Annotated in this window: 58 protein-coding genes and 1 pseudogene (1 of these 59 only partly in view); 39 read left to right on the top strand and 20 right to left on the bottom strand. The window is 32.6% G+C overall.

Annotated elements, in window-relative coordinates:
• The first annotated feature begins 8 nt into the window (after positions 1-8).
• The 8 genes from AAFP94_RS08760 (at position 9) to AAFP94_RS08725 (ending at position 7,304) form a co-directional block, all read left to right on the top strand.
• A complete protein-coding gene (locus AAFP94_RS08760) occupies positions 9-437 on the top strand; it encodes a DUF1761 domain-containing protein (RefSeq protein ID WP_316662210.1) in 429 nt (142 codons plus the stop codon).
• A gap of 56 nt (positions 438-493) precedes the next feature.
• A complete protein-coding gene (locus AAFP94_RS08755; RefSeq protein WP_316662209.1) occupies positions 494-670 on the top strand; it encodes a hypothetical protein in 177 nt (58 codons plus the stop codon).
• 3 nt (positions 671-673) lie between these two features.
• Positions 674-1,138, top strand: a complete 465-nt coding sequence (locus AAFP94_RS08750; protein WP_316662388.1) for a class I SAM-dependent methyltransferase — start codon at positions 674-676, stop codon at positions 1,136-1,138.
• Between the two features lie 27 nt (positions 1,139-1,165).
• Entirely contained in the window at positions 1,166-1,852 is a 687-nt protein-coding gene (locus AAFP94_RS08745) for a DUF4386 family protein (protein WP_316662208.1), read from the top strand.
• 73 nt (positions 1,853-1,925) lie between these two features.
• Positions 1,926-2,978 (top strand): Gfo/Idh/MocA family protein, encoded by a 1,053-nt coding sequence (locus tag AAFP94_RS08740; RefSeq protein ID WP_316662206.1) that lies wholly within the window; start codon positions 1,926-1,928, stop codon positions 2,976-2,978.
• Between the two features lie 125 nt (positions 2,979-3,103).
• Positions 3,104-4,864 (top strand): serine hydrolase, encoded by a 1,761-nt coding sequence (locus AAFP94_RS08735; protein WP_316662205.1) that lies wholly within the window; start codon positions 3,104-3,106, stop codon positions 4,862-4,864.
• A 155-nt stretch (positions 4,865-5,019) separates the two neighbouring features.
• Complete coding sequence (locus AAFP94_RS08730; protein ID WP_316662204.1) at positions 5,020-6,084, top strand: DUF6090 family protein; 1,065 nt, start codon at positions 5,020-5,022, stop codon at positions 6,082-6,084.
• Positions 6,085-6,161: 77 nt separating this feature from the next.
• A complete protein-coding gene (locus tag AAFP94_RS08725; RefSeq protein WP_316662203.1) occupies positions 6,162-7,304 on the top strand; it encodes a serine hydrolase domain-containing protein in 1,143 nt (380 codons plus the stop codon).
• A gap of 55 nt (positions 7,305-7,359) precedes the next feature.
• Here AAFP94_RS08725 and AAFP94_RS08720 read toward each other — a convergent pair whose 3' ends face one another.
• Positions 7,360-7,935: a GNAT family N-acetyltransferase gene (locus AAFP94_RS08720; protein ID WP_316662201.1), complete on the bottom strand. Its 576-nt coding sequence runs from the start codon at positions 7,933-7,935 to the stop codon at positions 7,360-7,362.
• Positions 7,932-8,570, bottom strand: coding sequence for an alpha/beta hydrolase (locus AAFP94_RS08715; protein WP_316662199.1), 639 nt, complete (start codon positions 8,568-8,570; stop codon positions 7,932-7,934). The genes AAFP94_RS08720 and AAFP94_RS08715 overlap by 4 nt, the downstream gene beginning before the upstream one ends.
• Positions 8,571-8,612: 42 nt before the next feature.
• On the opposite strand from AAFP94_RS08715, the gene AAFP94_RS08710 reads away from it, so the two are divergent.
• The 10 genes from AAFP94_RS08710 to AAFP94_RS08665 all read left to right on the top strand — a co-directional run bounded on the left by AAFP94_RS08710 (position 8,613) and on the right by AAFP94_RS08665 (position 17,038).
• On the top strand, positions 8,613-9,038 hold the full coding sequence (locus tag AAFP94_RS08710) for a PaaI family thioesterase (RefSeq protein WP_316662197.1): 426 nt from the start codon (positions 8,613-8,615) through the stop codon (positions 9,036-9,038).
• Entirely contained in the window at positions 9,038-10,156 is a 1,119-nt protein-coding gene (locus AAFP94_RS08705; RefSeq protein WP_316662196.1) for a chorismate-binding protein, read from the top strand. The genes AAFP94_RS08710 and AAFP94_RS08705 overlap by 1 nt, the downstream gene beginning before the upstream one ends.
• A gap of 51 nt (positions 10,157-10,207) precedes the next feature.
• Positions 10,208-11,968 carry a 2-succinyl-5-enolpyruvyl-6-hydroxy-3-cyclohexene-1-carboxylic-acid synthase gene (gene menD, locus AAFP94_RS08700; protein WP_316662195.1) on the top strand — a complete coding sequence of 587 codons (1,761 nt, stop codon included), beginning with the start codon at positions 10,208-10,210 and terminating at the stop codon, positions 11,966-11,968.
• A gap of 79 nt (positions 11,969-12,047) precedes the next feature.
• On the top strand, positions 12,048-12,386 hold the full coding sequence (locus AAFP94_RS08695) for a DUF2853 family protein (protein WP_316662194.1): 339 nt from the start codon (positions 12,048-12,050) through the stop codon (positions 12,384-12,386).
• 87 nt (positions 12,387-12,473) lie between these two features.
• The gene (locus tag AAFP94_RS08690) at positions 12,474-13,304 is read left to right on the top strand and encodes a CvfB family protein (protein ID WP_316662193.1); all 831 of its coding nucleotides are present in this window, start codon (positions 12,474-12,476) and stop codon (positions 13,302-13,304) included.
• Positions 13,305-13,378: 74 nt separating this feature from the next.
• On the top strand, positions 13,379-14,218 hold the full coding sequence (locus AAFP94_RS08685) for a 1,4-dihydroxy-2-naphthoyl-CoA synthase (RefSeq protein WP_316662191.1): 840 nt from the start codon (positions 13,379-13,381) through the stop codon (positions 14,216-14,218).
• Between the two features lie 12 nt (positions 14,219-14,230).
• Complete coding sequence (locus tag AAFP94_RS08680) at positions 14,231-15,133, top strand: 1,4-dihydroxy-2-naphthoate polyprenyltransferase (protein ID WP_316662189.1); 903 nt, start codon at positions 14,231-14,233, stop codon at positions 15,131-15,133.
• 56 nt (positions 15,134-15,189) lie between these two features.
• The gene (locus tag AAFP94_RS08675) at positions 15,190-15,867 is read left to right on the top strand and encodes a metal-dependent hydrolase (protein ID WP_316662187.1); all 678 of its coding nucleotides are present in this window, start codon (positions 15,190-15,192) and stop codon (positions 15,865-15,867) included.
• Between the two features lie 23 nt (positions 15,868-15,890).
• On the top strand, positions 15,891-16,391 hold the full coding sequence (locus AAFP94_RS08670; RefSeq protein WP_316662185.1) for an ester cyclase: 501 nt from the start codon (positions 15,891-15,893) through the stop codon (positions 16,389-16,391).
• A 365-nt stretch (positions 16,392-16,756) separates the two neighbouring features.
• Positions 16,757-17,038 carry a sll1863 family stress response protein gene (locus AAFP94_RS08665; RefSeq protein ID WP_316662183.1) on the top strand — a complete coding sequence of 94 codons (282 nt, stop codon included), beginning with the start codon at positions 16,757-16,759 and terminating at the stop codon, positions 17,036-17,038.
• A gap of 75 nt (positions 17,039-17,113) precedes the next feature.
• On the opposite strand, the gene AAFP94_RS08660 is transcribed toward AAFP94_RS08665, so the two are convergent.
• A complete protein-coding gene (locus AAFP94_RS08660) occupies positions 17,114-18,019 on the bottom strand; it encodes a sterol desaturase family protein (protein ID WP_316662182.1) in 906 nt (301 codons plus the stop codon).
• Positions 18,020-18,113: 94 nt separating this feature from the next.
• Here AAFP94_RS08660 and AAFP94_RS08655 point away from each other — a divergent pair, with 94 nt between their 5' ends.
• From AAFP94_RS08655 to AAFP94_RS08645, 3 genes are read left to right on the top strand one after another with little or no spacing between them, the layout of a single operon-like run.
• On the top strand, positions 18,114-18,815 hold the full coding sequence (locus AAFP94_RS08655; protein ID WP_316662181.1) for a DUF2490 domain-containing protein: 702 nt from the start codon (positions 18,114-18,116) through the stop codon (positions 18,813-18,815).
• Positions 18,816-18,837: 22 nt separating this feature from the next.
• The gene (locus AAFP94_RS08650; protein ID WP_316662179.1) at positions 18,838-19,872 is read left to right on the top strand and encodes an o-succinylbenzoate synthase; all 1,035 of its coding nucleotides are present in this window, start codon (positions 18,838-18,840) and stop codon (positions 19,870-19,872) included.
• A 2-nt stretch (positions 19,873-19,874) separates the two neighbouring features.
• The gene (locus AAFP94_RS08645; RefSeq protein WP_316662178.1) at positions 19,875-20,849 is read left to right on the top strand and encodes a CPBP family intramembrane glutamic endopeptidase; all 975 of its coding nucleotides are present in this window, start codon (positions 19,875-19,877) and stop codon (positions 20,847-20,849) included.
• An 18-nt stretch (positions 20,850-20,867) separates the two neighbouring features.
• On the opposite strand, the gene AAFP94_RS08640 is transcribed toward AAFP94_RS08645, so the two are convergent.
• Positions 20,868-22,799, bottom strand: a complete 1,932-nt coding sequence (locus AAFP94_RS08640) for a DUF3857 domain-containing protein (protein ID WP_316662177.1) — start codon at positions 22,797-22,799, stop codon at positions 20,868-20,870.
• Positions 22,792-24,681: a DUF3857 domain-containing protein gene (locus AAFP94_RS08635; protein WP_316662176.1), complete on the bottom strand. Its 1,890-nt coding sequence runs from the start codon at positions 24,679-24,681 to the stop codon at positions 22,792-22,794. The genes AAFP94_RS08640 and AAFP94_RS08635 overlap by 8 nt, the downstream gene beginning before the upstream one ends.
• A gap of 183 nt (positions 24,682-24,864) precedes the next feature.
• Here AAFP94_RS08635 and AAFP94_RS08630 point away from each other — a divergent pair, with 183 nt between their 5' ends.
• Both AAFP94_RS08630 and AAFP94_RS08625 read left to right on the top strand, forming a co-directional pair.
• Positions 24,865-25,938: an AMP-binding protein gene (locus tag AAFP94_RS08630; RefSeq protein ID WP_316662175.1), complete on the top strand. Its 1,074-nt coding sequence runs from the start codon at positions 24,865-24,867 to the stop codon at positions 25,936-25,938.
• A gap of 160 nt (positions 25,939-26,098) precedes the next feature.
• Positions 26,099-26,272, top strand: a complete 174-nt coding sequence (locus AAFP94_RS08625; protein ID WP_316662174.1) for a hypothetical protein — start codon at positions 26,099-26,101, stop codon at positions 26,270-26,272.
• A 90-nt stretch (positions 26,273-26,362) separates the two neighbouring features.
• On the opposite strand, the gene AAFP94_RS08620 is transcribed toward AAFP94_RS08625, so the two are convergent.
• Complete coding sequence (locus AAFP94_RS08620) at positions 26,363-26,785, bottom strand: DoxX family protein (RefSeq protein ID WP_316662173.1); 423 nt, start codon at positions 26,783-26,785, stop codon at positions 26,363-26,365.
• Positions 26,786-26,839: 54 nt separating this feature from the next.
• Entirely contained in the window at positions 26,840-28,468 is a 1,629-nt protein-coding gene (locus tag AAFP94_RS08615; protein ID WP_316662172.1) for an acyl-CoA carboxylase subunit beta, read from the bottom strand.
• Positions 28,469-28,618: 150 nt separating this feature from the next.
• On the opposite strand from AAFP94_RS08615, the gene AAFP94_RS08610 reads away from it, so the two are divergent.
• From AAFP94_RS08610 to ettA, 5 genes are all read left to right on the top strand, one after another.
• The gene (locus AAFP94_RS08610; protein ID WP_316662171.1) at positions 28,619-29,149 is read left to right on the top strand and encodes an NADPH-dependent FMN reductase; all 531 of its coding nucleotides are present in this window, start codon (positions 28,619-28,621) and stop codon (positions 29,147-29,149) included.
• A 2-nt stretch (positions 29,150-29,151) separates the two neighbouring features.
• Positions 29,152-29,589: a MarR family winged helix-turn-helix transcriptional regulator gene (locus AAFP94_RS08605; RefSeq protein WP_316662170.1), complete on the top strand. Its 438-nt coding sequence runs from the start codon at positions 29,152-29,154 to the stop codon at positions 29,587-29,589.
• 25 nt (positions 29,590-29,614) lie between these two features.
• Positions 29,615-30,334 carry a pirin family protein gene (locus AAFP94_RS08600; RefSeq protein ID WP_316662169.1) on the top strand — a complete coding sequence of 240 codons (720 nt, stop codon included), beginning with the start codon at positions 29,615-29,617 and terminating at the stop codon, positions 30,332-30,334.
• Positions 30,335-30,436: 102 nt separating this feature from the next.
• Positions 30,437-30,619: a CAL67264 family membrane protein gene (locus AAFP94_RS08595; protein ID WP_237230750.1), complete on the top strand. Its 183-nt coding sequence runs from the start codon at positions 30,437-30,439 to the stop codon at positions 30,617-30,619.
• On the top strand, positions 30,620-32,311 hold the full coding sequence (ettA, locus tag AAFP94_RS08590; RefSeq protein WP_316662167.1) for an energy-dependent translational throttle protein EttA: 1,692 nt from the start codon (positions 30,620-30,622) through the stop codon (positions 32,309-32,311).
• A gap of 3 nt (positions 32,312-32,314) precedes the next feature.
• On the opposite strand, the gene AAFP94_RS08585 is transcribed toward ettA, so the two are convergent.
• Complete coding sequence (locus AAFP94_RS08585; RefSeq protein ID WP_316662166.1) at positions 32,315-32,506, bottom strand: hypothetical protein; 192 nt, start codon at positions 32,504-32,506, stop codon at positions 32,315-32,317.
• Positions 32,507-32,637: 131 nt separating this feature from the next.
• Positions 32,638-33,477, bottom strand: a complete 840-nt coding sequence (locus tag AAFP94_RS08580; protein WP_316662165.1) for an MBL fold metallo-hydrolase — start codon at positions 33,475-33,477, stop codon at positions 32,638-32,640.
• 167 nt (positions 33,478-33,644) lie between these two features.
• Here AAFP94_RS08580 and AAFP94_RS08575 point away from each other — a divergent pair, with 167 nt between their 5' ends.
• The 8 genes from AAFP94_RS08575 (at position 33,645) to AAFP94_RS08540 (ending at position 42,639) form a co-directional block, all read left to right on the top strand.
• Positions 33,645-34,991, top strand: a complete 1,347-nt coding sequence (locus tag AAFP94_RS08575; protein WP_316662164.1) for a coiled-coil domain-containing protein — start codon at positions 33,645-33,647, stop codon at positions 34,989-34,991.
• A gap of 44 nt (positions 34,992-35,035) precedes the next feature.
• Positions 35,036-36,085, top strand: a complete 1,050-nt coding sequence (locus AAFP94_RS08570; RefSeq protein ID WP_316662162.1) for a hypothetical protein — start codon at positions 35,036-35,038, stop codon at positions 36,083-36,085.
• A 5-nt stretch (positions 36,086-36,090) separates the two neighbouring features.
• The gene (locus tag AAFP94_RS08565) at positions 36,091-38,049 is read left to right on the top strand and encodes an AAA family ATPase (protein WP_316662161.1); all 1,959 of its coding nucleotides are present in this window, start codon (positions 36,091-36,093) and stop codon (positions 38,047-38,049) included.
• A gap of 2 nt (positions 38,050-38,051) precedes the next feature.
• The gene (locus AAFP94_RS08560; protein ID WP_409628404.1) at positions 38,052-38,327 is read left to right on the top strand and encodes a hypothetical protein; all 276 of its coding nucleotides are present in this window, start codon (positions 38,052-38,054) and stop codon (positions 38,325-38,327) included.
• The gene (nudK, locus tag AAFP94_RS08555; protein WP_316662158.1) at positions 38,327-38,908 is read left to right on the top strand and encodes a GDP-mannose pyrophosphatase NudK; all 582 of its coding nucleotides are present in this window, start codon (positions 38,327-38,329) and stop codon (positions 38,906-38,908) included. The genes AAFP94_RS08560 and nudK overlap by 1 nt, the downstream gene beginning before the upstream one ends.
• A 78-nt stretch (positions 38,909-38,986) precedes the next feature.
• Entirely contained in the window at positions 38,987-40,222 is a 1,236-nt protein-coding gene (locus tag AAFP94_RS08550; protein ID WP_316662157.1) for a DUF6638 family protein, read from the top strand.
• Between the two features lie 112 nt (positions 40,223-40,334).
• Positions 40,335-40,865: a hypothetical protein gene (locus AAFP94_RS08545; protein WP_316662156.1), complete on the top strand. Its 531-nt coding sequence runs from the start codon at positions 40,335-40,337 to the stop codon at positions 40,863-40,865.
• 82 nt (positions 40,866-40,947) lie between these two features.
• On the top strand, positions 40,948-42,639 hold the full coding sequence (locus tag AAFP94_RS08540; protein WP_316662155.1) for a hypothetical protein: 1,692 nt from the start codon (positions 40,948-40,950) through the stop codon (positions 42,637-42,639).
• Here the strand turns inward: AAFP94_RS08540 and AAFP94_RS08535 are convergent.
• Positions 42,636-43,100: a GNAT family N-acetyltransferase gene (locus tag AAFP94_RS08535; protein ID WP_316662154.1), complete on the bottom strand. Its 465-nt coding sequence runs from the start codon at positions 43,098-43,100 to the stop codon at positions 42,636-42,638. The genes AAFP94_RS08540 and AAFP94_RS08535 overlap by 4 nt on opposite strands.
• Positions 43,090-44,109 (bottom strand): formimidoylglutamase, encoded by a 1,020-nt coding sequence (locus AAFP94_RS08530; RefSeq protein ID WP_316662153.1) that lies wholly within the window; start codon positions 44,107-44,109, stop codon positions 43,090-43,092. The genes AAFP94_RS08535 and AAFP94_RS08530 overlap by 11 nt, the downstream gene beginning before the upstream one ends.
• A 109-nt stretch (positions 44,110-44,218) precedes the next feature.
• On the opposite strand from AAFP94_RS08530, the gene AAFP94_RS08525 reads away from it, so the two are divergent.
• Positions 44,219-45,103, top strand: coding sequence for a chromosome partitioning protein ParA (locus AAFP94_RS08525; protein WP_316662152.1), 885 nt, complete (start codon positions 44,219-44,221; stop codon positions 45,101-45,103).
• A 57-nt stretch (positions 45,104-45,160) separates the two neighbouring features.
• Here the strand turns inward: AAFP94_RS08525 and hutI are convergent, their stop codons facing one another.
• Entirely contained in the window at positions 45,161-46,396 is a 1,236-nt protein-coding gene (hutI, locus tag AAFP94_RS08520) for an imidazolonepropionase (RefSeq protein ID WP_316662151.1), read from the bottom strand.
• Positions 46,397-46,521: 125 nt separating this feature from the next.
• Here hutI and AAFP94_RS08515 point away from each other — a divergent pair, with 125 nt between their 5' ends.
• The gene (locus tag AAFP94_RS08515; RefSeq protein ID WP_316662150.1) at positions 46,522-47,097 is read left to right on the top strand and encodes a Crp/Fnr family transcriptional regulator; all 576 of its coding nucleotides are present in this window, start codon (positions 46,522-46,524) and stop codon (positions 47,095-47,097) included.
• Positions 47,098-47,256: 159 nt separating this feature from the next.
• On the opposite strand, the gene AAFP94_RS08510 is transcribed toward AAFP94_RS08515, so the two are convergent.
• Together AAFP94_RS08510 and fumC are read right to left on the bottom strand one after the other, a co-directional pair.
• Positions 47,257-48,696 (bottom strand): T9SS type A sorting domain-containing protein, encoded by a 1,440-nt coding sequence (locus AAFP94_RS08510; protein ID WP_316662149.1) that lies wholly within the window; start codon positions 48,694-48,696, stop codon positions 47,257-47,259.
• Positions 48,697-48,743: 47 nt separating this feature from the next.
• Positions 48,744-50,141, bottom strand: coding sequence for a class II fumarate hydratase (fumC, locus tag AAFP94_RS08505; RefSeq protein WP_316662387.1), 1,398 nt, complete (start codon positions 50,139-50,141; stop codon positions 48,744-48,746).
• A gap of 203 nt (positions 50,142-50,344) precedes the next feature.
• Here fumC and AAFP94_RS08500 point away from each other — a divergent pair, with 203 nt between their 5' ends.
• The gene (locus AAFP94_RS08500; protein WP_316662147.1) at positions 50,345-50,527 is read left to right on the top strand and encodes an ATP synthase subunit B family protein; all 183 of its coding nucleotides are present in this window, start codon (positions 50,345-50,347) and stop codon (positions 50,525-50,527) included.
• Between the two features lie 57 nt (positions 50,528-50,584).
• On the opposite strand, the pseudogene AAFP94_RS08495 reads toward AAFP94_RS08500, so the two are convergent.
• The 6 genes and pseudogenes from AAFP94_RS08495 to prfB all read right to left on the bottom strand — a co-directional run.
• A pseudogene (locus AAFP94_RS08495) lies at positions 50,585-51,982 on the bottom strand (outer membrane beta-barrel family protein); the annotation flags it as partial.
• A gap of 27 nt (positions 51,983-52,009) precedes the next feature.
• Complete coding sequence (locus AAFP94_RS08490; protein ID WP_316662146.1) at positions 52,010-53,116, bottom strand: TonB-dependent receptor; 1,107 nt, start codon at positions 53,114-53,116, stop codon at positions 52,010-52,012.
• 90 nt (positions 53,117-53,206) lie between these two features.
• On the bottom strand, positions 53,207-55,633 hold the full coding sequence (locus AAFP94_RS08485) for a TonB-dependent receptor domain-containing protein (RefSeq protein ID WP_316662145.1): 2,427 nt from the start codon (positions 55,631-55,633) through the stop codon (positions 53,207-53,209).
• 93 nt (positions 55,634-55,726) lie between these two features.
• Entirely contained in the window at positions 55,727-56,068 is a 342-nt protein-coding gene (gene arsC / locus AAFP94_RS08480) for an arsenate reductase (glutaredoxin) (protein ID WP_316662144.1), read from the bottom strand.
• A gap of 2 nt (positions 56,069-56,070) precedes the next feature.
• A complete protein-coding gene (locus AAFP94_RS08475; protein ID WP_316662143.1) occupies positions 56,071-56,688 on the bottom strand; it encodes an HAD family hydrolase in 618 nt (205 codons plus the stop codon).
• Positions 56,685-57,671, bottom strand: a protein-coding gene (prfB, locus tag AAFP94_RS08470) for a peptide chain release factor 2 (protein ID WP_316662142.1) (it continues 124 nt past the right edge of the window). Within the gene, positions 56,685-57,671 belong to an annotated coding region that runs on past the window's edge; the region does not span the whole gene. The genes AAFP94_RS08475 and prfB overlap by 4 nt, the downstream gene beginning before the upstream one ends.

The following is a 57,671-nucleotide window of genomic DNA, read 5'->3' as shown; positions in this document are numbered from 1 at the left end:
TTATAATCATGGAACAAATCAACTGGCTATCACTAATTATTGCGACGTTAACACCTTCAATTGTTGGTATGATTTATTATCATCCTAAAATATTTGGAACTGTTTGGATGAAATCTATTGGTTTGACCGAAGAAGATTTTAAAAAACAAAACAGAGTGTTGCTGTTTACTATTTCTTTAGTTATGTCATTTATTCTTTCCTTTTTTCTAACCAATTTCAATAATTCTGCTGGGCAAGAAGGTGAGTTTGATACTTTTGGTCATGGAGCTTTCCACGGACTTGTTTTAAGTCTGTTTATCATCATGCCTGTTTTGGTTACTGGAGGCATGTACGAACTAAAAAAATTCAAAAATATTGCTATTAATCTAGTGTACTGGATTATTACTTTAGCTTTAATGGGCGGCATAGTGGATGTTATGAACCATTGGCCTAACTAGGATTTAATCATTTAAAGTTCGTAAATTAATGAGGTAAATATTAATTAATCATTATTATGAAAAATAAGGTTGGTTATTTTAAGAAGAATTTTGCTGAATTTCTAAAAAAATATGATGATGAAAGTTTTGAAACCAACAAAACAAAGAAATCAGAACTTTTTAATGATATTCATGGTAAAGTACTTGAACTTGGTCCTGGAACTGGAGTCAACTTTGTTTTTTTAAAAGATTAACGAATAGAATGGATTGGAATAGAGCCCAATCAAGCAATGCACGAATTTCTTTTTGAAAAAGCCAATGAATATAATATTAATGCACGTCTTCTTGAATGTACTTCCGAAAATATAAGTCTACCAGATAATAGTGTGGATTATGTAATTAGCACAGAAGTATTATGCTCTGTAGTTGACCTTAAACAGTCTTTAAAAGAAATTTTCCGTGTTTTAATGCCTAATGGTAAATTTTTATTTTTGGAACATGTTATTGACAAAAATAATTTTGGAAGAAGACTAGTCCAAAAAACTGTACCCTTTACACCATGGAAATGGTATTCTGATGGTTGCAATCCTGGAAGAGATATAGGCTCACATATTAATCAAATAGGATTTGCCAAAGTTGAGTACTCAAATTATATGCAAGAAGGTAAAGGAATAATTAATTTGATTAATAAGCCGCATATTTATGGCTATGCTATAAAATAATTATCTTTCTAATTTAACTTTTACATTATGATATCAAATACATTTAAACGAATAGTTGGATTTTCAAGTATAGGTTCAGCTTTACTTTTTGTTGTGTCAATTGTTGGAATGCAATTCTATATTTCAGGCAATTTAGAAGACGTATCATCATTTATTCAAAATATGCTGAATAATAATGGAATGATGTTACTTTATGGATGGCCTGGTCTAACAGCTACCATGCTTATGATTCCGTTATTTTATTATGTTCATAAAATCAATGAGAAGAATAAATCGTTGTCAAAGTCTTTTCTAATTATGAGCCTTATAGGTGTAGTATTTGTTCTTATTGCATATTTATTCCATTTGGCTTTCACCTATTTTCATGCTCCTATATATCAACAGTTAGGACCTAACGAACAATTAGCTTTTAATGGTGTGTTTAAATCTATGGTTGGCATTCAAGATATGTTTTGGTTAGGTGGTGACATTTTTGCATTTCTTGGCATTGCATTTTTGGCAATACTATCATTAAAAGAAAGAATATTACCAAAATGGATGATTATTTGGGTTGCAATAGCTGGAATTAGTGCAGCTGTAGGAAGCTTTAATTTTCTTCCTGTGTACAAACCTAATCCTGTTCTTGAAGCTATGTTCATGGGTGGATTTTTACTGTTTACATTATGGGAAATAATGATTGGAATTTTATTGATTAGAAATAAAATAGGTTCCTGATAAAGCATTATTTATAGACATGAATAATAGATTCAGATTTTTTCTAGTAATAGTTTTCGTAGTGAACCTAAATATGTTTGCTCAAGACGAACCTCTTAAAATTGGTGTCGTTGGTTTAACGCATTCACATGTCCATTGGATTCTTGGTAATGAAAATAAAAATGATTTTGAAATTGTAGGTATTGTAGAATCCAATAAAGATTTAGCAAAACGCTATACAGAACAGCATGGCTATTCCATGGATATAGTTTACAATACTATGGAAGAGATGATTGATGCAACGCAACCAGAAGCAGTCACAGCTTTCGGTGCTATTTATGAACATCTTGAAGTAGTTGAAACCTGCGCACCAAAAGGCATACATGTTATGGTTGAAAAACCTTTGGCTGTAAGCCTAGAGCACGCCAAGAAAATGGAAGCTCTTGCCAAAGAACATAATATTGTTTTGCTGACTAATTTTGAAACCACATGGTATCCAACAAACCATCGTGCCAAAGAACTGGTTGAAGATGGTGCAATTGGTTACATTAGAAAAGTTGTGATAAGAGATGGTCATAAAGGTCCAAAAAAGATTGGAGTGAATAAAGAGTTTCTGGAATGGCTTACAGATCCCGTTCAAAATGGAGGAGGAGCAATAACAGATTTTGGATGTTATGGTGTCAACTTAATGACATGGCTGATGAATGGTAAAAAACCAATTTCAGTAACCGCAGTAACCCAACAGCAACAAGCCTTAAACAATCCAAAAGTAGATGATGATGCAACCATTATTTTAACGTATAACAATGTAAATGCTACTATTCAAGCGTCATGGAATTGGCCAATTGGTAGAAAAGACATGGAAATTTACGGACTGGATGGAGCTATCTATGCAGACAACAGACACGATCTTCGACTACGAATTTCTGAAGGTTATGATGGCTTTGCCGAAGAATCTTATAAACTTGAAGAACGCCAAGCACCATTTAATGACCCCTTTTCTTTTTTTGCTGCAGTTATCAATAAGCAAGTGACTTTAAAGCCTTATGATCTATCATCTTTAGAAAATAACATGCTCGTTATGGAAATTCTGGATGCAGCTATTCAAAGTGCAAAAACAAAAACAACTATTGACCTTAAACAATAAAGCTTCAAAAAAAAATTGACTAAATTGTAACCAATCAATATGTTATAGCGTCAAGTAACATATAAATAGCCTGTAATAGGTTCGACTACATAATTCATCAATATTTTAATCATAAAAACTTCATCATGTCATTAAATCATATCAGTAAAGTATCATTGACAAAAATAATACTACCATTCGTTCTTCTTTTCTTTTTCAATATTTCTTTTTCACAGAATAAAGCTGAACAGATTGATCAATTGGTTCAAACCTATACCGATTATGGAAAATTCAATGGTTCTGTATTAGTTTCAGAACAAGGGAAAGTGATCTTTAAAAAAGGTTATGGTTTGGCCAATATGGAATGGGATATTCCTAATCAACCCAACACCAAACATCGATTAGGATCGATTACAAAGCAATTCACTGCCATGTTGATTTTGCAATTAGCTTCTGTAGGTAAATTAGATTTACATGCTCCTATTACCACATATCTTCCAGATTACCCAAAATCTACAGGAGACATTATAACCACACACCATTTGTTAACTCATACTTCAGGAATACCTAACTATACGGCGTTTCCAAGATTCTTTCAAGATGAGAGTCGTAATCCATTTACGCCTGATGAATTTGTAAAAAAGTTTCAGGATTCTGTTTTAGATTTTACACCTGGCGACAAATTCTCTTACAGCAATTCTGGTTATTTTCTCCTGGGAGTGCTCATTGAAAAAATTTCCGATAAGACTTATGAAGAGATACTTCATGAAAATATATTTACGCCTTTGAATATGACAGATTCAGGCTTTGATCATCATGAAGATATATTGAAGCATCGAGCAACTGGCTATGAGAAAAGAGGTAGCAATTATGTGAATTCAGATTATCTGGATATGACAATTCCTTATGCTGCTGGCTCTATATATTCTACTGTAGAAGACCTTTATCTATGGGACCAAGCTTTATATACTAATAAGTTATTGCCTAAAGAGTATATGGAACTCTATTTTAAACCACATACACCAGCGTTTGGAAGACAGTATGCCTATGGTTGGGGCGTTGGTAAACAAGCTATAGGAACCTCTACAGACAGTATTTATGTAATTGGTCATGGAGGTGGTATCAATGGTTTTAATACCTTGATCTCACGTATTCCTGAAGACAATTCGCTAGTAGTTTTATTGAACAATACGGGAAGAGCACCACTTAATGCAATGACTAATGCCATTACTGCAATACTTTATGATAAGCCTTTTGATAGACCAAAACAATCGGTTGCTAATTCGCTTTTTGCAATTATCGAGAAAGATGGTATTGAAGCTGGATTGGCACATTATAATAATGTTAAAGATGCTGATGATTACGACTTGAATGAAGGTGAGATGAATACCATGGGTTACCAATTATTGCAATCTGGAAAAGTAGAAGAAGCTGCAGAGGTTTTTAGACTGAATGTAGAAGTATTTCCAGAATCGCCTAATGTATATGATAGTTATGCCGAAGCATTGATGTATCAAGGCAAAAATGATCTGGCTATAGAAAATTATAAAAAATCTGTTGAGCTCAATCCTGGAAACCAAAATGGTATAGACTATTTAAAAAAGTTAGGAGCAGATGTGTCTGAATATGAAAAAGTATTTGAAGTTGCAGACAGTATTTTAGAAAGCTATGTTGGTAAATACGAATTACGACCTGGTTTTATACTTACAGTAACAAAAGAAGGCAGCCAGCTAAAAACGCAAGCTACAGGACAACCTGCTTTTGATATTTTCCCAAAATCTGAAAGTACATTTTACCCAAAAGCATTTCAAGCAGAACTTCATTTTAATATAAATGATGATGGTGTTGTAGACAGTGCTACCTTATTTCAAGGTGGAAATGAAATGTTGGCAAAACGCGTGGAATAGTTCATAAAATCTTTAATATGAAATAAGCCCTTGATCTCGTCAAGGGTTTTATTTTGACAATATAATTTTAAAAGCTAACTTCGTTTATCGATGAGAATCATTAAAACAATACATATCATAAAGTTGATTTTCTTTATTTGACCAACTAACAGCCAATGATCAAATTTTTTAGAAAGATTAGACAAAATTTACTCAAGGAGAACAGATTTAGTAAATATCTCATTTACGCTTTGGGAGAAATTGTACTGGTAGTTATTGGTATACTCATAGCTTTAAGTCTTAACAATAGAAATGAGCAACGGAAAAATCATGAGAATTTTTTACTGGAACTCGATATAGCTTTTAACCGTGCGCTTCTCCTCAGTGCACAAATTCCAAGTTTTATTAACAACGAAAACAGAGAAATCCTATGGATAGACAGTCTATTAGCCCATCCAGAATCGTTTAAACTAGAAGCTCTTCCAGTAATATTACATCGCTTAAATAGCTATAGCCTGCCATCGCTTGATGAGTTGATTCATCTTAAGATTAAAGATGAAGTTTATAACAAAAATGATTTAGAGCAACAACTTTTAATTAACGACATTAACCTATTTATTAATGGATTCTCATCAAATGAAAAGACTATTAATAAGTATTGGGGAAACGACAATGCCTTTGGAGATAAACTCACTGAATGGGGAATTCCAAGAATTACGGCTGCAGATTATACTATTGATGACATTGATATCTCCTATGAAAACCATAGCCCTTATACATCACACCATTATGATATCATCAAAGATAAATTAGATGATCAAGACTTCTATGATGCCTTAATTATGCTGCGCTCGTCAAAGCGTTCCCTAGTTGGATTGATAAATCAAATAAGTAATCGCATTACGGCGTTTCAAGAACGCCTTTCACAATATTATCCTGATGTTGGGTCAAAGGTGTTGTCGCTTGGTATTATTGGGTCCAGTTTACCTGAAGGATGGGAGCAATCAGTACCATTAAAATACGATGATGAATTAACACAATGGACTCGAACTCTAGAACTAAAGGAAGGAGAAGTTAAATTTAGAGCCAATAATAATTGGGTTAGAAATTGGGGCGGCAATGGTTTCCCTAAAGGTACTTTGACCAATTATGGTGCTAACATAACTGTTGAGCCTGGTGTATACCTGGTAAAGGTAGATCTAATTGAAAACACCTACAAATTTCAAAAACTGGAAGAATAGTTACTATTTGAATGATATATTGAGTATACCATTAAAACAATACTAACATTTTGTTGGTTATTTTAAAAAAACAGAATATGAAAAACATAGGAATTTTAACTGGAATTATTTGTTTAGTTGTTATAATTATTGGCTGCCGTCATACTTCAGACAATAATTTTCCTATTCAAAATCAGACGGCAACCTATGATATCTCTATTTCTACTTTAGAAGATGTATCCCTAAACGGTCATGCTATAAGTGAACTCATAGATAGTATTAAAACCGGTTTCTATCCTAATCGGCATTCTTTACTTATATATAAAGATGATAGGTTGGTTTTAGAGGAGTATTTTTCAGGTCAAGATGCAAACTGGGGAACCGATATTGGTATTATTCAACATAATGATTCTACTCTTCATGATATGAGAAGTGTCTCAAAAAGCATTGTTTCTGCTTGTATTGGGATTGCCATTGCTCAAGGAAAAATTAAAAGTGTAAATCAACCAATATTTGATTTTTTCGAGGATTACATGCAATTTAACAATCACGGAAGAGAAGCTTTAACTATTAGGCATCTACTAACAATGACTACAGGGTTAGAATGGAATGAAGAAATACCTTATGACAACCCAGAAAACAGTGAAATTCAAATGATTAATAGCGGAGATGGAATTGGATTTGTATTAAGTAGAAAATTAGTAGCTAAACCAGGAACTGTTTGGAAATATAATGGTGGAACTACCGAGTTACTTGCAGAAATAATTCATAGAGTATATGGTAAAAATGTGCATGAATTTGCTAAAGAGTTTCTTTTTGAACCTATTGGAATTGAGCAGTCTGAATGGACAATATCACCAGCAACAAATTCTCCAGCAGCGGCTTCTGGATTAAGGTTAACATCTAGAGGTATGTTGAAATTTGGAATATTATATCACAATGAAGGTAAATGGGGAAAAGATCAAATTATACCAAAAGAATGGGTTCAAGAGTCTTTAAAATCTAATATTGATTTACCTTTTGGTGGTTATGGGTTTCAGTTTTGGATTTTCAATTTTGATCTTAATGGCAGTCAATTTAAGATACCAGCAGCAGTCGGAAATGGCGATCAAAGAATCTATTTAGACAAAAAAAATAATTTGATAGTGGTGACAACTTCTGGAAATTATAATAAATGGGACATTGAGAATAATGCAAGTGCTGTTCTTAATAAAATATATAAATCTTTTAATTTAGAATAGTAAAATAATTATAACGATTTCAACACCGTATAAATTAATTGAAGTAAAACCTTACTCACAAAAGTTGTTTAAATATTATCCCTTTAATCTCAATCCATTCTTCTTTTGTAATACCATAGCAACAGGTATTGCGTTTAAAACCGTCCAGCATCAACACGTTTTTGCGTAATATACCTTCCAGAACACCACCAATGCTTTCCACAGCTTTTCTGGAGACAGTATTGCGCTCATCTACTCTAAATTCTACTTTGTCAAACTTCATCTCTTCAAAGGCATATTGCAGCATCAGAAATTTCATGTTCTTGTTCAGTCCTGTACCTTGAAACTCTCTGCCAATCCATGTAGAACCAATCTCCAGCACACGGTTTTTCCAGTGTATGTTCATATATCGTGTACTACCAGCATAGGCTTGCTTTTCTTTATCGTAAATAATAAAAGGAATGGCTGTTTTATGGTAGTAGTCGTCTACAGCCATTTGTGCATAGTTCTTTAAAGATTCAGGCGTCATAATATCTGTTGGAGAATATTGCACCAATTTGTCCTGTTGCCCAATGGGTATAATGTGTTTGTAATTGCTTAAATCCAAAAGTGAAAGCTTAACACGATTGTTGGTTAGAGTTGGTGCATTCATGAGCCAAGCTTATTAATAAAATTAGTGTTTACTGCATGTTTGCCTTCAAAAGATATAATTTTGGCAGTCTCACCATAAAGTATATTCACTTTATGTTTCTCAAGTAGTAATCTTTCATCATTAATATATTCGTCCTGATTGCCAAAAACAAAATAGACTTTTGCTTTTAAAAATTTAAAATCGTTTGCCGTCAATTCATTAGGAATACCACCAGACATAATGACTAAATGTGAACATTGCAATTGTCGTTTTGCTACATACCTTAAGGCTACTGAAACACCTTGGGAGTAACCCAAAACAATCAGATTTACGTTTTTTGGTATCTGTTCAGCCTCAAAAACAGCATCAAAGTTTCGCATCACATTTTCAATTTCTGTAACTGTATTTTCTTTGGTGAGCCAACTGGCACCAACGTGTTTATAGTTTGTACCTAAATAATGTTTGCTACTTGCCTGTGGAGCGATAATGTAATTTTCAGCTGGATTTAAATCTTTAAAATATTTCAAAAAATAGCGACTTAAATAATCAATACCATGGCAGACAAACCATACATTTTTCGTTTTTGCTGTAAGTACATTAAGCGTAGAATAGGTGTTTGTGATATTGTATGAAATTTCTTTTTCGGTGGAATTCATTTTTATACTTTTACATAATAAAGCTTAAAAGTAAAATAATATATGCAATTATCTAAACAGGAATTTATTGCTCAAGCCAATGCGATAACCAAAGGAACTTTAATGGAAGCTCTGGAAATAGAATTTACGGATTATGGTGACGATTTTGTGACGGCAAAAATGCCTGTAACACCAAAAGTGCATCAGCCAGATGGAGTGTTGCATGGTGGAGCTACAGTAGCTTTGGCAGAAAGTGTAGGTAGTTTTGCATCTCATGTGTTTTCAAATTTGGATGAAGTATTTGTTAGAGGTATTGAGATTTCTGCAAACCATATAAAAAGTGTTCGGGATGGTTATGTGTATGCAAAGGCAACTTTTATTCACAGAGGACGAACAACACAATTGTTGGAAGTCAAAGTCACTGATGATGACGATAATTTAATTTCGTTATGTAAGCTCACAACCATTTCGCTTCCAAAAAAGAAATAATGACTTCAGAAGATTTTTTTGAAAACTTAAAACATCAATTTGATAACGAATTGCCTTTTGTAGTTTACAGAAAACCTAATGAAAGTGAAGTAAAATGTTTGCTGCAACAGGATGCTGCTTTACACACAACAAAAGAATTTACTGAATCTGGTTTTGTTTTTGCACCATTTGATACCAAAGAAGAAGTTGTTTTAATTCCGTTTAAAAATTCAATAAAATATGGTATTGTAATGTCGAGTGCAGTCGAGACATTACATAATCAAAAGAGTCTAAATCAAGTTAAGAATAACATTGAAAAACAACATCATTTAAACCTTGTAGACAAAGCGATTAAAGCAACGCAATCTGGACATTTGCTTAAGGTGATTGCTTCAAGAGTTGAAACTGTAACACTTAAAGATAGCAACGTAATAGGCACGTTCAAACGTTTGTTGAATACGTATTCAACTGCATTTGTGTATTGTTGGTATCATCCAAAAGTTGGGCTTTGGTTAGGTGCCAGTCCAGAGACTTTATTAAGAGTAGAAGGTAATCAATTTACAACCATGGCATTAGCAGGAACGCTAAAGGATGAAGGCACTCTTGACGTTGAATGGGGAAATAAAGAAAAGGACGAGCACCAATTGGTTGTGGACTTTATTGTTGACAAACTTCACCTGTTTTCAGATCGGATTAAAACATTTAAAACAGAAACGGTTAGAGCAGGAAATATACTCCACCTTAAAACTAAAATAACAGGTATTTTTAAAAATAATATTCACCAAATTATAACCGTTTTACATCCAACTCCAGCAGTTTGTGGTCAACCCAAAGAATTGGCCAAGCAATTCATTTTAGAAAATGAAAATTATAATAGAGAATATTATACTGGATTTTTAGGCGAATTAAACCTGAAACAAAAAATGTCGCGAAATTCAAACAGAAAAAATGTTGAGAATAATGCTTACATTTCTATTAAGAATGTTTCAGATTTATTTGTAAACTTAAGATGCATGCAAATAAAAAATAATCAAGCATTAATTTATGTTGGCGGTGGAATTACAAAAGACTCTGTGGCTCTAGACGAATGGGATGAGACCGTATTAAAGACCCTAGTGATGAAAAAGGTACTGCAATAATTTTTTATCGTATGGCTATTTATTATTTTTACTTCAGATTTTAGGTCTTACATGCAACATCCAAAAATTCCATTGGCACAAACTGTCATACAGCTTTGTAAAGTAAAAAACATTCAAAATATTGTTATTTCTCCAGGTAGTAGAAGCGCACCTTTAACCATAGGTTTTACTAATCACAATTATTTTAATTGCTATAGTATTGTTGATGAACGCTGTGCTGCTTTTTTCGCATTGGGTATGGCACAAAAAGTACAACAACCAGTAGCGTTGGTATGTACTTCTGGAAGTGCATTACTTAATTATTATCCGGCTATAGCGGAAGCATATTATAGCGATATTCCTTTGGTGGTATTATCGGCAGATAGGTCTGAATATTTAATTGGAATAGGAGATGGTCAAACTATAAACCAACCTAATGTTTATAAGAATCATATTTTGTATTCTGCTAGTTTAAGACAAAATTTAGAGAATATTCCAAAAAATACAAATGATAATGAACCAGCAATTATTAAAAACATTGAAAATAAATTAGAAAGGTTTTTAGGAATTAGACAGGAAATAAAGGAAGAAAATGAAGAAGAGATCAATATGGCATTAAATATGGCTATATATAAGAAAGGTCCTGTACATATCAATATTCCGTTCGAAGAGCCACTTTATGAGGTGACTGAAAAGCTTTATGAAATGCCAAAACCTGTTGAAGTTGAATCAAAACTAAAAAAAATGGATTCTGTTGATCTAGAAGCCTGTTTAGATGACTGGAATGACGCCTCAAAAAAAATGGTCTTGGTTGGTGTTCTTCCTCCAAATAGTGTTGAACAAAAATGGATTGAGGAGCTGGCTAACGATAATAGTGTTATTGTATTTACTGAAACCACTTCCAATTTCCATCATAAAGAGTTTTTTCCAAGCATCGATAAGGTAATCGCGCCTTTAAGCAATGGTGAATTCAAGCAATTACAACCTGATATTTTATTGACTTTTGGTGGTTTGATCGTGTCGAAAAAAATAAAAGCCTTTCTTCGAAATTACAAACCTAAACAACATTGGCATGTTGATAGCAAAAAAGCAAATGATACATTTTTTTGTTTAGAAAAGCATATTGAAATTACACCAAATCAGTTCTTTTCAGAATTCTTACCAGAGCTTACACATGTTAAAAAAAGTAATTACAAACCTTACTGGATACAGGTAAAGCAGCATAGGCAAGAAAAGCACCTAAAGTATCTGGATGAAATTCAATTCAGTGATTTTAAAGTCTTTAATGCTGTTTTAAAAGCGATTCCTAAAAACACCTCACTTCAGGTTGGAAATAGTTCTGCCATAAGATATACGCAACTTTTTAACTTAAAAAAGACTATTGATGTGTATTGCAATCGAGGCACTAGTGGTATTGATGGATGCACAAGTACAGCCATTGGTTTTGCTACAAAAAACACAAAGCAAACAGTTTTTATTACGGGTGATTTAAGTTTTTTTTATGACAGTAATGCATTGTGGAATAATTATATACCAAAGAATTTTAGAATTATTTTAATTAATAATGGTGGTGGTGGTATTTTTAGAATATTACCTGGTAATAAAGACAGTGATAATTTTGACATGTATTTTGAAACCAAGCATAACCTTACTGCGAAGCAATTATCAGAAATGTATGATTTTGAGTATTCTTCAGCAGAAAATGAATCAGATTTACAAAAACAATTAGATGTTTTTTTTGATAAGTCTAAAAGGCCTCAACTATTAGAGATATTTACACCAAGAACTGTAAATGATGAAGTGTTACTTACATATTTCGACTACATTAAATAATGGTTAAAGTGACTTTTGTATTTTTAATGTGTCTCAAAAAATATATAATTTTAGTATCAAATAAATAAAAAATTGAAAAATGAATAAACGAGTTGAATTAATTGAAAAATATGCAGCAGATTTAAAAGACAAATTTGATGTTACTGTAGACATGGATTTATTAACCAAAGTAACCATTGGTTTAGGACCATCTATTTACAATGCAGATTCTGAAACTGTTTCTGGTTCTGACGAATCTGAATTGGCAACAGTAAAAAACAATTTCTTGATCAAAAAATTGGGATTAGAAGATAGTTCAGAATTAGATAGTGCTATAACTTCTGTCATGGATAGATATGGTAAATCTAATCGAAATAAATATCGCGCAGTTGTTTATTATTTATTAGTGAAACATTTTAATAAAGAATCAACTTACTAGTTGAATCTTTTAAAATTATAGTTTAGGCGTTGCTTTAATTGCAACGCTTTTTTTATTTCTACAAAGTAATATCACTACATTTGCAGCATGATAAACATTGGCGAATATAATACTCTTACCATATTACGTAGTACAGATCCTGGGTTGTTTTTAGGTGATGGCGAAAACAATGAGGTTTTGCTTCCAAACAGATATGTACCTAAAGAATTTAATATTTGGGATAAGCTTGAAGTTTTTGTGTATTTAGACAATGAAGAACGTTTGGTTGCTGTAACGGATAAGCCATATATTATGAAAGGAGATTTTGCTTTATTGCGTTGTAACGCCATTACAAAGCATGGTGCTTTTTTAGATTGGGGAATGGTTAAAGAATTGTTTTGCCCATTCAAAGAACAGGCTTTCAAAATGAAAAAAGGAGGTTGGTATTTAGTGCATTGTTATCTTGATGAGATTACCAATAGGTTGGTGGCTTCTAGTAAAACAAATAGGTTTTTAAGTAATAAAGAACTCACAGTTAAGCAATTTGATGAAGTGGATATTATTATATCACATCCTTCAGATATCGGTATGAATGTTATTGTAAACAAAAAGCATTTGGGTCTAATATATAATGACAATATTTTTGGAGATTTGTCAATTGGAGACCATTTAAAAGGTATTGTTAAGAAAATTAGACCTGGTAATAAATTGGATATTTCATTGGGTCAAATAGGATATCGAAATATTGAGCCTAATGCTGAAAAAATCATGCAAGAACTACAAGATAATGGTGGGTTTTTTAATCTTACAGATAAGTCTAATCCAGATGAAATAAAAGCGGTATTAGAAATGAGTAAAAAAAGCTTTAAGAAAGCTGTTGGCTCACTTTATAAGCAAAAGTTAATTGTCATTAAAGAAGATGGTATCTATTTAGTTTAGTTGAAATTTTGATTTCATATCATACTTAGACTGTGTTTATTTAAAATAATTTATTTTTGGTAAAAATATTATAAATGAGTAGTGTAAACTGGGAAATAGTAAAAGAATACGAAGACATAACCTATAAGAAAAGTAATGGGGTTGCTAGAATTGCATTCAATAGACCCAATGTTCGCAATGCGTTTAGACCAAAAACAACGAGTGAACTTTATGATGCATTTTCTGATGCCAATGAAGATATGAATATTGGTGTGGTTTTACTTTCCGCAGAAGGTCCTTCAACAAAAGATGGTGTTTGGAGTTTTTGTAGTGGTGGAGACCAAAAGGCTCGAGGTCATCAAGGCTATGTTGGAGATGATGGTTATCACAGATTAAATATTCTACAAGTACAAAGATTGATTCGTTTTATGCCAAAAGCAGTTATTGCTGTAGTACCAGGTTGGGCAGTTGGTGGTGGTCATAGTTTACATGTAGTTTGCGACCTTACTTTGGCAAGTAAAGAACACGCTATTTTTAAGCAGACAGATGCGGATGTTACGAGTTTTGATGGTGGTTATGGTTCTGCCTATTTAGCTAAAATGGTTGGGCAGAAAAAGGCTAGAGAAATCTTTTTTCTGGGTAGAAACTATTCAGCTCAAGATGCTTATGAAATGGGAATGGTCAATGCAGTCATCCCTCATGAAAATTTAGAACAAACGGCGTATGATTGGGCACAAGAGATTTTAGCAAAATCGCCTATTTCTATAAAAATGCTAAAGTTTGCCATGAACCTTACAGACGATGGCATGGTTGGGCAACAAGTTTTTGCAGGCGAAGCAACTCGATTGGCTTATATGACAGATGAGGCTAAAGAAGGACGTAATGCATTTCTTGAAAAGCGTAAACCCAATTTTGATAAAAAGTGGATTCCCTAAAACAACATTTGAATGAGTAATTTTTCTTTATGGATTTCGGCAATGCGTTTACGTACCTTACCATTGTCGGTTTCTGGAATTATAGTTGGGTCTTGTCTTGCAGAATACAATGGTTTTTTTGATTGGGTCATTTTTATTTTTGCAATTCTAACCACCTTAAGCTTACAGATATTATCAAATCTTGCTAACGATTATGGCGATGGTGTCAAGGGAACAGATAACCAAAATAGAATTGGTCCAGAGCGTGCTGTACAAAGTGGAAGAATATCTCCTAGCTCTATGTACAATGCGATTAAAGTCAATATTTTAATTTCTATTGGGCTAGCATTTTTTCTTATTTTCTTTGCGTTTAATATCAATCATTTTACTTACTCTATCATATTTTTCTCTTTAGGTTTCATTTGTATATTGGCAGCTATTAAATATACTATGGGAAGAAAAGCGTATGGATATCGTGGGCTTGGAGATCTTTTTGTATTTGTTTTTTTTGGACTGGTTAGCGTTATTGGTTGTTATTTTTTATACTCTAGACAAATAGACCATGTTGTGTTTTTGCCAGCTTTTTCCGTTGGATTGTTAAGTACTGCAGTTTTAAATCTTAATAATATGCGAGATATTGAATCTGATAAGGCTTCGAATAAAAACACTATTCCTGTGAAATTAGGAAGATCCAAAGCAAAAACATATCACTTCTTTTTGGTAGCTACTGCAATTGCATTGTCTGCAATTTTTGGAATATTGTATTACACTTCGGTATTCAATTTAATTTTTATGCTGGCATATATTCCATTAATAAAGCATTTAAAGACCGTTTATAATAACGAAAATCCCAGAGACCTGGATGCAGAATTAAAAAAGCTGGCACTAGCCACGTTATTACTTTCAGTTTTATTAGGTGTCGGTCAGTTGATTTAAACGTTTTAGTTTACTTATTTTTTTGTAATTTCAAGAGCAAATAAATTTGTTTAAAAATGAAAATTACATATTACGGACACGCTTCATTAGGTATAGAAGTTAATGGCGTTCATATTCTTGTAGACCCATTTATTACGGCTAATACAAAAGCTTCTCACATCGATTTAGATACAATAAAGGCCGATTATATATTGTTAACTCATGCTCATCAAGATCATATTTTGGATGTTGAAGCCATTGCAAAACGCACCAATGCTGTTATCGTTTCTAATTATGAAATAGCTTCTCATTTTGGTAATAAGGGTTTTGAATATCACCCAATGAATCATGGTGGTCAATGGGATTTTGAATTTGGAAATTTAAAGTATGTAAACGCTATTCATACATCTTCATTTCCTGATGGAAATTATGGAGGACAACCAGGAGGTTTTGTCATAGAAGGAGAACATAAAAATATATATATAGCCGGTGACACTGCTTTAACAATGGATATGAAGTTAATACCAATGCAAACCAAATTAGATTTAGCTATTTTACCCATTGGAGATAATTTTACAATGGGCATTGAAGACGCCATCATTGCTAGCGATTTTGTAGAATGTGACAAAATATTGGGTTATCATTACGACACTTTTGGTTACATAGAGATAAATCATGAAGAAGCCAAGCGTAAGTTTTTTGATAAAGATAAAGACCTTATGCTTTTAGAGATTGGAGAGAGTTTGGAATTGTAAATTAATTCATAATATTTATAAAAATGAAAACGAAAGTTCTAACCATCGTATGCATAACCCTATTGGGTTTTATGTCTTGTAATGATGCTAGTATAGAACTGGCACAACAAAACAAAGAAATAGTAACCAAGGCTTTTGAGGTTGTTGGTAATGGTGATTATGATAAATTTGATTTGTACATTGCTAAAAACTACGTTAGGCATAGTCAAGCGACACCAGATTTAGTAGTCAATTCGTTAGACGATTTTAAAGCGTTTATACGTCAGGACAGACAGGTAATTCCCGACCAACATCTCGAAATAAAGAAATTGGTTGCTGAAGGTGACTTGGTAGCGTTTTACGCAGTTTATAAAGGCACACAAACCGGACAAATGGGACCGTTTCCACCTTCAAATAAATTTGCTGAACTTGATTTTTCTGGGGTTCACCGAATGGAAAACGGGAAGATTGTAGAGACCTGGATTACTTGGGATAATTTAACTATATTAAAACAGTTGGGACATTTTCCGCCAGCGCAAGAATAATGAAGTTATTTTTTATTCAACCATTCTCGTCTTAAATCATCGCTAATCTTTTTAGTTCACCGTTTCCGTCAATAAATGCTGTAGCTTGGTCTGCTTATTTAGTGTGGATCATTTTGCTTTAGTCATGGTGGATGAAAAATAACAGTATAAATCTCTAAAAAAGATTTAAATTAGGTTTCATTATTATTTATATTTTAATTAGATATTTATAAGACGTAATACATTGATAATAAATTAATTAAGCATAGTTATATTAACTAATATTTAACATTTATAATTTGGCATTTACCTTCATTTTTGGTATACTATAAGTAGAGAAAGCCGAAAATCTAATAGAGTAGGCGTAATTAAAAATATTATTAAAAATGAACAAGGAAGAACTAAAGAGAGAAATTAATAATACCATCGATGATATGTCATCAAAAATTGATCAGTTGAATACTAAAAAAGAATCTATAGCAGATGGTGCAAGAGATAAGTATGATGAGTCAATTAAAACTTTAGAATCAAAAAAAGAAGATTTAAAATCAAAATATCATAGTATTGAGAACTCTGCTGAAACAAAATGGGATGAAGTTAAATCATCTTTGAATTCAGCTAAATCCTCATTTAAAGAAGGCTTTAAGGAATTATCATCCGTTGTATAAAAATTATAATTTTAATCTAAACCCACCATTGGTGGGTTTTTTTTAAGACTTAAAATGTTAGTAGAAAAACTCTTATTAACTTTCTTTCATCCTTTTATACCACTCTTTTCTCAAATCTTCAGAAATTTTTCCTGTACCGTCATGTTTCCAACCAGGTGGCTTCGTAATATATAACAATCTGTCTTTCAAAGATTTTTTACCAGAAAAAGCATCCTTAAACATATTATACCATTCAATGAAGGCAATCTTTACAGGGTTATAGGTACTAATGTTTTTCACCAAGCCATAGATCACTTTTTCCTCTTTCAGTTCTGGCTGGAATGTGCCAAATAACTTATCCCAAATTATCAAAATACCTGCATGGTTTCTATCTAAATACAAAGGATTACGACCATGATGTACGCGGTGGTGTGAAGGCGTATTCATAATAGCTTCAAACCATCTTGGCATTTTGCCAATTGCTTCAGTATGAATCCAGAACTGATACAATAAACTAATAGACATTTGTAACATGATCATAGCAGGATGGAAGCCTAATAGTGGTAGCCACAACCAAAAAATAAAAGAATAAAATCCTCCGGACCAAGTTTGTCTTAATGCTGTACTTAAATTATAATGTTGAGAGGAATGGTGTACTACATGTGATGCCCAAAATAGTCTACATTCATGTGAGATACGATGAAACCAATAGTAAGATAAATCATCAGCAAAGAACAATAGAACAAAACTCCACCAAGCTATTGGAATAGTGAAAATCCTGAAATTTTCATAAACCAATAATAATGCTCCCAAAACAATAGCTTTACTCAAAAAACCTAAAAACACATTACCCAATCCCATTGCAATTGAAGCAAATGCATCTTTGGGCTCATAACCTTTGGTTTCTTTAAACTTCTCTCTGGTAGTAACAAATAATTCTATCAACATAGCAATTATAAAAAATGGAATGGCCAGTACAATGATATTTGGAAAATCAGGCATTTAATGGGATATTAGCTTAACAAAATTAATTCTTTTTTTTCAAACCGATAAACATAGTTATATTGCCCACAATCATTAAAAAAACGAACAAGGAATGAGCTATTTAAAGAATACAAACGTATTTTTAGTTGGCCTTTTACTTATGTTAAGCACTCAAATTTTTTCTCAAAATGAAGAAAATACAGGAGCAAGAATTATTTATTTCTATTATCACAAATTCGAAGAAAGCAATTTTGGTATTCAGGGTGACGTGCAATACCAAGATTGGGAGATTTTTGGAGATTTTAATTTATTTTTAGTTCGTTCAGGATTAACTTATACTCCAAAATCTAAAAATATTAGATTTATTTTGGGCTATGCCTTTGCTGTGATTCAACCAGTTTGGTTAGACACGGAGAATTTTAATGAAAACCGTATCTATCAGGAGATTTTATTTCCTCACAGGTTAGGTAAGATTTTTCACATTGTACACAGATTTAGGTATGAACAGCGTTTTATTCAAAATCAAAATTTCAGAACGCGATTTGGGTACAATCTATTTATCCATGTGCCTTTAAACAAAGTCAAATTAGAAACAAATGCCCTTTATTTATCTATTTTTAATGAATTGTTTATTAATGGTGAAACAGATATAGGGAATGGCAGAACTGTAAAGCAATTTGATAGAAATAGAACCTTTCTAGGCTTTGGTTATGTATTAAATGATAATATTAAATTTCAATTTGGGTTGGTGAAAGAAAAAACAAGTCGCATAAAAAATGATTATTTGCAATTAGTAATGCAACATTCTTTTTAATTTGGAACATGTTATTTTTAGTATGACAGCAACGTATCATAAATATATTCTTAAATTCAAACAAGCTAGTGGCACTTCACGAGGTGTATTAAACATTAAAGAAACTTGGTTTATAATTTTAAAATATGGCAATAAAAAAGGAATTGGAGAGTGTGGACTTTTCAGAGGATTATCAGTTGATGACAAGCCAGAATATGAACAAAAACTGAAATGGGTCTGTGATAATATTCATTTAGGATTAATCGAATTGATCGATGAACTTGTGGAATTTCCAAGTATCCAATTTGGACTTGAAATGGCCTTTAAGTCTTTGGAAAATGATGATATGTTTGAACTGTTTTCTTCTGAATTTACCAGAGGAAATTCACCAATTCCAATTAATGGATTGATTTGGATGGGAAGCGAAGCCTTTATGAAACAACAAATCAAGGAGAAGATAGAAGCTGGTTTTAGTTGTATAAAAATGAAAATTGGTGCTATTGACTTTAAGACTGAATTCGATCTTTTAAAATCTATACGAAAAGAGTACTCGGGTAATGATATTGAATTGCGTGTTGATGCCAATGGTGCTTTCTCTCCTAAAGATGCATTAGACAAATTGAAGCAGCTATCAGAACTTGATTTACATTCTATTGAGCAACCAATAAAACAAGGCCAGCCACAGGAAATGGCTCTTTTATGTCAGAACTCGCCTTTATCAATTGCCTTGGACGAAGAATTAATTGGAGTATTTTCTGTAACAGAAAAACAAAAATTGCTACAAATTATAAATCCTCAATTCATCATTTTAAAACCAAGTTTAGTAGGTGGATTTCAAGGAAGTGATAAATGGATTGAATTTGCACAGCAAATGAATATTGGATGGTGGGTTACGAGTGCATTGGAAAGTAATGTTGGACTAAATGCCATTGCCCAGTTTACTTATACAAAGCATAGCAATATGTTTCAGGGTTTAGGTACAGGAGGTTTATTTACCAATAATTTCTCTTGTCCTTTAGAGGTAAAAAATGGTACATTGCAATACGAAGTTAAAAACAAATGGAAATTTAAATTATAGATATGTATATAGCACAAGCATTTAATGTTCTTCACGATTGGTGGCGATATTTGGTTGGTTTAATTATAGTGATAATTGGTGTAGTAATTGGCCAAATTCCTTTTACAATAGCAGTTTTTTATAAAGCCTTTCAAAACGGTGAAAAATTACAAGATTTGGATGAGTCTAAAATGTTAAGTCTATTAGAGCCTAATCTTAATTTATTTTTAATGTTATTATCTTTTGCTGTAGGTTTGGTTGCAGTATTATTTGTTGCAAAATTTTTGCATAATCAATCTATCAAGCATTTAACTACTTCAAGACCAAAAATAGACTGGAATCGCTTTTGGTTTGTTTTTATATTTTGGGGTGCGTTATCTAGTGGACTGGTACTTTTAGATTATATGTTATCTCCAGAAGATTATGTGCTTAATTTTAAACTAGTGCCTTTTTTAATACTCTTTATTATTGCTGTAATTCTAGTACCATTACAAACAAGTTTTGAAGAATATCTGTTTAGAGGCTATTTAATGCAAGGCATTGGTGTGCTAGTAAAAAACAAATGGGTTCCACTTATCATTACATCATTAATTTTTGGGTCTTTACACATTGCCAATCCAGAAGTTGAAAAGCTTGGTTATGGTATTATGGTCTACTATATTGGTACTGGACTATTTTTGGGAATAATGACCTTAATGGATGAAGGTCTAGAATTGGCATTAGGATTTCATGCTGCAAACAATTTGTTTACTGCATTGTTGGTTACAGCAGATTGGACAGCCTTTCAAACACATTCTGTATTCAAGGATTTATCAGACCCAACTTCTGCCGGATTTATAGATGTCTTTATGCCTGTGTTTGTGGTATTTCCTATTATTCTGTTTATCCTTTCAAAAAAGTATGGTTGGACCAATTGGAAAGATAAATTATTTGGAAGAGTAGAGGCACCACCTGTTGATGATTACAAAATATTAGAAGATACTGGCAGCCAAGAATAGTTGCCAGTATCTTTAAGTTTATTCTGGGATAAATAAGATTGAAGCTTTATTAAAATCTGAAGCGGCATTAATCACATCTCTAAATTCTTCATATCTGTGTAAGTCATATTCATTAGATTTATAAAACTCCTGAATGGTAACAATAAGTTTATCTTTCTCAAGCTTGTAGCTGGATTCAAATTTACAGAGTTTTTCATCGGTTGCATTAGATTTGTAGCTTTTGTCAATATTCAAACTATTTAGGCCATCAACAGTGTAGCCTTTTGGTATATCAACTGTAATGGTATAATCATACTGATTTGGATAGGTCATTTCAATAGGATTTACGCGCTCTTTTTCTTGATACAATTCACTTTGCGTACCGATAACTTTCCCAATTTGAAATAAATAACTATCGCCCGCATCTTCAATAATAGATTCCGAGCTAATCGTACTTTCTACAATAAAAGGAATGTTATATTCCATCTGGTTCATTTCGCTGTTTTTAAGTTCATATCGTTCTATAACTTTATCTTCTATTCCAGATCCTGTTAGATAATCTTTAAACTCCATAATTCCTTGATCTGTAGATAAGTTTAATACAGCTCTATTTGTTACAGACCAATGACCTGTATATTCCTGATATTCCTTAATTGTAGCACTTTCAAAATCTTCTTTAAACGATATATCTAAATCTCTTTTTATTGCACTATAATTAGGATCTGATTGCACTATTTTACTAAAGTAATACCCAAGATCATCATCGATAAAAAGCCCATAGTTTCCTAGAATATTGAAAGGTGCTTCACCAACTCTGTATTCTATTCTATCTGGTGCAACATACTTGTCTTCATCTGGCAAGTAGATTAAAAAATCCTGTAGCATGTTAGGAATGAAGAAGTCTGGATCAAATTTATAAACAAACCTGTTAGCAGTTATGACCAGCTCACTTCTAATATTTAAACCTTTAAAATATTGAGCGTATACTTTTAATATCCCAAAATCGCTTGCAGACCTGTTTTTTAAAATATAATTAATATCAGACAATTCTTCATTATTGTTCTTGACCACTGTGAAGTTGGTTTTGATGAAATTATCCACAAGAACGATTTTTTCATAGTCTGTAAGATTTTCTTTTCCTGAAATGATTGTTTGTATATCTTCTTGCGCATTTGGATGTATTGTTTCAACAAATACTTTAGTTCCAATATTGTTAACTACATTTTCCCAAAACATGCGCTGATTCATATTTCTTCCTTTAGGAAAACATTGATAGACCACAGCAATTTTATTGGCATTTGGTGTCGCATAATCTTCTTCAATCATGGCAGGAATATTTTTTATATCCAATAGTTTAGAAGCTTTTCCGTTGGTAATTACAGTTTCAAATTGAGAATCTGTTCTGTAAGCTTTAACTTCAGATTGTAAGTCACCTGTAATATATAAGAATTGGGCATTTTTAATTTTATAATCACTCTGAAGGGTTTCACTACCAAAGTAGTCGGCATTTTTTTCAACTGTATATAATACCTCTATTTCGGAGTTTTTTTCTACACCTTCAATGGCGAAAATTTTAAAATCGCCGTATTCTTCAACATTATAAATTTCTTTAATGTTGTTTTTATCCAATAGCGTTATTTTTCCTTTATGGTTAATTGTTCTTGCTTTAATGTCGATAACATCTATAACCTCATACATTGGTATGTAAACTCTGTTGTGTTTACCAATTCCTTTTTCATCATTAACTCTAGTAATGGTGTGGTATGTTTCAAAGAGTCTTAAATCTGATCCGAATTCGGTTGAAGTATATTCTACAATATTCTTTTTTAAGATACCGACAGAATGTTCATTTTCTTCATCTGGAGTTATAGTATGTAGTTTTGGCTTTTCGTTCCAATTATATGACTTGTAATATTGAGAAAAGCAATTTGTGCTTATAAGAAGCAAGACGAATAGGGTTTTCTTAATCATGTGTTTGTTCTAGTATAATACTTTTTTTATAGGCTTTTATAAGACTTTTAATAAACTCATTCCAAGATTCAAAATCTTGTTTTTTCACACTCAATGTATTCACATAAATAGTTTTCTTTTGAATTATGACATTATCTTTTTGAGAGTAAGTTATTTCATAACCATAGTTTGGATTTTTATAAGATATGGTTTCTGGAATATAAGTTGCAGAAAAGCCTTCAGGTATGTTTAACGTGGTTATATAGTTTTTTGAATAAGTATGATCTATTTTCTTGTCGTACCTCTTTTGACCTATATCTATTTTGCTTTTTGATAGTACTTTATCAATATTCAAATTGATAAATAGTTTGTTAGCAACTTTTTTTGTGTAATTGTCTATCGATAAATCGTACGATAATTCTAAAGCTTTGCCTTTATTATCAAAGTTTACTTTGTTTATATTGTGGTAATTGGTTTTGTTATTCCCTAAAGTAAGAGTAGTGTTTAAGAATTCCTCTTCGGTTTTTGTATCCTTTTTATAGAGATAATCTGTTATAAAATCAATTTTTTCATAACCTGTGAGAAATCGTTTTTCTGAAACTTTTACCATATCATCTTCAATATTAATGATTGTTGATACATCCGTAACACTTTGTTCTGGTTTTTGTACAGGAACTGTTATCAATTTATAGGTGTCTTTGTCAATACCCAAAAGTGCTTCTTTTGTTTGTATGAATGCACTAGGCATGCCAAAAGGAACGTAACTATCTGTAGCATCCAAAAAGATAGTTTGCCCGTCTATTATTGCTGTGGTAATCATGTGGTTGTCCACCATTGGAGTTGGTACTTGAGAATACGTATATGGGCGGTCTCTTGTTCCAATCCATGTTCTATAGGCTTCAATACCAGCATGATTTAGCATTTCGTACAGTAAATTAGCCATATCTTTACAATCGCCATAACGTTTTGTGCAGACGCTTGCAGCTCCTCTAGGAATGAAGCCACCTAAACCATCCTCAAAAGCCACATAGTTAATATTATCTTGTACCCAATTGAAAATAGCTTCTGCTTTTTCTCTTTTCGTTGTGAGTGATTTTGTAACATCATCAGTTATTTTGTATACTTTTTCTAACTCTTTGAGATCTATTTTGTCAACTAGCGAAGCGTACCATTTGTATAAGTCTTTGACATCATTTAAAATACTGAATTGTTCACCATTATACTCATAACCTTTAATATAAACTATAATATGTGGAACATAAAAAAGCCCAGATTCTGAATCATCTTCAGGCTGATAACCTTTTGTGTTATTAGCTGTCCAAGTGTAAGTCGTAATGTCTGTTAAGGTTTCTTTTTTGAAATCAACTTTAAGTTCTTCTGTATGAAAATCTATATAACCAATTGATACATTATTTGGAAATTCAATGGATAATTGTGCATTTTTTGTTGGAACAAAAGTCGAAAAACGAAATAAACCCAAAAAATGAGGATCTTTAATAACTTCTTTATAAGTTAAATTTGTTATAGCACCTTTAGTTACCGCTGGAAACGTAAAAATTTTGGACTCTTGATCACTATAAAAAACACCATTATCAAAATCTCGTTTCGTTTCTATATAATCTACTTTTATACTTTTATTGCTTTCAGGTAAATAGGTATAAGCATTAATATCCTCAATAGTTGTGAAGCTGTCAAAACCCATTGATTCATTTGCAAAATATAACTTCTTGGCGTTCAAATATTCAGCTTGTTCTGAAATGTGTTTGGTAATGTCAAAATTATGTTCGGTTAATCCAATTTTAATATGTTCATGACGTTTTAAATAGATATAGTCTTCATTTGAAAAATCTTGAGTATAACCCAGAAAATGGAACAAAATAAATACAGCAAAGAGGTTTTTCATCTTTTCTATCAAATTTTTATTGGCAAATTAAATGATATCGTTATAAACTTGGTAGTATTTTAACACTAGTTTATTAGTTCATTGAATTTGGTCTTGAGGTCAAATATATTGATATTTCTTATTAATTATTAGAGTAATACCTTTAAAATATTTTAGATTTGTACATCTAATATCATACCAAAGATGACTCCAACTTTCGATAAAATACATTTAAGGTTTAAGCTGAATGGAATTAACTATAATCATGAGGAGCTTAAGGAAGTTGCTTATAGTCTGGTTAAGGAAGGAGTACCTTATGAGAAAATTATAGGTGATTTTTTATTGGATTGGTTGGACGATAATGATTACTTAATTATTAAAACATCTGGTTCCACTGGTTTTCCAAAGCCTATTAAGGTGAGCAAACAGGCCATGGTAAATTCCTCAATTTCTACGGCAGATTTTTTTGAGTTTGAGCCAGGAAATACTGCACTACATTGTTTGCCTACCAAATATGTAGCCGGAAAGATGATGCTTGTAAGAGCTATGATTTTAGGGCTTGAATTAGATATGGTAGAACCATCTTCTAGTCCTGTATTTGATTATGAAAAGCATTATGATTTTGGTGCAATGGTACCATTTCAGCTGGAAAATTCACTGAAATATTGCGACAAGATAAAGACTATAATTATAGGTGGAGCTCCGGCATCATTTCACCTGATTAATAAAGTACAGAATTCCAAAGCTAATGTCTACGAAACTTTTGGTATGACAGAAACAGTATCTCATATTGCCGTTAGAAAACTTAATAACTTTAAACGAGGACAATCATTCTCTAATTCTTATTTCAGGACGTTGCCAAGTATAGAAATTTCACAAGACAAACGCGGATGCTTGATTATCAATGCACCTCAAATATCAAACGAACAAATTGTCACGAATGATATTGTGCAATTGCACTCAGACAAAGAATTTGAATGGCTAGGACGTATTGATAATGTGATAAATTCTGGTGGAATCAAGATTTTCCCTGAATCTGTTGAAAAGAAGATTGAAGATAAATTGACAAGTAGATTCTTTGTTGCTTCCAAAGACCATAAAAAGTTTGGAGAAAAAGTTATATTGGTTATCGAAGGAGAAGAAATGGAAATCTCAACCAATTATTTTGAGAATTTGGATGAGTACGAAACACCAAAGGAAATTTATTTTTTACCAAAATTTTCAGAAACTGTTAACGGAAAAATTCAACGCCAACAAACACTTAAATTACTCAAATAAGGTGTTTACTAACTAAAAAGTATCCATCACTCATTTCTGGTTTCATGAATAAAGGATTAGATCTAGTTTATATCAACTGAAATCAATTACTTGGAGCCAGCTTCCACATTTATATTCCTTTTGCTTTTAGCGATTGGTTTTGCAGGAGAAAAATATTAAAATGCAATCTGTTTTAATTGAAGTTCTAATTGCTTTTATAACTGAAAATTATGGTATACAGGAACCAGATGTTCAATACAATCTCACGTTCTTTATGCAAGTTGTTAGAAACGGTATTTCTACAGATGACAAGGTGGTTTTAGGCAAGCCTTTAAATTACTATCTAAAAAATTAAATAGGGTTGATACAGTCTCTATTATTACTTATAATGTATTAAATGGCATTGCTTTAGATCAGAGATCACCCAAAGAACTAAAACCTATTTTTATTGCTGCATTTTAAAATAATAATCTAAAGATCGTTTGCCAGAACCGTAAAACATAAAAAATACACAAACCAAAAATGTAATGACTGCCAAAATAAGATTGGTAGCATCCATTTCGCCAGCAAAATTTATAACAATCGCACCAATTAGAATAGGCAGTTGAGCAATAATTGCCCAACGCGTAAGTAATCCGAAAGCAATTAATAGACCTCCTACAAAATGAGCAGGAGCAACATAATGAACTACTATCATACCACCAGCCATGTTTTGGATAGGTTTAAACAAATCCATTAAAATTTGACTATCAGACATAAAAGAAATGCCTTTTATAAATAAAAAAACACCCAGTGCAATGCGCAGTAAGTCAAGAGGTAAATAAGTATGCTTATTTGCCCACTTGTTCAATGATTTAATACGTCCCATGATTTTAATGTTGAATTACAACCATAAGATACTTAAAATTGATGAGAAATAAAATTATACCTGAATAACACCTAGGTTAAATTTTTTTTCAATAGGAGCATGATTAGCAGCTTCAATACCCATACTAATCCATTTACGTGTGTCTATTGGGTCTATAATAGCATCCGTCCATAAACGAGCAGCTCCATAGTATGGTGATGCTTGTTTATCGTATCTGTCTTTTATTTTGTTATAAAGTTCTTCTTCTTTTTTTGGTGTTATTTTTTCACCTTGTTTTTCTAATGAAGCTTTTTCAATTTGTAGTAATACTTTGGCTGCAGAGTTGCCACTCATTACTGCAAGTTCTGCGCTAGGCCAAGCGACTATTAATCTTGGGTCATAGGCTTTTCCACACATAGCATAATTTCCAGCTCCATAACTATTTCCAACAATTATGGTGAATTTAGGAACAACACTATTTGAAACAGCATTGACCATTTTAGCTCCATCCTTAATAATGCCTCCATGTTCACTTTTGCTTCCAACCATAAAACCAGTAACATCTTGCAGAAATACTAAAGGGATTTTCTTTTGATTGCAATTAGCAATAAAACGAGTAGCTTTATCCGCACTATCGTTATAAATGACACCTCCAAATTGCATTTCACCCTTTTTTGTTTTCACTAAAGTACGCTGATTGGCAACTATACCAACAGCCCAACCATCTATTCTTGCATAAGCTGTTATGATAGTTTTTCCGTAGCCTGCTTTGTATTCGTCAAATTCAGAATTATCAACTATTCGTTTGATAACCTCATACATATCGTATTGGTCAGATCGTGCATGTGGGATAATTCCGTAAATATCTTCGGGATTAGCTTCAGGCTCAACAGATTTAATTCTATGATAACCTGCTTTTTCAAAATCTCCTATCTTACCAACTATATTTTTGATGGTGTCTAAAGCATCTTTATCATCTTTGGCTTTATAATCTGTTACTCCAGAAATTTCGCAATGTGTAGTGGCGCCACCAAGAGTTTCGTTATCTATACTCTCACCAATAGCCGCTTTTACAAGATAACTTCCTGCTAAAAATATGCTTCCAGTTTTATCAACTATCAATGCTTCATCACTCATAATAGGTAAGTAGGCACCACCAGCAACGCAACTTCCCATAATCGCTGAAATTTGTGTAATTCCCATACTACTCATTACAGCATTATTTCTAAAAATACGTCCGAAATGTTCTTTATCTGGAAAGATTTCATCCTGCATAGGTAGGTAAACACCAGCACTATCAACCAAATAAATAATAGGAAGTTTGTTTTCTATTGCAATCTCTTGAGCTCTTAAGTTCTTTTTGGCAGTAATAGGAAACCAAGCTCCAGCTTTTACCGTAGCGTCATTAGCTACTACTATACATTGCTTTCCTTTTACATACCCAATTTTAACAACAACGCCTCCAGAAGGACAACCACCATGTTCTTTGTACATGTTTTCACCTGCAAATGCACCAATTTCAACATGCTCTGATTTATCATCCAATAAATAATCAATACGTTCTCTCGCCGTCATTTTACCTTTAGCATGATGTTTCTCAATCCTGCTTTTTCCACCGCCAAGTTTAACTGTTGTTAGTTTTTGTCTTAAGTCTGATACGAGTAATTTATTATGATCTTCGTTTTTATTGAAGTTAATGTCCATTCTTTAATTTCGTTTGATGCTAAAATACAAAAGTTTAAATTTAAATAAGTCAACTATGCTAATGTTTTGTTAATTATTTTACATGGAACTATATTCCTTGGAATATAATTATATATGTCATATATTTGTAATAGAAATTTAATATACAATATGAAAAATATAATAGCCTTTGCAGGTAGCAACAGTAAACAATCCATAAATAAGCAATTAGTAGCTTACACATCGACGTTAGTTGATAATGTTAAAGCAACAGTTTTAGACCTTAATGATTTTGATATGCCTTTGTTTGGAGTTGATTTAGAAGAACAAATGGGCCAACCAGAGACTGCGTATAAGTTTCTAGAATATATTAAATCTTCTGATGGAATTATAGTTTCTTTAGCAGAACATAATGGCGCATACAGTTCAGCCTTCAAAAATTTATTTGATTGGATGTCTCGTATTGATAGTAAAATCTTTGCGGGAAAGCCAATGTTGTTAATGGCAACTTCTCCAGGAGCTAGAGGAGGAGCTTCAGTTTTGGCAATTGCAAAAGATAGATTCCCACGGCATGAAGCTAATATTGTTGCAGAGTTTTCTTTACCAAGCTTTAATGATAATTTCTCTGATGGAAAAATATCAAATCCAGAATTAAATGATGAATTACTAAATGAAGTGAATAAGTTTAAAATCGCTTTATAAAAATGGGTGATATTTCAAAAGATATTAATTCAAAATTTCCAAATAATAGAATAAAAGCTTTATTAAATATTATTTATACGGCAAATTGGATTAATAGCAAGCAAAGTATGTTTTTTAGGCCATTTGGAATTTCACCACAACAATACAATATTTTACGAATTTTAAAAGGAGCAAATCAGCCATTAAAAGTTCAAACCATTAAAGAGCGCATGTTAGAGCGTTCACCAAATGCAACTAGATTAATGGACAAATTGTGTTCAAAAAATTTGATTGAGCGCTTAAATTGTGAGACAGATAGGCGTATCGTTCACATACAAATTACTAACAAAGGAAAACAGTTACTCAATAAAATTTCAAAAGATTTTAATGAAGATTTAATAAAAAATCTTACTGAAAGTGATGCGAAACAATTGAGTGATTTATTAGATAAAATGAGATAATTAAAATTAAGAAAGGAAATTAAAAATGAAAACTGTAGTGCATAAAGCAGAGAGTAGAGGATTTGCAAACCACGGCTGGTTACAAGCAAATCATTCGTTTAGTTTTGCAAATTATTATAATCCAGAAAAAGTACAATTCGGTGCTTTAAGAGTTTTAAATGATGATATTATTGCACCCAAAATGGGTTTTGGTACACATCCGCATAACAATATGGAGATTATAACAATTCCATTGAAAGGTGTGTTAAAACATCGGGATAATATGCATGTTGAATGGCAACCCGTATTACCAGGAGAAGTTCAAATAATGTCAGCAGGCACCGGTGTACAACATTCTGAAATTAATGGTTCGGTTGATGAACATTTGAGTCTATTTCAAATATGGATAATACCAAATAAAGAAAATGTGAAGCCACGTTATGATCAAAAATCTTTTGATGTTTCGGAGCGAAAAAATAAGTTGCAAACATTAGTAACCTCCATTGATGAAGATTTTGATGGGAGCTTAAAAATTCATCAGGATGCTGTTTTGTCAAGAATAGATTTAGACAAAGACAAAAGTTTTACCTATAATATGAAGAGCAAAAATCATGGCGTTTATGTAATGAATATTCATGGAGAAATTGAAATTGATGGAAACTCATTGCATACGCGTGATGCTATTGGAATTACTGAAACAGAGAGCTTTACTATAAAAGCTTCAGATAGTTCAGAAATTCTGTTTATTGAAGTACCAATGATTTAAGTGGTTTAAATTGTAATTAAATCTTAAAGCATCACATTTGTGATGCTTTTTTTGTTTAAAAATGCGATATTTGTCTTACTAACTAAAACTAAAATAGAGATTATGGCAATGAATAAAAACACAGTGCTAGCTTGGGCTACGGTACTTATGATAATAATGGGAATAATTCTAATATTAATGGGAGCTTACAGGTATGATGATGTTGCTGGTTGGGGTTTTGCCACTGTTGGTATTGGATTTTTTGCGATAGCTTGGGTTTTTAATGCTTTAAAAGGTAGAGTATAAATGAGCGACGATAAGAAAGTAATTTTTTCAATGTCTGGTGTTACCAAGACATTTAAAAGTGCAAATACACCTGTTTTAAAAAATATCTATTTAAGCTTCTTTTATGGAGCCAAAATAGGTATTCTTGGTCTTAATGGTTCTGGTAAATCTACCTTGTTAAAAATAATCGCTGGAGTTGATAAAAACTATCAAGGTAATGTTGTATTCTCTCCTGGTTATTCAGTTGGTTTTTTAGAACAAGAGCCAAAACTTGACGAAGACAAAACTGTACTAGAGATAGTAAGAGAAGGTGCAGCAGAAACGGTTGCCATACTTGACGAATACAATAAAATAAACGATATGTTTGGTCTGGAAGAAGTCTATTCAAATCCAGATAAAATGGAAAAATTGATGAATCGCCAAGCCGAACTTCAAGACCAAATTGATGCAGCCAATGCTTGGGAATTAGATACTAAACTTGAAATAGCAATGGATGCACTTCGTACTCCTGATGGTAATAAAAAGATTGGAGTGCTTTCAGGAGGTGAGCGTCGACGTGTGGCTTTGTGTAGATTATTATTACAAGAACCAGATGTGTTACTTTTAGATGAACCAACCAACCATTTGGATGCAGAGTCTGTACATTGGTTGGAGCATCATTTGGCACAATATAAAGGAACTGTTATTGCCGTAACTCATGATCGTTACTTTTTAGATAATGTTGCTGGTTGGATTTTGGAGTTAGATAGAGGTGAAGGTATACCTTGGAAAGGTAATTACTCATCTTGGCTAGATCAAAAATCTAAAAGAATGGCTCAAGAAGGAAAAACTGCTTCCAAAAGACAAAAAACTTTGGAACGTGAATTAGAATGGGTAAGACAAGGTGCAAAAGGCCGTCAAACAAAGCAAAAAGCGCGTTTGAAGAATTACGATAAATTGATGAGTCAAGACCAAAAACAATTGGATGAAAAACTCGAAATCTATATTCCAAATGGTCCAAGATTAGGCACCAGTGTTATTGAAGCCATTGGTGTAAGTAAAGGCTATGAAGACAAATTATTATATGAAAATTTAAACTTCAATCTTCCTCAAGCTGGCATTGTAGGAGTTATTGGGCCAAATGGAGCGGGTAAAACAACTATTTTCAAAATGATAATGGGTGAAGAAACTCCTGATAAAGGTGAGTTTAAAGTTGGCGAAACTGCAAAACTGGCTTATGTAGATCAGAAGCATTCTAATATTGACCTTGAAAAATCAATCTGGCAAAATTTTAGTGATGAGCAAGAACTCATTATGATGGGTGGAAAGCAAGTAAATTCTCGGGCGTATTTAAGTCGATTTAATTTTTCGGGTAGCGAACAAAACAAACAAGTAAAATTGCTTTCAGGTGGAGAACGCAATCGACTTCATTTAGCCATGACACTCAAAGAGGAAGGTAATGTATTGCTTTTAGATGAACCAACTAATGATCTTGATGTCAATACGTTACGTGCTTTAGAAGAAGGATTAGAAAATTTTGCAGGATGTGCTGTTGTGATTAGTCACGACCGTTGGTTTTTAGATAGAATATGTACACACATACTTGCTTTTGAAGGCAACTCTCAAGTATATTTCTTTGAAGGAAGTTTTTCTGATTATGAAGAAAACAAAAAGAAACGACTTGGAGGTGACATAATGCCAAAAAGGATTAAATACAAAAAATTGGTTAGATAAAACTTATTTGTTATTTTGGTAAAGATGGCCTTCGGTGAAATCTTTATAACCTTCATTCTCTTTCTCCTTTTCTAGTTGCTTGGCATGCAACTCATTTAACCGTCGATTTTCCTGATTTAGTTTATAGGTTTTTCTTATTCCAAGTATTATTAAGATTAAGAAAAAAATACCTACAATTATTAGGACAGTCAACATATTAAATTCAATTAACAACAATTTGGTTGAAAAAATTTGAGAAAGAAAACTATGAAACATAGTAGGTAGTGTAAGGGTTATTAATTATACCAAATATAATATTTTTCCTATATAATTTAAAAAATAAATGTTCAATGGTACCAATCCAACTGAATTACTTTTATATCAGAGTTTTGAGAATTGATTATATTTTTAAATTTATCTACATCACTCAAACCACCTTGGCCTCTGTAGTGATAGGGAAAAACCTCTTTAGGGTTAAATTGTAAGACCGCACTTGCCGCACTATCAACAGTCATGGTATAAGGTAGATTCATACATACAAAGGCCATATCAATATTTTTTAACTGCCGCATTTCTGGAATATCTTCAGTATCACCAGAAATATAGATACGTTTTCCATTAATGGTAAGAATATATCCGTTACCTCTACCTTTTGGATGTCTTGAATTTTCATCTTCTGGTAAATTGTACATTGGAATGGCTTCAACATTTAATTCTATTTTTGAAGTTTTAAAATTTCTACTTAATCCGTTAAAAATAACTGTAAAGTTATTCTTGAGTTCTTCAGGCATTTGTTCTGCAACAGCTCTTGGACCAATAATAATGGTAGTTGAAGTAGAAATTTGTTGTAGCGTTTCAACATTGAGGTGGTCACCATGAATATCTGTGATTATTGCAAAAGTCGGTGGATTAAATCCTTTAAAAGCCTCTTTTCCTCCAACAGGATCAATATAAATAGAAGTATCATTATATTCTAATACCATTGTAGCATGACTTATTGCTGAAACCTTTATGCCGTCTTCTGTATATTCATAAACAGATTCTGTTTTATGTTCTTCTGCTTCTGTGGATGTAGTGTCATTCTTAATTAGATTATCAGATTCATTTGCCGTTTTCGTTTGCCTGTCAGTCTTGCAATTAAAAAATAGGAAAGAGATACATATTAGGAAATAGAGACTATTTTTCATAAAAAATAAAATTTAACATATTAAAGATAACATCTATACCTTAAATAATAAAATGTAACAAAATATATATTTTAAATACCTATAATTTGAGCGATATAAATTTTTAAAATCATATTTTTTAACGAAATTGCTTATCCTAAAAATTGTTCAACTTAAAATACTACAATATGTCTGACGACTTCGATTTATTAGAAACCAGTTCTAACGAAAAACAAGAGAAAGTAGATGTTAATTGGGGAAAAGCCATAGACACTATGAAATCTAAACTAGCACAAGAAGATGATCCTGAAGTGCGCCAAAAAATTCTTAACGCAACATTGGATGATGTGGTTACAATGGCTGAAAAAGATAGAACTTCATTGCTTGATGCTATAAAAGATTTAACTGATTATCAAGATGAAGTAGGTATTATCTTTGAAGATTTCTCGAGTTTAAATGCAGACGAACAAAAGATAATAGATAATGCTATAAAAAGTTTAGAACGTGCGAAAGTTGAACTAGAAGATGCCGAAGCTAAACCAGACACTTGGTGGAATAATCTTTGGGGACGAAAAAGTAAAATTGCTAAAGCAGCCGAAGAACTCAAGGCAGCTCAAAAGTCTCGTGACGAAGCTGATAATAAAGCAAAAGCCATGTTTCAACAGCGTATTGAGAATGCTGATGTACAAACTTTACTTAACGAATTATCATTTAAAAGTCAGGCAGCAGTTAAGCGTTTGAAAGATCGAGAAATAGAAATAAAAGAAGTTGAAGATAAATTGCAAGTTGCTATTGTAGAAGCGACAAAAAACCATACTAAAGCTTTAGAAAAAAAGAAAGAAGTAGAAGACAAACTTGAAGAGCAATATGCATTGTTAAAGCAATCAAGACAAGCGCTTGAAGAAATTGTAGATAAACAATCTGCAGAATATGCTGAGGCTATAGGTAAGGTAACTACGTTAGAACAAAAAGTTGAAGAACTTGAAGGACTTAAAAACGCGTATACAACATTAGCTGCTAGCAAAGACAGTTTTGTGCACAAACATAACTTAACGATTAAGGTATTAACTTCTTTGCGTAGTAATTTACAAACGCATCGTGCAAAATTAAAGTCAGATACAGAAGAGCGTTTAAAATATTATGATGGTTACGTCGTTGCCCTTAAAGCAAGAACAGACCAAGAGTTTGCCGCTATTTTAGAGCATTTAGGTGTTAAGACCGATGAACATATTGGTGAAACATTAGCATCAATGCATACTGCAAGCGCAAAAGCTCGTCAGGAAATGATGGACAATATACCAGTTCATGAAAAAGTCATGCAAGGAGTTTATAGTAGTTATGCAGAGGCGTTGCAAGAAATTAGAGGTAAGGATGCTAAAATTCAAAAGAATTTTGCAGAGCGTTATGGCATAGATATGAAAGAAATTTTTGAAGATTATTATAAAGCTGATGCCAATAAACCATCTAATGACGATTCTGGCGGAGCTGGTAATGGTAAAGCAGATCCTGAACAGGAAGAAGATTTATTGTCTTAAAATAAGCATTTGCACGTATTAGAAATCTATTCATTTCAATATAAATGATTGTTACACCTTTAGATTCAGCTGAACTTGACTCCAAAGAGCATTATGTCTTTTACCATAAAATGGTAGATTTCGCTCTTAAAGAATTGATAGTAAGTATTCAGCAAAATGAATTGTGCAGCGATCAAGAAATGACTTTCTTTAAACAATACTGCCATTTGTTATTGTATTCAATTGAAGCTATGCGTGTAAAATACATGTATGACGAAGAAGACAATATGAAGATAGATTTAACGGATTCTGGATTTCCAAATTATTTGGAGTTTAGGTATTTGTTTAACGATTTAGCACTTCGAGAAGATTACTTAAACAAGCTTACAGATATAGATGTTTTAAAAGAGGAATTTTTAGACAGTTTATTGGTAAAAAAGCAATCTATAAGAAAAAATCGTTTGTTTCAAGCAGCATCAATAGTATATTATTCATCTGTAAAACAAGAGTTTATCTTTAATCGGTTTGTGCAAGGTAAGATTATAGACGCACCAAAAGATATTTCTGCAAAATATATGACCAGCTGGAGTTTTTATGATGTTTCACATAACAGACCGTTTATTTGTTTTATGTATTTTGATTATGATGGAAAAAACCCACATAATGAAAAAGACAACATATATGAAACTTTAAAATTAACTGCAGATCGTTATATGTCTTTGGATACTATGGCTTATGTAATAGACAGAAAATTAACGAATTTATTTCCACGACATATAAAACGAATAGATTTTGGACCATTGCATAATATTTTTGCAAAAGATGAAAATGAAATAACTCATGCAATACTTGAAAGTATTGGAAAAAAAGAAATTCCTCTCGAATCATTTGCTTTTTCATTACAGATAGATGAGGTTTTCTCTGGAAATGAATTTGTAGAAGGTAGTTTTTTTAGTAGACAAACGCTTCAAAAATGGAGTGAGATATTAAAACAAAACTATGTTTTTGCACCGCACAGAATTATCCAATTGTTATATAATAAAACATCTGATGTTATGAATGGGTTGGCAAAACCACCTTTTGAAGTAGCTGATTTAAAAATTAATAAAGTTTAAATTAAATGGAACACAACTCAACCTTTCCCATCAAGCAAACCGAACTTGATATGCTTCGTGAAGAAGCAACTTCGTATTTGAAAAGTGTACAATGGGAACAAGGACAACGTGCCAGAAACAAAGATAAAGATTCAAAAGATGATTCAATTTTATTTTATCTATCCAGAGCTAACAATGGTACAAATGCAGTAGAAATTACATCAGTTTCAAAAACAATATTAGCTTTAAAAAAACGCTTATTACCAGAGTCTGTTGCTATTCCGTTACTACTTAACCAAACACTTTATGCTGTTCAGGAAGGAATAACTTTAGGCATTTGGGTAAAAGATAGTTATTATGATGCTTCAGGACTTTCAAGTTTAACAGAGCGCAAATCTGTATTGGATAACTCTGGGAAACGTGAATATGAAAGTAAGATGCAAACAGCCACTGCATTCATGTTATTTTCTATTGCATATAATATTCTACATAATTTAAAAACTGTTGCTTCAGACGATTTAAGTGTGATGAAACAGAAATTTGCAGGCATTCCTGAAGTGTCGTTAATGTCACCTTTAAAAGGGATTTCATGTGCTTTGTTCTATTATGACAAGTATTTGGGTCATCAGGATATAATAAAATCTGATAAAGATGTAGCAGATTTTACAGTTGTATATTTTGAAGCGTTGATTGACGAGATTCAGATTCGTAAAAGTACTTTAGAATATCAGGAAACAATATTAGACAGAACTTATAAACTCGAAAAATCAGAGTTTGCTATTTCAGGTTGGGATAATGTTTTTTCAGGTACAGCCAAAAGCATAGAGTTCAATAAAATTCAATTTGAACAAATAGTTGGTAATAGAGACGCAAAACATTTTGCACGTAGACTAACGGAAAGAATGTTGAGCTACGATTTCACTGCAAAAAAGAATCCGTTTCAAGAACTAGGTGGTTTTATGCCAGTTTTTATGGGTTATGGTATTCCAGGAACTGGAAAAAGCATGCTGATTGCTGCCATAGCTACAAAACTTAAAGAACATTGTGATAATTTAGATATTCCGTTTTTGTTTCATCCAATGCCAGATACGTTAATTAGTACATTTCAAGGTGGTTCTGCCGAAAAAATGGTAGAATGGATGAAACCGTTACAAGATCCTTCTAAACTTATTTTTGCACCAATTGATGATGCTGAAAATAATTTGCAAGAAAGAACCGAACAAGGTGTTTCGGCTGGAGTAAAAGAAGTTATCGGTGTCTTTTTAAGATATACAGAAGGCGCTTATGCCGTTAATTATGGGAACAGTTCCATAGGATTATTTACAAACCTTCCGGAGATGTTGGATAAAGCAGTTATTTCCCGCGTTCAGGGAAGATTCAAAATTGATGGAGCAAGAACAGAACACGACTTTTTGGATCAGGATTATATTTGGTGGAAAAAGTTTGAAAAGACCATGCCAAGTTTTGTGAATATGAATAACCCTGAAGCATATAAATATTTAGGCGATCAAGTATTGGCAAAAAATATGGGAGATATTTTAAAAGCCGTTGAAAAGCCTTCAGAAGAACGTGTTTTAGAAACGTTTGAAAAGGTTGAAAAACAACACAGGGAAGAAGACCACATGTTTTACGCATCGCTTTATAAAGAGATTCAGAAAATATTCCCATTCTTTTCGTCTCGTGATGTCCGTAATATTCAAAGTGCAATCTCTTTACGTCTCACAGATTTTGATTTAGAAGAAGATTGGTTTCAAAATCCTGATAAATATTTCAAAAAAGATTACGAAACCAAATTCAATATGCTACAAGAATTAATGAAGGCCAACATGAAAGGCTTGAATTTTTCAGATATTAGAAAACAAGAAGTAATACGATATTTAGATAATGTTGCAACAATTGCTGACACAGACTTTAAGCGAAAAGTAGATGCTAGAATTGATCAGCTTAAAATTGAAACTGAAGCTAGAGAGAAATTTGATGACTAGGAATGATGTCTAAATTTAAATACTCAATAACCATTTTAAATTCTTCTGTTATTACAGGATATTTATTTTTAATTGTGTATGCAATTATAAAATGGAGTGAGGTATCAAAAGGTGATGGTTATGGAATTGTGGCTTTGATTTTAACAGGGTTATTAATATCATCAGCATTAATAATTGACATAATTATTCAGTTCATTTTCAGAAAAATAATTATCATCTATATTGTAGGTGCTTGTTTCATTCCAATTTATTTATACATAATTATATTAAATTCTTGATGACTAAAATAAAGAACATAAAAAAAGAATTGCTTTCGCATAACTGGTACACGCTTTACAAGTTTACCTTCGATTTCCAGATGAATAATGGGAAATGGTCAACTCAAATGCGAGAGTCTTATGATAGAGGCAATGGTGCAGCAATTCTATTGTATAATAAAGAAAAAGGCACAGTTATACTAACAAAACAATTCAGATTACCTACTTATATTAATGGTAACTCAACTGGCTATATGATTGAGGTTTGCGCTGGTTTGTTGGACGATGATAATCCTGAAGATTGTATCAAAAAAGAAGCTGTTGAAGAAACAGGATACCAAATAGAAAAGGTGCACAAAGTGATGGAAGCATACTCTACTCCTGGTTCTGTTACAGAAAAGGTTTATTATTTTGTTGCAGAATATTATGAAGACATGAAAGTTAGTGAAGGTGGAGGTTTGGAGAACGAAAATGAAGATATTGAAGTTCTGGAGTTAAAATTTTCAAAAGCCATAGACATGGTGAATACTGGTGAAATCCAAGATGCTAAATCCATTATCTTATTACAGTATGCGCAAATTAATAAGTTATTAAAAATTTAAAACATTGTCATTCCGCACTTGATGCGGAATTCACATAAAGAATTAGATTCTGTGTTGTAGCGCAGAATGACATATAATATGCAAAAACTAAAAGTAGCCAATTTATATAGAAGTGAACTTATTCTAATAAGTGGAAAACTTGTTGATCGTTACAATGAGTGCTTAAAAACATTGGGATTTAAACCTACAAAACTAAAAAGCTTTTCTATAGATGGCATTGGTTGGAGTCCAGAAATTGCAGAAGAAAAAAAGCAAACCTATTATTTGAATAACGGAGAAGCCAATCCTCATGGCATTATAATCACACCTTTACAGCAAGGAAAACCTATTTATACCCCTTTTCATACGATTGACAGAGATATTATGAAGTTTGTCTTTAGAACACATGCCGGTAGAATAAATGATGTAACAAGAGATTGCGCTATTTGTCTGGATTTTGATCAAGGTATTGACGCATTTTATGGCCCGTTAGATGTTTTAAAATATCATAATATTACTATTAAGTTAAGATTGATAAACGATTTAGATAAAATTCAAGACCAACAATTACAGCTTATAGAAAAGTTTAAACGTGGTAATAATTTTATAGATGAGAATATACATCTAGAATTACTGGAATCTGCCAAAAAACATGGCGACCTCCGTCATCGTGATTTAGATTTGTCAGAGCTTACATATACTACAAGTAGTTTTTATACCGAAGCCTTTGGTGGTGTTTATGTGCTTCGCGATTTTATCACGGACATCATTGTGTTTCAAGATGAAAAAAGTTATAAAGAAGCTATTAAAGATACAGAGTATGATGTCTTGATGTACCATATTTCACAACCCGAATTAATGGAAAAGTTGAGAGATCATTTGATTATAGAGGCTGATTTAGAACACATTGTAAAAACTAAAAGATATGAACGTATAAAAAAATTTGAATTTGTACAGCAATTAGAAAAACCAGAACATCCTATAAATGAAATATTAGATAATAAAGTCTTATTCAAAAGTTATCTCAACAAAATAGAAATTAAAAAACTCAAAAAAATTAATGGAGTAGAAATCTATTTAGAGCGTTTAGAACGAAGCAATGCTTATAAGATTCATGATATGGTAGACCAATCGTTTTACTTTGCATTGCATGAACCACACTCGTCTTTAGAGCCAGAACATCAGGATTTAATTTGGAAACTTTTGGTAAATGTATCTCCAAAAGATGTTTTGTTTTTGTACTGGTATGACAAAGAACAGTTTTATAAAACTTATGAAACTTGGGATGAATCATTTAAAGATTGGGTTATTGAAACTATCAGTAACAATATTTAAGGATTTTAGACTAATTTAGTAAGCGGTATGTCATTTCTTACTTGATACAGAATCCACAGTTTAAAAAAATAGATTCTGCGCCGTAGTGCAGAATGACAAAAATTTAAAAAATATGACACTAGAACTCATCGTATTTATTGCAGCCATATTATTTGGAATTTTATTGTATTGGAGAGAATCTAATGGCAATGGCTTATATCGGTTTTTCAATAAAATAATAAATTCTAAAGAATTACAGATGAAACCAGAAGATAAAACAGGTTTTGTATTTCAGCAAAAATTCTTATTACGTTTGGTATTTATCTCGTTCTTATTCTTGATAGGTATTGTGGTGACCAGATTTTTAATTCCAATTGATTTGGCTACCATTTCCATTTTTGCATCTATGATTGTTGGTACGTTGTTAGGCACCTATTTGGCTGCATTTATTTTTAAGTCTGGCGATGTAATTGAAGACAAAAGCGATTCACTTGGTGATTTGGTAAAAGACACTATTGAAAAAGGGAAAGATTTTGTTGAAGACCTAAAAGCAAAAGAAGCAGAAAAAGATTCTGTCATTTCGAGCGCAGTCGAGAACAAAGAAGAACCTAAACCTGAAGAAAAAAGTGCTCGTGAACGTCTAAAAGATAAAGGGCTTTTGTAGTATCTGTCATTCCGCACTTGATGCGGAATCCAAATTTAAAAATAGATTCTGCGTCGCAGCGCAGAATGACAAAATAGAATATATGATTAAAAATTATTGGAACAAAGGCATCAAACAAAAATCAATTACCATAATTGTTTCAATTATTTTATTGATTGCATTGTTCGTTTTACGTGATGACTACCAGCCAGCCTTATTATTTGTAAGAAAATATATTTTCGTTTTGTTAGGATGTTTACTAGTTCTATTGTTTGGATTACGAAAATTTAGAAAAACACCAAGTACTGGAAAGCGTCTTGGAATTTTGGCATTACTCGCCATTTTTTTCGGATTGATTTATACTATAGGTTGGCATTACAAAATGTACGATTACATGAAAACTTTTAATGTTTTCAAACACTTAAATAAAATTGAAATAGATGAGCTACCTCTAACACAAAACGAACGCATTCAACCTTTACGTAATATTTTCTCTATGGCAAACGAAAGTGTAGGAGAGACCAAAGATGTTTCTCTGCCACACCTAGTAAGAGTCGATGGAGAAAATAAATGGACGATGGCCATTCAACCCACTTTAAAATATGTTTGGCAGCGCATTACAGATAATACCGAAGAAGTTTTTTCAGTATCAAGTACAACGCCATTTCCGAGATTTTCAAGTGACAATAGAATTCCTGTAACGTTCTCAATTGGAGAATCTTTAAAATTTAGCAGAAATACCTACAATGCAGTTGTACAACGCTTTGGACTTTGGAAGTTATTGTCTTACGAACCTGGTGATGTTTTTTATATGAAAAATGACGAAGGTAAATGGGTAGAAGTTGTGAGTTTAATCAACTGGAAAGGCTTTTTCTTTCCATATCCAACTTTTGGAGGTGTGATGGTTATTGATAATGGCAAGCACGATTTTAAAGATTATATGGAGCGTATTTTAATTGGAAAAGGAACTTATATTAGTCCTGACAATATGAAGAATTATGAATTTCTTCAAAGACAAAATACCCTATCTGAAAAAGTATCGAGACTACAAGCAGAATCTTTAAAGTTTCTTGGAGGCTTTAGCGATCCTTTACCATGGAATATGGAAACTGCTGTGAAAATTCCAGATTTACCTGACGACCAAAATGCACAACCCTTTGTAACAGACTTTAATTTTTCTGATACTAATATTGATGCCTACAGTGGTTTGTACCATTGGTTTGGATTGGAACCTGTTGGAGACGAACGCACGAGTTTAACCTTTAGTGTATTTATTCCGGCTGACGGAACAGACAAGTTGTTTTATTATGATCATGCATCGAAGAAGCAAGGATATGCAGGGGTTTCTGCCATGCCACTCAAAGTTATTGAGTCCAGAAAAGAATTTGATTGGACCGTTAATAAACCAGTTGAATTTAGGCCATATATAAAAAACATTGCAGGAAGAAAGCGTATGTTCTTTCTAGGCACCATTTCAGCGGTTAAAGAAGATTCTAATAATTTTGATGGTTCTGCCACACCAGATTTAGCTTTGATTGATGCAGAATATAGAGATGTGATTTGGATTGATGTAAAGCATCCTAGTGAATGGGATTATACAGTTTACAAACAACTTAATGAAGCCTGGCGCTCTAGTGAAGGTATTGAGGATTATTATATTGAAGAAACCAAAGATATTGATGTGGTTCAGCAAGCTGTAGATTCCATTATTGCCTTTCCAAGAGTAAATAAAAATGCTGAAGAAATTGAGCGTTTACAAATGCAGATAGATTCTTTGAAAGCTTCAGGAAATTAAGTCAATTCCAATTCCATTTTAATATCACTGCGTCTATAAGGCGAATTTGGTTCTAAAGGAACTTCAATAAAACCATATTTTCTGTAAATATAGATGGCGTTTTCTAGTTTTCTGTTTGAATACAACACTAATTTAGTTAATTGCTTTTCTTTTGCAAAATCTATACAGTATTTCATCAATTTTTGACCAATTTTAAATCCACGGTGCTTAGGAGAAACAGCCATTTTGGTCAATTCTAATAAATGGTTTCCAATTGGCATTAAAGCCACAGTACCAACAATGTCTTCATTCAGTTTTGCAAAAAAGATATAACCTCCTTTTTCTATAATGTATTGTTCTGGTTTACTTAAAACTTCTTCATCAAGTGGTTCAACATAGAAATATGTTGTTAGCCATTCTATATTTAAATCGTAAAAATCTTTGGAAAACCTATTGTCGAAATGGATAATATCAAATGTCATGAGCCTTGATAAAGTCTGTGATTAAATAAGTTATGAGTTTGCCAATTTTTGTTTCAGTTTTTTTTGTTGGAACTGCTTCACAGATATGCAAATACAGAGCATTTTCATGTTTACCAAAAAAATTGACGAACCTTCTGGTTTGAGTTGTACAAAAGCCACTTGGCGTCATGGCACTGCTTGGTATATCTTCAATAGCATCACAATCAATTTCAATTCCGAAAGAGTTATCAGAAACATACTCTAAACCTCGATTCATTTCAGATTTGAGTTTTAATTCTTTTCTTATTTCAATTGATTCGAAAGTGTTATATGCAATAGTTTTAATTTTGTCTATATAATTTAAAACAGCATTGGAATTATAGTTTTCATGTAATCCAAAAACAAAATAATTTTTCAGAAACCCTTCATTGTATGCATAACTAAAACCATTACCGCTGTGCCTACCTTCTTCTACGCGAAAATCTGTATGTGCATCAAAATTCACCACATTAATTTGTTTATTAAGTGCCAGTGAAGCGCCTTTAATATTTCCGTAAGAATTGTTGTGACCACCACCTATAATAATAGGCTTTTTACCAGCTTTGATAATTTGATAGACCAAATGCGAAACATAACCATCTATTTCAGATACAATTTTTCGAGCTTTTTGGATATCTTTCTTTTTGGACTGGTTAAGAGTTGAAACTAATTTTTGTTCATTCTCAAAATCTAAATGGCCAAGAATCAAAACGTCTTTTGGGTTGATGAATTGATTACTTTGAATATTTAATAAATATTTTAATGTAATACTCCAAGCATTTGAAGTCCCTGATTTTCCGTAGTTTGCAAACACGCCAACATCTTCTGGCAAACCAAATATTACATACTTAACATCTAAATTTTTAAGTTGCTCGTATATATTGGAAACGTTCTTTAAGGTTATGGCATGTTCACCAAATTTGGATTCACCAATACGTTTGTTTAATAATTGTTTTAAACTTTTATTGTTAAATAAAACGAGTTTATCCATAAAAAGGAAATATGTTTGAATACATAAAAATACAGTATAATTTGTATAAATTAAGTAAAACCTAAATAACGTTTAAAAAACAATTGAAAAAATAAATAAACAAATCATCATGGAAAACAACAAAAGTAACACTGGTCTTAAAGTTGCATTAGGAATAGCTTTAGCCTTATTTGTAATTACTGGTATTTATACTTTCGATTTAATGAAAGATAAAAAAGATACCGAAGCACAATTAATGGAAGAGAAACAACTTGTAATGAATGACCTAAATAATATGGCAAAACAATATGATATTGCTATTGGGGAAAATGAAGTTGCAAATCAAAATTTAGTTGAGGCAAGAGAACGTATTCAAGGACTTATGGACTCATTAAAAATTTCTGAAACTAACGTAAGAAGCTTGTGGAGATACAAACAAAAGTACACTGCACTACAACAAGAAATGGATGTTCTGTTGGCTCAAAATGATTCTTTAAGAGTAGAGAACTCATATTTGGCTACGTCTTTAGATAGTACTAAAGTAAGATTAGAAGAGCGTACAATGTTTACAGATTCTTTATTAGTACAAAATACTGCATTAGCGGAAGTAGTTGATAATGCTGCCGTTCTAACTACCGTTGGTTTAAAAGGTTTTGGTGTTATTGAAAGATCATCTGGAAAATTAATTCCTACTGAAAGAGCCTCTCGTACAGATAAATTAAGAGTTTGTTTTACAGTTGCTAAAAATGGTTTAGTACAAGCTGGTGACCAAGAATTATACATTCAAGTAATAGACCCAAACAATAATGTTCTTGGAGCAAATGAGCAAGTAGCATTTGAATCTCAAACACTTAACTATAGTTTAATAAGCAAATTTAACTATGAGAATACAAACCTAAATGTTTGTGAGTTTGTAGCTTCTAAAGGCAATAGCGATTTTGCTAAAGGTCGTTATACCGTAAATGTATTTAATGAAAGAGATTTAGTATCTAGCTCGGAGTTTACCCTTAAATAAATATTTGAGTAGATTTATGATGAGGAAATCCGAAAGTTAAACTTTCGGATTTTTTCTTTACATCAACTTGCCATTTATAATTACTGAATCGATATGATTCTCACCAAAAGCATAGGGTAAATAGTAGTAACTAGGTACTTTTTTGGTAATTATTAAATTAGCTTTTTTCCCAATAGTTATACTGCCATATTCATTTTCAATTCCCATGGCATAAGCTCCGTTTATTGTAGCAGCATTTATAGCTTCTTCAGGAGTCATTTTCATTTTAATACAGGCTGTACTTATAACAAAATTCATGTTTCCACTAGGAGTAGAACCCGGATTGTAGTCTGTAGCCAAAGCAAGTGGCAAACCTGAATCAATTATTTTTCTGGCTGGTGTGTAAGGGATACTTAAAAAGTAGGAACAAGATGGTAATGCTACAGGCATTGTTTGGCTACCTTTTAATGCATCAATGTCCTGTTGATTTAATTCTTCAAGATGATCTACAGAAAGTGCTCCATGTTTTACACCAAGAGCAACGCCACCAAACGCATTAAATTGGTTGACATGTATTTTAGGAATTAAACCTACTTTTTTACCAGCTTCGAGAATTCTGTCTGAATCCTCCAAAGAAAAATATCCTTTTTCACAAAAGACATCAATGTAATCTGCTAGATTTTCTCTTTCAATTTCTGGAAGCATTTCGTTAATAATGACATCTAAATATGCATTTTTATTATTCTTATATGGTTCTGGTAAAGCATGTGCACCAAGGAAGGTTGCCTTTATTTTTATTGGGGAGTTTTGTTGAATCCTTTTGATGACTCGAAGCATTTTTAATTCAGATTCAACTGTGAGACCATATCCAGATTTAATTTCCAAAGCTCCAGTTCCAAGTTTAATTACTTCTTTTACACGAGCAATAGATTGATTGTATAATTCTTCTTCGCTTGTTTCCTGAAGTATTTTAGCAGAATTTAGAATACCACCACCACGATTAGCAATTTCTTCATAACTTAAACCATTAATCCTGTCTACAAATTCTTGTTCTCTATTTCCTGCATATACAATATGAGTATGTGAGTCACACCAAGTTGGTAAGACCATTTTACCGCTTGCGTCTACTATGGTTTTAGCAGAGTATTTCTCGGCTTCATAATTTGGTCCAAAATCTTTAATAATATCATTTTCAATATATAGAAAAGCATTTTTAATAGATGGAAGTTGTTTCATAACTGCTCCATCTACTACAGAAACATGGTTATCTCTTACTTGAAGAAGCTCTTTTATATTGGTAATTAATAAAGACATTGATTTTTTTTCGATGTTAAAAGTATGAAATATAAAAAATCTAACATTATATTTAATAACTTTATATTTAATAACTATAAAGGGTGTAAATTTTCTTTTCTCAATTAAATATGTAATCATTTACAATGAATAATAATCATGTTTTTTTAAATTCAATTGCTGAAGTGTCAGATGAATTATTTTTAGAACTTCAACAAATAGCTAGATTTAGGGAAATAGAAGCAGGAACCCAAATTGTTAGGTTGGGTGAAATTCCTTCAAAAATGTACATGCTCCGTTCAGGCGTTATTCGATGTTATTTAAGTACAGAATCCGGAAAAGAATTCAATAAAAGTTTTTACTTACCTATAAGTTTTGTGGCTTCTCTAACGGCTTTAATAAAAGGAACTCCCTCCTTATTTGTGTTTGAAACGATAACCAATTGTAAGCTTTATGAAATGGACTATCGTAAATTTACCATACTATGCGGCAAGAATCATAAGCTTAATGAATTATATTCTAAAGCTTTAGAAAAAGTCTATATGAAATACGAGAGTCGTCTAGTTGAGTTAATTTCATTGAATGCAAAAGATCGTTATTTAAAATTGATAGGTCAAATTCCAGAAATCAATGATTTAATTCCGCAGTTTCATATTGCATCTTACCTAGGTATTACACCTGTGCAATTAAGCAGAATTAGAAAAAAATTAGGGCACAATTAACAAATGTTAATGATTTATAATATTTGTTGTAATACATTTACACATCTCATTTAGATTAAACCGTATTAATTTAATAACGATTAATAGCTAACTAACCAAAAAAAAGCATATGTATATCATATGCTTTTTTTATTTAAACAACTAATTGAATTTCAAACTCTATTCTTTTACAAGTTTGTAAGTGTCATTGAATCCTTCAAATTTTATAATATAGAAACCACTTTGGAGGTTAGAAACATCCAAACCTGAATTAAGTTCTATAGTTTTATCATAGATCTTTTTACCTAGTATATTGTAAATAGAAATATTTAATGGCGCTGAAAACGAACCTTTAAAATTTAATTTATCTTTTACTGGGTTGGGGTGGATTTTAATTATATCGATTGAGTTAGAACTGACTCCTAATATAATTTTATTATTTAAGAATAAATTAAGGGAACTATCTTGTTGATCATTATCTTGATATGAAATAGATGCAATATCTAAATCACCATCATCATCAAAATCATTAATTGTTAAATCATACACTTGAAATTGGGTGGCATCTATTGCTACCTCCATCATAAATGTATCATCATCATTACTTTCCATCCAAATAATATCATCATTGACTGTAATAGCATTACTTACAATAATATCATTATGCATATCATTATCTAGATCAGCAATTCTTGCATTAGAAGGTCGATAAGGTACAGCTTGATCAGCAATATTAATTATAGTTTCTGTAAATGTTCCATCACCTTCTTTTTCATACCAAGCAACATTTCCATTATAATCTGCTTTTATGATATCAAGAGGAAAACCATCATCATCGACATCAGCTATTGAAACATCATATAACCCACCAGAATTACCTGAAGACACGGGGTTATTGGTATCTTCAAAAAAGACAATAGGATTATTTGCTGGTGGATCTAATGGGTTATAATACAATTCTACAACACCACTTCCTGCATAAGCAACTGTAATGTCTAAATCTCCATCATTATCAATATCTTTTAAGTCAAAATCAGTTGGAGCACTTGCTGGTGTTGTTTTTATATTTAATTCTGTCCATGGAGCACCATCATTTGCATACCAAGATATAGCTCCAGAATTATATGCAATTGCAGCAATATCAATTGTAGAATCATCATCTATTTTTCCAGCAATTATTTTAAACGCACCATTAAAAGTATTAGAAATAATTTGTTCACTACCAAAACCACCTGCACCATCATTCGCATACCATACTAATTTATTTTCTGCATAGGAGGCAGCTAGTATATCATTATAATTATCTCCATTTAAGTCAGCTATTTCAATATCATATATACCTGTTAATGTTGAGGAAACTAATGGCTGTATTGTAAAATTTCCATTACCATCGTTTTTGTACCACTCAATTGTGCTCCCAAAATAGGTGCCAATAACAATATCGATGCTTTTATTAACATCTGATGGATTACTTAAATCAGCATCTAAATCACCTGAATCTATAGCAAGAGGGTTTGAGCCAGTTTGAGCATTGATAACTATTGCTGGAGTAAATGTCGTTCCTTGTGAAAAAGAATTGATAGAGATGAAAACAAATAAAACAAGTAGAGTTCTTTTCATTATAATAGATTTAGTCAATTAATTATTGCTCTATAAAGTTATTGTTTTTATTTTAAGCCTCCAACCATATTTTCTGGTTTTACCCAAGCATCATATTCTTCTGCAGTTACATAACCTAATTTAATAGCTTCTTCTTTTAATGTGGTACCATTCTTATGGGCTGTATTGGCAATTTCTGCGGCTTTGTAATAACCTATTTTAGTATTTAATGCAGTCACCAACATTAAAGAGTTGTTCAACAATTGCTTAATCACCGAATGGTTTGGTTCAATGCCTATAGCACAATGTTCTTCGAAGCTTGTGCATGCATCACCCAATAATTGCGCAGAATGTAACACATTGGCCGCCATCACGGGTTTAAAGACATTTAACTCATAGTGCCCTTGTGTACCACCAACGGTTACAGCCACATCGTTACCCATAACCTGTGCGCAAACCATGGTTAAGGCTTCACACTGTGTTGGGTTTACCTTTCCTGGCATGATTGAGCTTCCTGGTTCGTTTGCAGGGATGATAATTTCACCAATTCCTGAACGTGGACCAGAAGCCATCATACGAATATCGTTTGCAATCTTATTTAAGGATACTGCCAATTGTTTTAATGCACCGTGTGTTTCTACCAATGCATCATGTGCTGCTAGTGCTTCAAATTTGTTTTCGGCAGTAACAAAAGGCAGATTTGTAAATTTGGCAATGTACTGTGCAACCAAGACATCATAACCCTTTGGAGTATTTAGGCCTGTTCCTACTGCTGTACCACCAAGTGCCAATTCTGCTAGGTGTGGTAAGGTGTTTTCCAAGGCTTTTAAACCATGATCTAACTGTGATACATAACCTGAAAACTCTTGGCCAAGCGTTAAAGGCGTTGCATCCATTAAATGTGTTCTGCCTATTTTTACACAGTCTTTAAATGCTATTGCTTTATCATTTAGGGTGTTGCGGAGTTTGATAACTCCAGGAATGGTCATGTCTACTATCTTTTTATAGATAGCAATGTGCATCCCGGTAGGGAAGGTATCGTTTGAGGATTGGCTTTTATTAACATCGTCGTTGGGTTGTATAGTCTTTTCACCTTCACCAACTGTCTTGCCAGCCAACTGGTGTGCTCTGTTGGCAATGACCTCATTGACGTTCATATTGCTTTGAGTACCAGAGCCTGTCTGCCAAATAACCAACGGAAACTGGTCGTCGTGTTTGCCCTCGAGAATCTCATCACATACCTGCGCAATGAGGTCTCTTTTTTCTTCTGCCAGAACGCCAAGCTCTGTATTTGTGTATGCTGCTGCTTTTTTAAGATAAGCAAAACCATAAACAATTTCTAATGGCATTGATGCTGGAGCTCCAATTTTGAAGTTGTTGCGCGAACGTTCTGTTTGCGCTCCCCAAAGCTTGTTGGCAGGTACTTTTACCTGACCCATAGTATCTTTTTCTATTCTGTATTCCATTGGTGTTAGATTGTCTTGCAAAATTACAATTTTGTTGTGTAAATGTTAAAGTTGGATACGATTATTTGTTAGCACTTGTTGATAACATGTTTTTGTATTAAATAACCAATTGGCAAATTAAAAACTCTGTTAATAAATCTTAAACTTGTTGTTGTAAAACAAAACTGTTTGTTATATCTTTGCCTTTATTAAAGTACCCCATTATGTTTGATTTTGACCAATATTTAGGATTTTTAGCATTTTTAGCCATATTAACCTTGGGTTTTTGGCTTATGATTTTTTTAATAACTTTTGTGATTCCTTATTGGATTGGTGGTGCATTGATGGAGCGTTTTAAAGAAAAGCGTGAAGAAAAACGTGCCAAAAGAGAAGCAGCAGTACACTAAACGGTGTTTTATGACATACAAAAAAGGAAGCCATTGGCTTCCTTTTTTAGTTTACGGTTATCCTCCAAAATCAAAATCGCCATCATCGCCATTGTCTTGTCTTTGACGATTGTTTCTTTTTTGCTGGTTGAAGCGATAGATGAACCCTAAATTAATTGATCGTTGCCTCCATTGAAATTCACTTCTTCTCGTAAAAAACTCGGTAGTGGTCAAAGAATTACGCTTTCTGGAATTTAACAGATCTCTTACATTGAATGAGATGGTGGCATTGTCATTAAAAAACTCTTTACTGAATGCCAGATCTATAGTTAACACACCATCTGTATCACTTTGTGCATCTTGTCTTGCACCTCTGTAGTTGGCATTGGTCTGCCAATCTATTTTTCCCGGTAATGTTACTTTTGAACTGAAGCGTGCAAACCAACTGTTGTTGTCTGTACTATAATCTATACCATTGAATTCGCCTTCGGTTTTAAACCTAAAGACGTTAAAACTGGTATTTAATCGTAGCCACTTTTCAGGATTGTACATGATGCTAAACTCACCACCAGTTCTTTGGTTTGTGGACAGGTTTACAGGAATGGTACGTATAATATCAATGCCATCTGATGTTTGTTGCCCTGTGTTTTCTTCTACACGCTCAAACGAGTTGGTCTCGTGCTGATAATATACAGAAGCTGAAAGTGTAAGCTTCTCCCAACGTTTTAGGTAACCAACATCGAATGCACTTGCGAAAGCAGGTTCTAAATTTGGATTACCCGGAAAGACATTTGTGCGACTGGAACGTGAAGGGAATGGGTTAATATACCAACCACGAGGTCTATTAATATGTCTGTTATAGCCTAAAGTGATACTTTCTTCGGAGTCTTCTTCATCATCTGATAGATTGTAGATGATATTTACTGTTGGGAACAACCCTAAATAGTTGTTATCAAAATGTGTTTCTATTGGAAAGCCAAAGGCTTCTACTAGTTCCTGATCTGTTAGCCTTGAGTCTATATCTCCTTTTAGCTGTGTGTGCTCTAATCTTAAGCCTAAAAGAAAAGAGAACTTGCCCGTTCTGTTTCCATATTGCGTATAGAGCGCATTGACATTTTCTTGATAATCAAAAATATTGGAAATGGTGTCATTAACAATAAAATCTCCTGTATCCAGATCTTCCTGCGCCAGTGTGTAATCTGTGATTTCGTTCTCAAAGTTACTACGAAAACCTGACTCGAACCTTGCATCTTCTCCAATAGGTAATACATAGTCTGCCTGTAAGAGATACTCTTTTTGGTCTTCTTCTTCAAAAACTCTTTCCATTTGAAACGGTTCTGGGTCTGTCTTATCCGTAAACACATAATCTTCATTGAAACGCAGGTGTTTATTTTCAGAATCGTTTTCAAATTGAAAATCTGCTGTCAACTCGTGTCCAAGGTCATCAAATTTTGTGATATAATTTAATGAAACCTGGTAGCTATTATCTGTTTCTCTATTTGCTTAACGACGTTTGGTCTCTTCAACGATACTACCATCATTAAAACGTTCACTCTTGTTTGTGGATACGTCTGCATCTTCTCCATATCTGTAAAAAACACTTCCAGTCAATGAGGTTTTTTTGGACAGGAAATATTCCATACCTATACTGGCGTTGTAATTTCTATTAACACGATCTACCAGCTGGTCTTCACGAATGCGCTCATATTCTGGCTCAATCACACTGCCATCCTCAACTCTGTCAAAATAATTGATGTCATTAAAACTGTTTCTAGGCGAATCAAAATAACGCCAACCAATATTTGAAAACAGATTAAACTTTTCTGTACGGTAGTTAATGTTTGCTGATACACCTGCACTAGCTGGTGTACCTGCATTAAGGTTGATTGAGCCATTGAAGCCCAATGTCTTTTTTTGACGCAAAATGATATTTAAAATTCCAGCTGTGCCTTCTGCATCATATCTAGCTGATGGCGATGTTATAACTTCTACGCGTTCTATAGCTTCTGCTGGCAGTTGACTTAACAGATTGACATCACCAAATCCTGCCATAGCCGAAGGTTTTCCGTTTATCAGAATTCTTACATTCTCATTACCTCTTAAGCTTATAGCACCTTCTATATCTACAGTTACCGAAGGAATATTGTTTAATGCATCGCTTACTGTACCACCAGCAGTTGTGATGTCTCTTCCTATATTGTAAATCTTCTTGTCAAGTTTAATTTCTACAGTAGTTCGCTCTGCAATAATTTCAACTGCAGCCAAAGCTTCTGTATTTATTTCAAGAACGAAGGTGCCCAGGTTTTCATCTTTTGCAATAAGCTTATCTGATATTGTTCGTGTTTTGAAAGAAATGTATTCAATAGTTATATCGTAAACTCCTTTAGAAACGGGAATACTAAAATCACCATTGATATCTGTAATGCCTCCTGTAATAATCTTATTTTGAATTTTACTGAAAAAAGCAACGGTTGCGTATTCTAAAGGTTGACGAGTTTCTTTGTCAATAACTTTTCCAGATATGATAGCTTCTTTAAGAGTAGGAGGTTGCGCATTTAAAAAATTAAGCCAAAAGATTGCTATAATAATGGTTAGTAAGGCTTTGGTCATGCTATAGGTTTATTTTTTAGACCTAAAAAGCACGCTATGGTTTAACCTTAATTGGTTAAAAATATGTTAAAGAAGTTTTATGATGTGAAGTTACAAATCGATTTCTGGTCCACCGCCTTCGAAATTTCCACCGCGGCGTTCTCTCTTTTTCTTTTGATTAAATCTATAAGTAAACGATAAGTTGTAACTACGTGGACCTCTGTACTGTACTTCTGTATCAGTAATAAACGTTGGAGTTTCTGAAATCCCTTTTCTATTTGGTGAATTAAAAAGGTTATTAATATTAAAGGCTAAAGAACCATTGTCTTTAAAAAGGTCCTTGCTAAAGGCAAGATTCATATTAAAGCGACCTTCACTATCATTTTGTGCATCTTTTCTTGGACCTCTATAGCGTAGATTTGTTTGCCAATCTATTTTTAATGGTAATGTATATTTATTATTTAAACGCACAGACCAATTAAAGTTTTTTGAATCGAAATTTAAGTTTTCAAAATCGCCGTTAACTTCTTCATTATTGAGATTAATATCTGTATTTATTCTCCATTTTCTAATAGGTGAATAACTTACATTCAATTCAAAGCCAAGCTCATCTTGTGTACCAATGTTAACAGGTCCTCTTTGTATTACGGGAACTTCTTGACCACCAACAATAACAGTTTCTCCAGAATCTCTACTTATAAATCGCATTAAATCATTAGAATGCTGATAATATATTGCAGTACTTATAGTAACCTTATCTAAACGATTTAAATATCCAATTTCAAACTTATCTGAATAAGTTGGGTCTAAATCAGGATTACCCTGAAAGACATTAGTTAAACTAGAACGTGAAGGAAAGGGGTTTAAAAAGAATGACCAAGGCCTTCTTAAACGTCTGTTGTAACCAAACGTTAGACTTTCATCTTCTGAGAATTCATAGTTAATATTTAACGTTGGAAATAAACCTGTATAATTTTTCTTTTCAAAATCTCCACTTGTTGGTTGATCTAAAGTGGTCTGTGTATTTTCCATACGTAAACCGAGCAAGTAGCTTATGTTATTTATCTTGGTACCATACTGTGCATAAACCGCATTAATATAGTTTTTGAAGTTAAATAAATTAGAAAGATTTGTGTCAATTTCAAAATCACCTGACATTGTATCAAACAATCTTACCTCATAATCTGTAGTCGTTGTGTTAAAATCTCCACGATATCCAAATTCAAATTGGCTATTTTCTCCAATTGGCAATACATAATCTGATCTCAACAATATATTAGATTCGTCTTCGATTCTACTCAATTTATCAACATCTATTCCATTTTCATTTGCTGTTGAGTTCATATCAGAATCACTATCTTCATACTGAAAATCAAACGTGAGTTTATGTCCGCTTGTTTTAAAATTTTTGGAATAATTGAATGCATATTGAATGGTCTTATTATCATTTAATTCAGGATTAATGCGAATAGTTTCATCTATAAGTAATCTATCAGCATCATATTGTAATAATTCTGTTATAGATCGGTCTTCGTTATCATTTTTTCTATAAACAATTGATGTTGTAATTGAAGATGAATTATTTACATACCATTCTATTCCAAAATTTGTGGTTAATCCTTTACTGATGTCAGTCCACTGCCGATTTTCATCCAGATAATTGCCGGTATCTTTATATCTGGTATTGTTAATCCAATAGCCTGGTGTTTCACGGTAGCTGTAACCTGTAGTATTGAAAAAATTGACATCACCAGTTCTATAATTTATATTACCTGAAATACCTGCCTGTGTCGGATCGCCAATATTGGCAGAAATTGCGCCGTTTAACCCTTGTAATTTACTACGACGTAAAATTATATTAATTATACCTGCAGTACCTTCAGATTCATACCTTGCTGAAGGTGACGTAATAACTTCTACCTTTTCTATTGACTCCGCAGGAAGTTGTTTTAAGGCATCATTAGAATTTAAACCAACAAGTGCAGAAGGCTTACCGTCAATAAGAATTCTAACACTTTCGTTACCTCTTAAGGCTACATTACCATCAGAATTTATAGATACGGAAGGAATATTATCTAAAACATCACTAACCGTTCCGCCACTTACTGTCAAATCTTTTCCAACATTATAAATTTTCTTATCAAGTTTTAACTCGACTGTGGTTCTTTCTGCAATAATTTCAACTTCTTCTAATGACTCTGTATCTGTTTCGAGTGAAAAAGTACCTAGATTTTCATCCCGTACAATTCTTTTGTTTGATAGCGTTTGTGCCTTATAAGACAAGTATTCTATAGTGATATTGTAAATGCCTGGTTCCACAGGAATACTAAAATTACCATTGGCGTCTGTAATTCCACCTGTTGTCATTTTCTGCTCTTTAATATTGTAAAAAGTAATAGTTGCGTATTCAAGAGGCTGATTGGTTTCTTGATCTAAAACTTTTCCAGAGACTTTAACTTCTTTCAAAGTAGGCGGTTGGGCATTTAAAAAATGAAGGCTAAAACTAATAAATATTAGAGCTAATATAGTCTTGGTCATATTAATGGTTTGGCTTTAGACCGCTAAAGTAAATTATGGTTTAACCAGCATAGGTTAAAATTGTGTTAAAAGAAAATGACTTCAAGCTTTAAGTTAAATAATAGACTTGATTATTTCTGTTGGCCTTCCAATAACTGCTTTGCTATTATTTATAATAATCGGACGTTCAATTAGTTTTGGATATTTTATCATAGCGTTAATGATAGCCGTATCAGAAAGCTTTTTACCTTTAAAAGATTCTTTCCAAATAGGCTCATTCTTTCTGACCAAATCCATTGGATTAATACCTAGAAATTCTAAAATCTCTCTTAATTCTTCTTTTGTTGGAATTTCTTCCAAATATTTGATGATTTCAAATTCTTTTCCAGAGTTTTCAAGTAACTCTAATCCTTGTCTTGATTTAGTACAACGTGGGTTGTGATAGATTTTAATCATTTTTACAAATTGATATTATATGACTTTAACTGCTCTATAAGTTTTCCAGCATTTTTAAATTGAATACCGTTGATACCTAATTGATTGGCTGCTTCGATATTTCTTAAATTGTCATCAATAAAAACGGAGTTTTCTGCATCAATGTTAAAACGGTCTAGTGTAATATCATATATTTTCTTAAAGGGTTTTCTAGTTTTCTCTTCGCCAGAAACTACTATACCTTCAAACCAATGTAAAAACTCAAACCTTTCAAGAGCAATTGGAAAGGTTTCATGACTCCAGTTTGTAAGTGCCACAACTTTATAATCGTTTGATTTTATTAATTTGTCAAGGACATCAACGGTTTCTGTAATAGGTCCACCAAGCATTTCTACCCAACGGCCATAATACATGCGAATTAATTCTTCAAACTCTGGAAATTTTGCTATGCGTTCTTTAGTTGCTTTTTCAATTGGGTAACCAGCATCCTGATTTTCGTTCCAATCATGTGTACAAATGTTATCGAAAAACCAATTCATTTCTTCTCTATTTCCTTTGAAAACATCTAAAAAAACGTATTCAGGATTCCAGTCTATTAATACACCGCCAAGGTCGAAAATTATGGTGTCTATTTTTTTCATAATTCTGTGTTGTTTTCTTCTTTTTGCCCCATCATCATTAGATAGGATTTTAAAAATGGTTCTATATCTCCATCCATAACAGCATCTACATTACCAGTTTCAAAACCTGTTCTTACATCTTTAACTAGTTTGTAAGGATGCATGACATAATTTCTTATTTGGCTACCCCATTCAATTTTCATTTTACCAGCTTCAATGTCATCTCTTTGAGCTAGTTGTTTGCTTAACTCAATTTCGTAGAGTTGCGATTTAAGCATTTGCAAGGCTCTAGCTCTATTATCGTGTTGTGATCGAGTTTCTGAACATGAAATTTGAATTCCTGTAGGCTTATGTGTCAATTGTACTTTCGTCTCTACTTTATTTACATTTTGACCACCTGCACCACTAGAGCGTGCAGTCGTTATTTCTATGTCAGATGGATTGATATCTATCTCTATGGTATCATCTACCAATGGATATACATACACCGAAGCGAAACTAGTATGGCGTTTTGCATTACTATCAAATGGTGAAATACGAACTAAACGATGGACGCCATTTTCCGCTTTTAGCCAGCCAAATGCGTAATCACCTTCAATTTCTAATGTTACTGTTTTAATACCAGCAACGTCACCTTCTTGGAAGTTAAGTTCTTTAACTTTAAAATCACTTTTTTCGGCATACATCAAATACATACGCATGAGCATGCTTGCCCAATCGCAGCTTTCTGTACCACCAGCGCCTGCAGTAATTTGAAGTACTGCACTTAAACTATCACCTTTTTCGGAGAGCATATTCTTAAACTCTAAACGCTCTATGGTATTTAATGCCTTATTGTGTTGATTGTCAAGCTCTGAAGCAGATACTTCTTCAGCTTTGTAAAACTCATAAAGTACCTCAAGATCTTCGACTAAAGATTTAACTTTGTTGTAATCTTCAACCCAATTTTTCTTTTCGCGAAGCACTTTCATTATTGCTTCGGCCTCTTTGGAATCATTCCAGAA

Origin of the sequence: Gilvirhabdus luticola, assembly GCF_040117515.1 — a bacterium.
GTDB classification, from domain to species: domain Bacteria; phylum Bacteroidota; class Bacteroidia; order Flavobacteriales; family Flavobacteriaceae; genus Gilvirhabdus; species Gilvirhabdus luticola.
Note: the sequence above shows the minus strand (reverse complement) of the source record. Positions and strands in the feature narration are given on the sequence as shown.

Bases quoted from the DNA above. Each gene is read 5' to 3' on its own strand.
- AAFP94_RS08760 (WP_316662210.1), top strand. From the start codon at position 9: ATGGAACAAATCAACTGGCTATCACTAATTATTGCGACGTTAACACCT.
- AAFP94_RS08755 (WP_316662209.1), top strand. From the start codon at position 494: ATGAAAAATAAGGTTGGTTATTTTAAGAAGAATTTTGCTGAATTTCTA.
- AAFP94_RS08745 (WP_316662208.1), top strand. From the start codon at position 1,166: ATGATATCAAATACATTTAAACGAATAGTTGGATTTTCAAGTATAGGT.
- AAFP94_RS08740 (WP_316662206.1), top strand. From the start codon at position 1,926: ATGTTTGCTCAAGACGAACCTCTTAAAATTGGTGTCGTTGGTTTAACG.
- AAFP94_RS08735 (WP_316662205.1), top strand. From the start codon at position 3,104: ATGTCATTAAATCATATCAGTAAAGTATCATTGACAAAAATAATACTA.
- AAFP94_RS08730 (WP_316662204.1), top strand. From the start codon at position 5,020: ATGATCAAATTTTTTAGAAAGATTAGACAAAATTTACTCAAGGAGAAC.
- AAFP94_RS08725 (WP_316662203.1), top strand. From the start codon at position 6,162: ATGAAAAACATAGGAATTTTAACTGGAATTATTTGTTTAGTTGTTATA.
- AAFP94_RS08720 (WP_316662201.1), bottom strand. From the start codon at position 7,935: ATGAATGCACCAACTCTAACCAACAATCGTGTTAAGCTTTCACTTTTG.
- AAFP94_RS08715 (WP_316662199.1), bottom strand. From the start codon at position 8,570: ATGAATTCCACCGAAAAAGAAATTTCATACAATATCACAAACACCTAT.
- AAFP94_RS08710 (WP_316662197.1), top strand. From the start codon at position 8,613: ATGCAATTATCTAAACAGGAATTTATTGCTCAAGCCAATGCGATAACC.
- AAFP94_RS08705 (WP_316662196.1), top strand. From the start codon at position 9,038: ATGACTTCAGAAGATTTTTTTGAAAACTTAAAACATCAATTTGATAAC.
- menD (WP_316662195.1), top strand. From the start codon at position 10,208: ATGCAACATCCAAAAATTCCATTGGCACAAACTGTCATACAGCTTTGT.
- AAFP94_RS08695 (WP_316662194.1), top strand. From the start codon at position 12,048: ATGAATAAACGAGTTGAATTAATTGAAAAATATGCAGCAGATTTAAAA.
- AAFP94_RS08690 (WP_316662193.1), top strand. From the start codon at position 12,474: ATGATAAACATTGGCGAATATAATACTCTTACCATATTACGTAGTACA.
- AAFP94_RS08685 (WP_316662191.1), top strand. From the start codon at position 13,379: ATGAGTAGTGTAAACTGGGAAATAGTAAAAGAATACGAAGACATAACC.
- AAFP94_RS08680 (WP_316662189.1), top strand. From the start codon at position 14,231: ATGAGTAATTTTTCTTTATGGATTTCGGCAATGCGTTTACGTACCTTA.
- AAFP94_RS08675 (WP_316662187.1), top strand. From the start codon at position 15,190: ATGAAAATTACATATTACGGACACGCTTCATTAGGTATAGAAGTTAAT.
- AAFP94_RS08670 (WP_316662185.1), top strand. From the start codon at position 15,891: ATGAAAACGAAAGTTCTAACCATCGTATGCATAACCCTATTGGGTTTT.
- AAFP94_RS08665 (WP_316662183.1), top strand. From the start codon at position 16,757: ATGAACAAGGAAGAACTAAAGAGAGAAATTAATAATACCATCGATGAT.
- AAFP94_RS08660 (WP_316662182.1), bottom strand. From the start codon at position 18,019: ATGCCTGATTTTCCAAATATCATTGTACTGGCCATTCCATTTTTTATA.
- AAFP94_RS08655 (WP_316662181.1), top strand. From the start codon at position 18,114: ATGAGCTATTTAAAGAATACAAACGTATTTTTAGTTGGCCTTTTACTT.
- AAFP94_RS08650 (WP_316662179.1), top strand. From the start codon at position 18,838: ATGACAGCAACGTATCATAAATATATTCTTAAATTCAAACAAGCTAGT.
- AAFP94_RS08645 (WP_316662178.1), top strand. From the start codon at position 19,875: ATGTATATAGCACAAGCATTTAATGTTCTTCACGATTGGTGGCGATAT.
- AAFP94_RS08640 (WP_316662177.1), bottom strand. From the start codon at position 22,799: ATGATTAAGAAAACCCTATTCGTCTTGCTTCTTATAAGCACAAATTGC.
- AAFP94_RS08635 (WP_316662176.1), bottom strand. From the start codon at position 24,681: ATGAAAAACCTCTTTGCTGTATTTATTTTGTTCCATTTTCTGGGTTAT.
- AAFP94_RS08630 (WP_316662175.1), top strand. From the start codon at position 24,865: ATGACTCCAACTTTCGATAAAATACATTTAAGGTTTAAGCTGAATGGA.
- AAFP94_RS08625 (WP_316662174.1), top strand. From the start codon at position 26,099: ATGCAATCTGTTTTAATTGAAGTTCTAATTGCTTTTATAACTGAAAAT.
- AAFP94_RS08620 (WP_316662173.1), bottom strand. From the start codon at position 26,785: ATGGGACGTATTAAATCATTGAACAAGTGGGCAAATAAGCATACTTAT.
- AAFP94_RS08615 (WP_316662172.1), bottom strand. From the start codon at position 28,468: ATGGACATTAACTTCAATAAAAACGAAGATCATAATAAATTACTCGTA.
- AAFP94_RS08610 (WP_316662171.1), top strand. From the start codon at position 28,619: ATGAAAAATATAATAGCCTTTGCAGGTAGCAACAGTAAACAATCCATA.
- AAFP94_RS08605 (WP_316662170.1), top strand. From the start codon at position 29,152: ATGGGTGATATTTCAAAAGATATTAATTCAAAATTTCCAAATAATAGA.
- AAFP94_RS08600 (WP_316662169.1), top strand. From the start codon at position 29,615: ATGAAAACTGTAGTGCATAAAGCAGAGAGTAGAGGATTTGCAAACCAC.
- AAFP94_RS08595 (WP_237230750.1), top strand. From the start codon at position 30,437: ATGGCAATGAATAAAAACACAGTGCTAGCTTGGGCTACGGTACTTATG.
- ettA (WP_316662167.1), top strand. From the start codon at position 30,620: ATGAGCGACGATAAGAAAGTAATTTTTTCAATGTCTGGTGTTACCAAG.
- AAFP94_RS08585 (WP_316662166.1), bottom strand. From the start codon at position 32,506: ATGTTGACTGTCCTAATAATTGTAGGTATTTTTTTCTTAATCTTAATA.
- AAFP94_RS08580 (WP_316662165.1), bottom strand. From the start codon at position 33,477: ATGAAAAATAGTCTCTATTTCCTAATATGTATCTCTTTCCTATTTTTT.
- AAFP94_RS08575 (WP_316662164.1), top strand. From the start codon at position 33,645: ATGTCTGACGACTTCGATTTATTAGAAACCAGTTCTAACGAAAAACAA.
- AAFP94_RS08570 (WP_316662162.1), top strand. From the start codon at position 35,036: ATGATTGTTACACCTTTAGATTCAGCTGAACTTGACTCCAAAGAGCAT.
- AAFP94_RS08565 (WP_316662161.1), top strand. From the start codon at position 36,091: ATGGAACACAACTCAACCTTTCCCATCAAGCAAACCGAACTTGATATG.
- AAFP94_RS08560 (WP_409628404.1), top strand. From the start codon at position 38,052: ATGATGTCTAAATTTAAATACTCAATAACCATTTTAAATTCTTCTGTT.
- nudK (WP_316662158.1), top strand. From the start codon at position 38,327: ATGACTAAAATAAAGAACATAAAAAAAGAATTGCTTTCGCATAACTGG.
- AAFP94_RS08550 (WP_316662157.1), top strand. From the start codon at position 38,987: ATGCAAAAACTAAAAGTAGCCAATTTATATAGAAGTGAACTTATTCTA.
- AAFP94_RS08545 (WP_316662156.1), top strand. From the start codon at position 40,335: ATGACACTAGAACTCATCGTATTTATTGCAGCCATATTATTTGGAATT.
- AAFP94_RS08540 (WP_316662155.1), top strand. From the start codon at position 40,948: ATGATTAAAAATTATTGGAACAAAGGCATCAAACAAAAATCAATTACC.
- AAFP94_RS08535 (WP_316662154.1), bottom strand. From the start codon at position 43,100: ATGACATTTGATATTATCCATTTCGACAATAGGTTTTCCAAAGATTTT.
- AAFP94_RS08530 (WP_316662153.1), bottom strand. From the start codon at position 44,109: ATGGATAAACTCGTTTTATTTAACAATAAAAGTTTAAAACAATTATTA.
- AAFP94_RS08525 (WP_316662152.1), top strand. From the start codon at position 44,219: ATGGAAAACAACAAAAGTAACACTGGTCTTAAAGTTGCATTAGGAATA.
- hutI (WP_316662151.1), bottom strand. From the start codon at position 46,396: ATGTCTTTATTAATTACCAATATAAAAGAGCTTCTTCAAGTAAGAGAT.
- AAFP94_RS08515 (WP_316662150.1), top strand. From the start codon at position 46,522: ATGAATAATAATCATGTTTTTTTAAATTCAATTGCTGAAGTGTCAGAT.
- AAFP94_RS08510 (WP_316662149.1), bottom strand. From the start codon at position 48,696: ATGAAAAGAACTCTACTTGTTTTATTTGTTTTCATCTCTATCAATTCT.
- fumC (WP_316662387.1), bottom strand. From the start codon at position 50,141: ATGGAATACAGAATAGAAAAAGATACTATGGGTCAGGTAAAAGTACCT.
- AAFP94_RS08500 (WP_316662147.1), top strand. From the start codon at position 50,345: ATGTTTGATTTTGACCAATATTTAGGATTTTTAGCATTTTTAGCCATA.
- AAFP94_RS08490 (WP_316662146.1), bottom strand. From the start codon at position 53,116: ATGACCAAAGCCTTACTAACCATTATTATAGCAATCTTTTGGCTTAAT.
- AAFP94_RS08485 (WP_316662145.1), bottom strand. From the start codon at position 55,633: ATGACCAAGACTATATTAGCTCTAATATTTATTAGTTTTAGCCTTCAT.
- arsC (WP_316662144.1), bottom strand. From the start codon at position 56,068: ATGATTAAAATCTATCACAACCCACGTTGTACTAAATCAAGACAAGGA.
- AAFP94_RS08475 (WP_316662143.1), bottom strand. From the start codon at position 56,688: ATGAAAAAAATAGACACCATAATTTTCGACCTTGGCGGTGTATTAATA.